Here is a 56,620-nt window from a genome sequence, read left to right as displayed (position 1 = left end):
GTCAGCTGGTGGCCATCTTCTGCTGTGCTTCCGCCAGCATGGCCTTGATGGCGTCATCGGTGATCTCCGTGCCGGTCGCGGCCTGGCCGAAGAGGCCGACCACGCCGCCGCCGACGTTCGCCTGGTATGCGGACACGGTCGGGACCTGCGACATCGGGATGGCGTTCTCCGAGAGGATCTGCGTCCACATGTCCATGAGCTCGGGGTCGTCGGCGTAGGCCGACGCCGGGACGCCCACCACGGGCGGGAGCGTGCCGAACGCCTTGTTGAGGATCTCCGACTCCTCTTCGCTCGTCATGAACTTCACGAACTCGAGCGCCGCTTCCTTGTGCTTCGTGTTCTTGAAGATCGAGATGTTCGTACCGGCGATGAAGCTGCCGACGGGGTCGCCGCCCTTGGGCGCGGGGATCGGCACGACGCCGTACTGGTCGGTGTCCATGCCGTTCGAGCGGAGGCCCGCGACGTTGCCCGTCTGCGCCATGTACATGCCGATCTTGCCGCCCGCGAACTCGGTCGTGGCCTGGCCGCCGTCGGAGAACTGCGCGTTGGACGGGTTCATGACGTGGTCCTTCGACATGAGGTCGAGGTACTGGCGCACGCCTTCGACGTTGGCCGCGGTCTCGAAGTCGGGGTTGCCGTCCTTGTCGAAGGGCGAGCCGCCCGCCTGCGCCGCGAAGATGTACTGGATGTGCATCGCGACGTTGACGGTGCCGGCCGGTGCGACGATGCCCCACGTGCCCGTGTCGGGGTTCGTGATGGCCTTGGCCGCGGCGACGAGCTCTTCCCACGTCGTGGGCGGCTCGAGGCCGGCGTCTTCGAAGAGGGCCTTGTTGTAGAACAGGCCGTAGACCTGGCTGTAGAGCGGGAGCGACGTGGGCGGGACGCCCTCGGGGCCGGTCGACTGCCAGGCCGACTCGATGAACTTGTCCTTGCCGCCGATCGCCTCGAGGTCGGCGCCTTCGAACGGGAGGAACGCGCCCGTCGTGTTGAGGGTGGTCGCGTTCGTGTTGCCGATGTTGACGACGTCGGGGCCCTGGCCGGAGACGGCCGCCGCGAGCGTGTTGTTCGTCATGTCGGACCACGGGATGACCTCGAGGTCGACCTTGATGCCCGTCTGCTCTTCGAACTTGTCGAGCTCGGGCTGGAGGATCTCGGCGTCGGCGTCGAGGCTCGGGCCCTGGTTGGTGGCCCAGTACTTGAGCGTCGTGCCGGCGTACGGCTTGCTGGCGTCGGTCGAGACCGGGGCCTCGCCTCCGCCGCTTGCACAGCCGGCGAGACCGGCCATCAGCGCCAGTGCTGCGGCGCCTGCTGTGAGGATTCGGATCTTCATTGAGCGAACTCCCTGGGTGAGGTGGCTTGGGGGAGCCGCAGGACCTGCTCCCCGTCGAGTTCACCCATTGAAACACCCACAAAAAATGTTGTCAATAGAACATTCTCGGCGAGGTTCTCACAGAATGATGTGACGTTGAGTACATCACGTCGCGCACGTCACTCGACGAGGCCGCCGACGAGCACGACGAGCAGTTGCGCAGCGAGCACGAGCACCGGCAGCAGGAACACGAGGAGCAGGGATCCGGCGGATGACACGATGACGGGCGTGCGCGGGGCGCCCGCCCGCTTGCCCATCCTGACGAGCGCGATCACGCCGAACACGATCGACACGATCGCGAGCACGGCCACGACGGGAACGAGCAGCGGGATGAACATCACGCCCGCGCGGTGCACGTCGTCGCTCGGGATCAGCCGGACCACGACCGCGAGCAGGATGCCGGCCCCGGCGACGCCGAGCGCCCAGAGGAAGAACTCGCGGGAGCGACCCGCGGCGGAGATCGAAGAAGTCGTCGTTGACACATCCGACAGCGTAACCCGTTCGGAAACTCACACTTCTCGACCGACGCGTTCCGCGGCCTCGCCAACGAGCGCAAGACCCTCGCCACACAGCGCAACCGCCGGGATAACCGGACTACGCTGGAAACCGCATCCCGCATCGTACTGAGGAGTTCTTCCGTGCCTGAAACCGCATCCGCGAACGACAGCGCAACCGCGAACATCGGGGTCGTCGGCCTCGCCGTCATGGGCTCGAACCTCGCCCGCAACCTGGCGAGCCGCGAGGGCAACACGGTCGCCGTGTTCAACCGCTCCTACGAGCGCACGCAGCTGCTCGTCGGCGAGCACCCCGAGGCGGGGTTCGTGCCTGGCGAGTCGTACGACGCCTTCGTCGCGTCCCTCTCCAAGCCGCGCACGGCGATCATCATGGTGCAGGCGGGCGCCGGCACCGACGCCGTCATCGGCGAGCTCGTGAAGCGCTTCGAGCCGGGCGACATCATCGTCGACGGCGGCAACGCGAACTTCCACGACACGATCCGCCGCGAGGCCGAGATCAAGCCGACCGGCATCCACTTCGTCGGCACGGGCATCTCGGGCGGCGAAGAGGGTGCGCTCAACGGCCCCTCGATCATGCCCGGCGGCACGGCCGAGTCGTACGAGACCCTCGGCCCGATCCTCGAGTCGATCGCCGCGCGCGCCCCCGAAGACGGCGCTCCCTGCGTGACGCACGTCGGCACCGACGGCGCGGGCCACTTCGTCAAGATGGTGCACAACGGCATCGAGTACGCCGACATGCAGCTCATCGCCGAGGCGTACGACCTGATCCGCTCGGGTACGGGCAAGAGCCCCGCCGAGATCGCCGACATCTTCGCCGAGTGGAACACGGGCGAGCTCGAGAGCTACCTCATCGAGATCACGGCCGAGGTGCTCCGCCAGGTCGACGCCGAGACGGGCAAGCCGCTCGTCGACGTCATCCTCGACGAGGCCGGGGCCAAGGGCACGGGCGCGTGGACGGTGCAGAACGCGCTCGACCTCGGCGTTCCCGTCTCGGGCATCGCCGAGGCCGTGTTCGCGCGCTCGCTGTCGTCGAGCCGCGCGCAGCGCGACGCCGCGACCGACCTCCCGGGCCCCGACGAGACGTTCGTCGTCGACGACGTCGACGCGTTCGTCGAAGACGTGCGTCAGGCGCTCTACGCGTCGAAGATCATCGCGTACTCGCAGGGCTTCGACGAGATCATCGCGGGCGCCGCGCAGTTCGGCTGGGACATCAAGAAGGGCGACATCGCGCGCATCTGGCGGGCCGGATGCATCATTCGCGCGCGCTTCCTCAACCGCATCGCCGACGCGTACGCCGAGCACCCCGACCTCGCGGCCCTCGTCGTGGCTCCGTACTTCCGCGACGCCGTCGCGGGCGCGCAGGCGAGCTGGCGCAAGGTCGTCGCGGTGGCCGCGCAGGCCGGCATCCCGACGCCCGCGTTCTCGTCGTCGCTCGCGTACTACGACGGCCTCCGTGCGAAGCGCCTCCCGGCCGCGCTCGTGCAGGGTCAGCGCGACTTCTTCGGCGCACACACCTACAAGCGCGTCGACAAGCCCGGCGTGTTCCACACGCTGTGGTCGGGCGACCACACCGAGATCGAGACGGTTCCGTCGTCGCACTGACCCGGTTCTCCGCCCGAACGCGCCGCACCCTCCGGGGTCGCGGCGCGTTCGTCGTTCCGCCCGGTTAGGATCGCCGGAGGAGACTCGAGAACGAAGTCGACCCGAGAAGGGGTGCGTGCATGCGCGAGCCGACGTGGCGGCAGGAGGGCGAGGACCCCGACTACCGTTTCACGCTCGCGAACGAGCGCACGTTCCTCGCGTGGATCCGCACGGCGCTCGCCCTGCTCGCGGGCGGCGTGCTCCTGCATCAGCTCGCGCCGACGCTCGGCCCGCGGGTCGCGGTGGTGATCCTGTCGGTCGCGCTCGGCGTCGCAGCGGCGGCGCTCAGCGTCCTCTCGTACACGCGGTGGCGACGGAACGAGATCGCGATCCGCACGGGCCGCCCGTTGCCGTTCAGCCGGCTCCTCGTCGTGCTCGCGATCGTGTGCGCGGTGACCGCGGGCGTGCTGACGGTGTTCCTCATCGTCTCGGATGCGGTCGCATGAGCGCCGCGGCGGCGGCCGGAGGCCAGCCGAAGGACGCGGGGCTCCAGCCCGAACGCACGGTGCTCTCGTGGACGCGCACGGCGTTCGCCGTCGCGGTGAACGCACTGCTGTCGCTGCGGGCGGGCTTCGTCGCGGGCGAGCCCGCGCTCGTGGCGGTCGGGGCGCTGCTGCTGGCCGCGGCAGCGGCGGTCGTCGCGCTCGCGGCGGTGCGGCGCGCACAGCTTTCGGATGTCTCGCCGTCGGCCCCTCCCCCGCGTGGCGCGCTCCTCAGCGTGACGGCGGCGACGGTCGTCGCGGCGATCGCGGGCGTCTGGTCGGTGCTCGCCGTGCAGGGAGCAGCAGGCGCGGGCGGAGTGCCCGGAGCCGCCTCGTGAGCGAAGAGATGCCGCCCGAACTCGCCTACGGCTCCCACGACGACGACCTCCCGGTCCGCGGCGGTCGCCGTCAGCGCGTGCTGCGCGTCGTCGTGCTCATCGCGCTCGCGGCCCTCGTGCTCCCGCTCGTGCTCTCGCTGTACGCGGTCGCGATGAGCGCCGCCGAGCGGGCGTGCCGCGTCACGGTCGTGCGGTTCGACGACCACGCGACGGGGTCGCGCGTCGCGCTCGAGTTCTTCGGTCCGGGCGGGCCGGGTTGGCTCTGCTACGCCGAGCGGGAGTCGGGCGGCGACCGCCTGCTCGCGAACCTCGGGCTCATCCCGGGCGCCCCTCGCACGATCCTGCCGGGCGAGCAGTCGACCTGAGCGGGCTGCGGCGGCCCGCCTAGCTCTGCCCCTCGACCGGGAACACCCGCTTGTACTTCCGCCCGTCGGGCAGTTCGACCGTGCGCGCCTCGAGCAGCCCGCGCGTGACGCGCTGGTAGACCGCCTGCGGCGTCACGCCGAGCTTCGCGGCGGCCTCGGCGACCGAGAGCCCCGGGAGATCGGTCGGCTTCGACGACGGCCGCTCGCGCTTGCGCTGCCGGCTCGCCTCGCGACGGGCCGCGATCTCGTCGTCGTCGCCCGCCCAGCGCTGCTTCGCGGCGGACGGGCTGAGCCCCGCGGCATCCGCGATCTCGTCCCACGTCGAGCCCGACGCGTGCGCTTCGCGTGCGGCCGCGAGCGCGGCGGCGTCGGCGTCGAGGGCGGCCGCGAGCGAGCGGATGCCTCGGAGCCGGTCGAGCGGCGAGACATCCGCCTCACCGTGCTCGCTCGCCTGCTCGAGCGCGACGAGCCGCTCGAGCGCCGCTCGCGTGTCGCGCTCGAGGAAGCCCACGCTCAGTCGTTCGAGGCCATGAGGGCGTTGCGCACCTGACGGCGGAGCACCTTGCCGATGAGCGACTTCGGGAGCTCGTCGATCGCGACGACCTTCTTCGGCACCTTGTAGGGCGTCAGCGCGCCGCGGCAGAACTCGCGCACGGCGTCTTCGTCGAGGGTCGCGCCGTCGCGCAGCACCACGACCGCGACGACCTGCTCGCCCGAGCGGTCGTCGGGGAGGCCGACGACCGCGGCGTCCTCGACGTCGGGGAACTGACGCAGCGCCTCTTCGACCTCGCTCGGCGAGACGTTGAAGCCGCCCGTGATGATGAGCTCCTTGATGCGGTCGACGATCTTCACGAACCCGTCGGAGTCGAGGGTCACGATGTCGCCCGTGCGGAACCACGGCGTGCCGCCGTCGGGGTCGTTGACGAAGACCGCCTCGGTCTCTTCGGGCTTGTGCCAGTAGCCCGAGAACACCTGGGGGCCGCGCACGACGAGTTCGCCGGGCTCGCCCGCGGGCACGTCGGTCATGGGGTCGTCGGGGTCGACGACGCGCGCCTCGGTCGAGGGCAGCGGCAGGCCGACCGTGCCGACCTTGCGGTTGTCGGCGACGGGATTCGCCATCAGCACGGGCGAGCACTCGCTGAGGCCGTAGCCCTCGACGAGCCATCCGCCCGTCGCCTTCTCCCACGGTTCGACGACCTCGGTCGAGAGCGGCATGGCGCCCGAGATCGAGATGTGGATGCCGTCGAGCGAGACGCCCTCGGCTGCGGCCGCCTTGCGGAGCCGGTCGTAGATCGGCGGCACGGCGGGCAGGAACGTCGCCGGACGCTTCTTCACGACCTTGAGCACCAGGTCGGGTTCGAACTTGGGGAAGAGCACGAGCCGCGACCCCATGCTCATCGCGAACGTGAGGCAGAGCGTGAGCCCGTAGGCGTGGAACATCGGCAGCACGGCGTAGACGACCGAGGTGCCGCGCGGGATGTCGGGCACCCACGAGCGGGCCTGGTCGGCGTTCGCGATGAGGTTCGCGTGCGTGAGGGTCGCGCCCTTGGGCGAACCGGTCGTACCGCTCGTGTATTGGATGAGGGCGACGTCGGATGCCTCGGGGCCCGCGATGTGCGCGTCGATGGGCGCCGTCTTCTGGATCTGCGCCCACGTGATGGCGCCGCGCACCTTCGTCGTGAGCGACGCGCGCGACTCGCGCGCCTTCGCGATGGGCAGGCGCAGCGCGGCACGTGTGAAGAACGGCATCGCGCGCGTGACATCCACCGAGATGATCGTCTCGACGCGGACGTCGTCGGGGAACTCCTGGATCGTCTCGACCACCTTGTCCCACGCGATCACGACGCGCGCGCCGTGGTCCTCGAACTGGTGGCGGAGCTCGCGCGGCGTGTAGAGCGGGTTGTGCTCGACGACGATCGCGCCGAGCCGGAGGACGGCGTAGAACGCGGCGATGTGCTGCGGGCAGTTCGGCAGCACGAGCGCGACGGGGTCGCCCTTCTGCACGCCGAGCACGCGCAGCGCCTCGGCGGCGCGGTCGATCTGCTCGCCGAGTTCGGCGTAGGTCGTCTCGCGGCCGAAGAACTCGAGCGCGGGGCGATCGGGGTAGTTCTCGACACTGTGGCGGATGAGGTCTGCGAGGGACTCTTCGGGGGTGGCGATGTCGTGCGGGACACCATCGGTGTAGCTCGCGAGCCAAGGACGGGGCGTGGTGATGCTCACCGGGGAATCCTACGCTTCCAAAATCCGAGTTCGGTTCGGGAAAGGTCGGCGGCCCGCTTACGCGGCGCCGTCGAACATGCTCGTGACCGAGCCGTCTTCGAAGACCTCGTGGATCGCGCGCGCGAGAAGCGGCGCGATCGGCAGCACCGTCAGGCGGTCCCACCGCTTGGCATCGGGCACCGGCAGCGTGTCGGTCACGACGACGCGGTCGATGAAGTCGGACTGCAGGATCTCGACGGCGGGCGGCGAGAACACCGCGTGGGTCGCGGCGACCACGACACCGATCGCGCCGGCGGCCTTGAGCGCCTCGGCCGCCTTCACGATCGTGCGGCCCGTGTCGATGAGGTCGTCGACGAGGAGGCACACGCGGCCCGAGACCTCGCCGACGATCTCGTGCACCGAGACCTGGTTCGGCACGAGGGGGTCGCGGCGCTTGTGGATGATCGCGAGGGGGCGTCGAGCTTGTCGCTCCAGATGTCGGCGACGCGCACGCGGCCCATGTCGGGCGAGACGACCGTGAGGGTCTTCGGGTCGAGCGAGTTCTTGAACTCCTCGAGCAGCACGGGCATCGCGAACAGGTGGTCGACCGGGCCGTCGAAGAACCCCTGGATCTGCGCGGCGTGGAGGTCGACCGACATGATGCGGTCGGCGCCCGCCGTCTTGAAGAGGTCGGCGACGAGGCGCGCCGAGATCGGCTCGCGGCCACGGCCCTTCTTGTCTTGGCGCGCGTACGGGTAGAACGGCGCGACGACCGTGATGCGCTTCGCGCTCGCGCGTTTGAGTGCATCGATCATGATGAGCTGCTCCATGAGCCACTCGTTGATCGGCGAGGTGTGCGACTGGATGACGAACGCGTCGGCACCGCGGATCGACTCGTCGAACCGTGCGTAGATCTCGCCGTTCGCGAACGTGCGCGCATCGGTCGGGACGAGTTCGCTGCCGAGCTCGGCGGCGATCTCCTCGGCGAGCGCGGGGTGCGCCCGGCCCGACACGAGCACGAGGCGCTTGGATCCGGTGGTTTCGATTCCCGACATGCTCACTGTCCTTCCACCGGCGAGGCCGGGCTTCGGTCATCGGACTCGGTGACGCCGGCGGCCTCGGCCGCCGCCTCCGCCGCGTCCGCTGCGGCGGTGCCGGCCCGGTGCTGACGCACCCAACCCTCGATGTTGCGCTGCGGCGCGACGTTCACCGCGAGAGCACCGGCCGGGACATCCTTCCGGACGACCGTGCCCGCCCCCGTGTACGCGCCGTCTCCAATCGTAACGGGCGCGACGAACACGCCGTGAGAGCCCGTGCGCACGTGCGAACCGATCGTCGTGCGGTGCTTGTTCACGCCGTCGTAGTTGGCCGTGATCGAGCCGGCGCCCACGTTCGAGCCGACGCCGATCTCGGTGTCGCCGATGTAGCTCAAGTGCGGGACCTTGCTGCCCGCGCCGATGTGCGCGTTCTTCGTCTCGACGAACGCGCCGATCTTGCCGTCGGCGTCGAGCACGGTGCCGGGCCGCAGGTACGAGAAGGGGCCGACCGAGGCATCCGCCCCGATGACCGCGAGCGTCGCGTCGGTGCGCTTGACCTCGGCGCGCTCGCCGATCTCGCAGTCGACGAGGGTCGTGTCGGGGCCGACGATCGCACCCGTCGCGATCACCGTCGCGCCCTTGAGCTGGGTGCCCGGGCGGATCGTGACGTCGGGCTCGATCGCCACGGCGAGGTCGATCCACGTCGTCGCGGGGTCTTCGATCGTGACGCCGTTCAGCTGCCAGCCGCGCACGATGAGCGCGTTGAGGCGGGCGGCCGTCTCGGAGAGCTGGGCGCGGTCGTTGACGCCCGCGACGAGCCACGGCTCGGCGACGGGCACGGCCTCGACCTCGCTGCCCGCGGCGCGGAGGAGGCCGATGACGTCGGTCAGGTACTTCTCGCCCTGCGCGTTATCGGTCGTGACGTTCGCGAGCTGGTCGCGGAGCGCCGCGGCGCCGAAGGCGTAGATGCCCGCGTTGATCTCGTCGATCGCGCGCTCTTCGGCGGTCGCGTCCTTCTGCTCGACGATACGGTCGAATCGGCCGGATGGGTCGCGCACGATGCGCCCGTACCCGGTCGGGTCGTCGTAGCGGGCCGAGAGCACGGATGCCTCGGACGCCGTCGCGCGGTGCTGCGCGAGGAACTCGCGGAGGCTGTCGGCGTCGAGGAGGGGCACGTCGCCGTTCAGGACGAGCACCTCGCCCTCGAAGCCCTCGGGGAGCGCTGCGGCTGCGAGCTCGACCGCGCGGCCCGTGCCGTCGACGTCGTCTTGATCGACGACGACGGTGCCCGGGAAGTCTCGCTCGATGACCGCGGCGACGAGGTCGCGCTCGTGCCGCACGACCGCGAGCACGTGCGCCGCGTCGAGGGCGCGCGCCGTCGCGAGCACATGACCGACGAGCGGGACGCCCGCGAGGGGGTGCAGCATCTTCGGGAGTCGGGACTTCATGCGCGTGCCCTGGCCTGCCGCCAGGACGATGATCGCGAGATGCTCATCGGTCATGCTCCGCCACCAGGATTCGAACCTGGACCGAACAGCTCCAAAGGCTGTCGTGCTGCCGTTACACTATGGCGGATCGCGCGCAGGGCCGAATGGATGTCTCGTCCGCACGCGCGGGATCAAGTCTGCCATGCGCGGCGGGGCGTCACCTGCGCGTACTTCCACCAGTCTGCGCCAGAATGATCTGATGACCGATGCCGATGAGGTGGACCGCATCGTCGACGACTGGGTGCGCGAGCGCCCAGACCTCGACTTCGCGCCCTTGCAGGTGCTCTCGCGCGTCGCGCGGCTTTCGAAGCACCTCGACCGCGCGCGCAAGCAGGCGTTCGCCAGGTCGGAGCTCGAGTCGTGGGAGTTCGACGTGCTGTCGGCGCTCCGCCGCGCGGGCGCGCCCTTCCGCCTCTCCCCCAAGGCGCTCCTGCAGCAGACGCTCGTCTCGAGCGGCACGATGACGAACCGCATCGACCGGCTCGTCGAGCGCGGGCTCGTGACGCGTCAGACCGACCCGCACGACGGTCGCGGCATCCTCGTCGAGATGAGCCGCGCCGGCCTCACGCGCGTCGACGCCGCGATCACGCGCCTCGTCGACGCCGAGGCCGAGATCCTGCGGGCATTGCCCGCGCCCGAGCAGAAGCGGCTGGCCGGGCTCCTGCGCAAGCTCAGCCTCGGGTTCGACGGGTGATCCGGGTCACCGCACGTCGACCGGATTCGGGGTGAGATCCGCCTTCGTGACATCCGCCGTCGTGACGTCCGGTGCACCCGTGAGCTCGGCCGCGACCGCCCACAGCGACCGCGCGTAGTCGGGCCCGCGGCGCGCGCTGCGCGGGAGGTTCGCGCGCTTGGTCGGGCCGGTGAGCCCGTTCTTCGGGCCGTAGTACGCGCCCTGTTCGGCGGCGGGGTCGGCGGCGGCGAAGAGGAGCGGCTCGGCGCCTTGCTCGACGGTCTGGGACGGCAGGAACGTGCGCTGGATGGGCGGCCGCTGCGCGTCGGCCGAGCGGCCGAGGTTGGCGCCCGCGGTCTGCAGGTTCGTGCGGGTGTAGCCGGGGTGCGCAGCGGTCGAGCGGAGCGACCAGCCGCGCTCGTCGGCGATCTCGGCGAGCCGGAGCGTCATGAGCAGGTCGGCGAGCTTGGACTGCGCGTAGGCGAGGTGCGCCTGGTAGCGCGTGCGCCACTCGAGGTCGTGGAAGTTGATGCGCCCGTAGTTCGCGGTGCCGCTCGACATCGTCGCGACGCGCGCGGGCGCGCCGGGGGTCGCGTGCTCGAGGAGCTTCGGGAGCAGGAGGTTCGTGAGCAGGAACGGCCCGAGGAAGTTGCTACCGAACTGCAGTTCGTGCCCGTCGGCGGTCTCGAGGCGCTTGGGCGGCTGCATGACGCCGGCGTTGTTGACGAGCGCGTGCAGCGGCTCGGAGTCGGTTCGGATGCCGTCGGCGAACGCGCGCACGCTGGCGAGATCGCCGAGGTCGATGCGGCGCACATCGAGGCTCGCGCCGGGCACGGCGGCGGCGATCTCGGCGCGCGCGGTCTCGCCGCGCTCGAGCGAGCGGACGGCGAGCACGACGTGCGCGCCCGCGCCCGCGAGGCGCTTGGCGGCCTCTTTGCCGGTGCCGCTGTTGGCACCGGTGACGATGATGCGACGACCGGTCTGGTCGGGGACGAGGTACATGAGCGCTCCGTTTCGTCGATAACAGACCGCTGGTCTGTTGTTCTATTCCGAAGGTAACAGACCGCCGGTCTATAATCAAGCACAGGGATTTCGGATGTCTCGAGCCGACCGCGCACGCGAGAGCGCGCCGCAGGCGGGAGACTGGAGACATCCGCGAAGGAGACCAGATGACGACCGAGCAGGCGACCGACCGGGCGACCGAATCGCCCGGGTTCAAGCGCGCCCGCACCGACGACCAGCGCGCCGAGCGGCGCGAGGCGATCCTCGCCGCGGCAGTCGAGCTCCTCGGCGAGCGCCGCGTCGCCGACCTCAGCCTCAATGAGCTCGCGCGGCACGTCGGCCTCGCGAAGTCGAACGTGCTGCGCTACTTCGAGTCGCGCGAGGCCGTGCTCCTCGACATCTACGACCGCGAGTATCGCGCGTGGCTCGACGCGCTCGAAGAGGCGCTGCCGCCGGTCGCATGGTTCGCGCGAGAGCCGGGCGCACCGGGGTCGGCGCCGCCGTCCGAGACATCCATCGACGCCGTCGCGACCGCGATCGCCGACACGATCGCCGTCCGGCCCATGCTGTGCGAGCTCGCCGCGAACACCGCGAACGTGCTCGAGCACAACGTGTCGGGCGAGGTCGCGGCGACCTACAAGCGCACGGCGATCGCGAACGCCGTCAGGCTCGGCACGCTCGTATCGGATCGGCTCGGGCCGTATTCGCAAGCGGCGGGCGTCGCGTTCGTGAGCGCCGTGAACCTCGGCATGGGGGCGATCTGGGCGTCGACGCAACCCTCCCCCGGCATGGCCGCCGCGTACGTGCTGTACCCCGATCTCGCGAGGTATGCCCACGACTTCGGGCAGTCGCTGCGCGAGTACGTCGCGACCGTGCTCACTGGACTCGCCCACCGCGAGCCGAGCCTGCCGGGCGGGGGGCTCGACGGACTCGGCACCGCAGACTGAGCCGCAGCCGGACTATTCGCGCCGCCAGACCTGCCGCGGCGCGTACCCGCTCTTGCGCAGCCAGTGCTCGGTGTAGACGATCCGCTCGGGGGTGACGACGTGAGCGGGTCGGTCGGCGGCTCGTCGAGCGACCGGCCGCGCTCGACATGGTCGGACTGCCAGCGGAACGCCTCCCAGTTCCGGTCGGCCTCTGCGTCGGCGCGCTCGAGGGTGCGTGCGGTGCCGAACACCTGCGCGCCGCGGCTCGAGGCCTGGCCGACGAGCGGTGCGAAAACGCCGACCGACACCCGTGGATCGCGCCGGAGGTTGCGCGACTTCGGCGACGCGTTCCAACTCGAGTACATGAGCTCGAACCCGAGGCTGAAGAATCTCACGGGGCTCGCCGCGGGCGAACCGTCGCGCGCGACGGTCGCGACGACCGCCATGTTCTGGGTCGAGAACAGGTTCAGAATGCGATCTTCGAGGATGTCTCGGGGCGCAGCACGCTCGGGCGCGGGGCCCGCGAGCCACGGATTCGTCGTCGGCATCCCGCGATGGCATCGGTCTTCGAGTGGCACGCGATCGTCGCTCACGCCCCGACATCTCACCGGCTCCGCATCCGCGACCACCTTCCTTGATGCCCACACGACTCCTTTCCGGTCGCTCAGTTCTCCACAGATTTGTGATGTCTCAGGAGATCGGTGACGGTTCTGTATCAGGACATCGGTGACACTTCGTGTGTCAGGACATCGGTGACGGTTCCGGGGTTCTTGGTACGTGGGCCTCGTGGGAAGCCGTTGCCGACGTAGGTGATGCCGGGTGCTGGTCGGGTGTGTTCGATGAGGACCTCGCCGTGTAGGTCGGTGATCGTGATCTGGTTGCGGTCGATGATGACGAGGACTTCTTGGTAGGCGCGGCGGCCGTCGATTTTGTACGTGACGCGGTTCAGGAGGAGCGTGCCGGCGCTGCTGAGGGTTCGGATCAGGGTGTCATCGGGCAGGTTCGTCAACGGCGGTGCCGGCCGAACCGGCTTCGGTGGTGGAGTCTGCACGAGCAATCGCGGTTCGGGTTTCGGGCGGGGCGGGTCGGTCTTCGGGGTGGCTTCCCATGCGGTTCGGGGCGTGATCCGGCCGGGGAGTCCTTGATGGGGGCGTTCAGTGTTGTAGATCTCGTCGAACGCGTCGACCTGGGCCTGGAGTTCTTCCATGCTGTGCGCGAGGGGCTGTTTGTCGAGGTAGCGGAACAGGGTCTGGTGGAAGCGTTCGTTCTTGCCCTGCGTGGTCGGCTTGTACGGTTTGCCGGTGATCGGCTCGACGCCCAAGCTCGTGACGTGCTCCACGAGTCGGCCCAGAGAGCCCCGTCGTGAGGGGTTGAGCGCAATCCTGTTGTCGGTCAGCAGCCGTTGCGGCACCCCGTGCACGGTCACGGCTTTTTCGAACACGACGATCGCAGCCGCAGCGGTCTCGCCCTGCGCCACGTGTGAGGCGACCGCGTACCGAGAGTGATCGTCGATGAGTTGGAAGATCACACACTTGCGGCCACCGGTCAGGACGTATTCCGTCGCGTCTAGCTGCCAGCACGCGTTCGGTGCCGGGTACACGAACCGGCGCCACGCCGAGCGGGGCTTCTTCTTCGGCTCCGCGCGGGCCACGCCCGCGTCCCGGAAGACCCTGGCCAGCGACGCGACCGAGGGCACTTGGCCCAACCCCATCGCGCGCATCTTCTCGTGCACGCTGATCGGCCCGTGATCCAGCCCGGAAGCCTCCAGCGACGCGCGCACCTGGACTGCCTGCGCCTTCACCTCGTCGGGCTCGAGCGAGGGCGCCGGGATCTGGGTTCGAGGACCGCCGCCGGCCCGTCATCCCTCGCCCGCTGACGCAACACGTAGAACGACTTCCGGGAGATGCCATGCTCCGCGCAGAACGTCGATACCGCACCTCTGGGCGCGTCATCAGGCCATTGCAAGATCGCAAGACGGACACGAGGGTCAATAGGTTCACGAGAAGCCACCCCCGCAGACTCGCCGCAGAAGCGTCACCACCAAGAGCCCCAGAACCGTCACCAATGTCCTGATACAGAACCGTCACCGATCTCCTGAGACATCACAAGTTCTCCACAGATTGCTCGAAGGCTATCGAACATATGTTCGAATGCCGATACGATATGGACATGTCGATCGCACTCGCCGAGGCCCAGCCAACACCGGCTGCCGCCCTCGACGCGCGCTCACCGCTGGTCCGCGCTCAAGCGCGGCTCGATGCGCTCGTCGACGTCGCGTTGCGATCGCGCAAGATCGAAGCGATGCAGCACTCGGTCCGCGTAGGCGTCATCCACGAAGCCGTCGAGTTCGCGGTTCGCAACGCCGACGCGTTCACGTCGCCGCGACTCTCGCCCGACCGTCGGCGCGAGCTGGCCCGCCGTGCGGTCACGGCCGAACTCGCAACGGCGCTGCGCACGCCTGAGCAGACGATGGCGCGTCTCGTCGACGAGGCGTCGAGCCTCTGCACGCGGCTGCCGGCGACCTACGCCGCCCTGCAGCAAGGCACGATCGACTACGCGCACGCGCGCGTGATCGTCGACGCGACGAACGACCTCGGCGACGACGACCGCGACGTGCGCGCCCGGCTCGACGCCGAACTCTCGATGCGAGCTGTCGACATCACCGCAGCGACGCTTCGCCGCGTCGCCCGCCGACTACGCGAAGCGGTCCGGACCGAGACGCTCGCCGAGCGGCATACTCGCGCATTCGCCGAGCGCCGGGTCGAGTTCGAGCCCGCCGCAGACGGCATGGCGTGGCTGCACCTCCACCTCGAGGCGTCCGACGCGATGCTCATCTGCGATCGCCTCTCGCGGGTCGCGGCCGATCAGGTCGCCTCCGACCCGCGCACCCCGGCGCAGTTGCAGGCGGATGTCGCGCGCGACCTCTTGCTCGAAGGCGTGCCGCCGGTCGGCGAAGCATTCCATGTCGCCGCCGCGACCGTTCGCCCGACCGTGCACGTGACCGTTCCCGTGCTCATGCTGCTCGGCGGCGACGACCCGAGCGGCGAGCCCGCCGAACTCGGCGGCTACGGTCCGATCGCACCCGATGTCGCTCGACGCCTCGCAGCGCACGCCCCCTCGTTCACGCGGCTGCTCACGCACCCGGTCGACGGCGTCGTGCTCGATCTCGACCGCACGGTCTACCGTCCGCCCGCCGACCTCGCGAAGTGGCTTCGAGTGCGCGACGAGACCTGCCGGTTCCCCGGCTGCAATCGGCGTGCGGCCCGGTGCGACCTCGACCACACCGACGACTTCGCGAGCGGCGGGCGCACGGCGTTCGACAACCTCGCGCACTTGTGCGCGCACCACCACCATCTGAAGCACGAGAGTTCGTGGTCCGTGAAGCACCTCCGAGGTGGAGTGCTCGAGTGGCAGTCGCCGACCGGCAGGCCGCACCTCACCGAACCAGCAGCCGCGATTCGGGCCCCGCGACCGACACGACGTCAGACGACGCTCGAACCACCGGCTCGATGGGTGCTCGAGCGGCTTTCACCTGCCGACCCGCCCGACCCGCCCGGTCCGCCCGGTCCGCCAGGTCCGCCGGGTCACCCCGCACTTGCGGCCGACGCACTCGGCCGCCTCCCCGACGCGCCGCCGTTCTGATCCGACGTCGCGTGACCGCGACTTCGCCTGACCAAGACCTCGCTTGACGCCGAGCTCGCTTGACCCCGACCTCGCTTGACCCCGACCCCGCCTGACCCCGACCTCGCTTGACCCCCACCCCGCCTGACCACGACCCCGCCTGACCCCGACCCCGCCTGACCGGCGTAGTCGACGAGCGCGACGGTCGAGTGCCCCCGCCTTCGACGGTCTTCCGCACGCCCGCAGCCGCCGCGACGCGCCCGTCCGCACGCCCGCACGCCCGCACGCCCGCACGCCCGCACGCCCGCCCGACGATCGCCGAGGGCGCCGCCTCAGTCGACGACCGCCGCCACGGCCTCGATCTCGACGAGTTGGCCCTCATACCCGAGCACCGTCACGCCGAGGAGCGTGCTCGGCACGTCGTGGTCGCCGAACGCGTCGGCGACGACGCGCCAGACCGCGCCGAGATCACCGCGATCCGACGAGGCGACGAGCACGCGCGTGCTGATGACATCTTCGATCGTCGCACCGGCCGCCGCGAGTGCGCCCTGCATCGTCTCGATGCAGACCGCCGCCTGGCCGACGTAGTCGCCGAGCGCCGCAGTCGAGCCGTCGGGATTCAGCGGGCACGCTCCGGCCAGGAAGATCAGCCGAGCGTCTTTCGGTGCGGTCGCCGCGTAGGCGTACTCGGCGACGGACGAGAGCTCGGATGCTCGGATGAGCAGCACGGCAGACGGCATGGAGCGATCTTGGCAGACATCACCGGTGTCAGACGTACTCCTCCTCGGCGAACCAGCTGGCACCCTCGTCGTGCACGATGAGCTGCCCCGCACAGTGAGTCCGACCGCTGCGCACGCCGCGTCGAGCCCTCTCGCCCAGACGCGGTCCTCGGCGGTCGGCTCTCCAGCACCGGGTCGTTCCCACGCGAAGACGAGGCTCGCGGCGCCGATCTCCTCGGCGATCCCCGTGAGCCTGTCGGCGAGGAGTTCGGCCGCGGTGCCGCCGAGCCCGGCGCCGAGAGGGGCCCATTCGTCGGGATCGCGCGGGTACTCCGCCATGGGCATGATGACGGGCAGTTGTCGGCGCTCGACATCGAGGAAGAGCGTCCACCACTGACGCCGGGCCGCGGACTCGAGCAGGTCTTCGACCCGCGTACGGATGTCTTCATCGGTGGTCAGGGGAAAGTGGGCATGGTCTTCGTAGGGAGTCATACCGACGATGCTCGCCTGCCGAGAACGGCCGACGGCCGGGTTCACCCGGATGCGAGGAGTATCCGGGCGCCCGGCCGTCTGTGGAGGATCGGTCGCAGCGCAGCAGCGCAGCAGCGCAGACTCCGACTACCGCCTGAGCACCTTCCGCGCGAGCCAGTTGCCGAGGAACTGCACGACCTGGACGAACGCGATGATGAGGAGCACCGCAGCCCACGTGATGAGCGGCTGGTACTGCCGGTAGCCGTACACGAGCGCGAAGTTGCCGAGACCGCCGCCGCCGATGAGGCCCGCGACCGCGGTCATGTCGACGATCGCGACGAGCACGAACGTGTAGCCGAGGATGAGGGGCCCGAGCGCCTCGGGCAGCACGACCGTGCGGAGGATGCGGAACGGCGCAGCTCCCATCGCCCGTGCCGCCTCGATGACGCCGGGCGAGACCGTGAGCAGGTTCTGCTCGACGATGCGCGCGATCGCGAACGAAGCGGCGAGCGAGAGGGCGAAGATGAGCGCGTCGTTGCCGATTCCCGTGCCGATGATGGCCCGCGACAGCGGCTGCACGGCGGCGATGAAGATGATGAACGGGATCGGCCGGAAGAAGTTGATGACGACGTTGACGACGCCCGAGACGACGCGGTTCGCCCACAGCCCGCCGGGGCGGGTCGTGTAGAGCACGACGCCGAGCACGAGCCCGACGACGCCGCCGAACAGCAGCGTGAGCGCCACCATGTAGAGGGTTTCGACGGCGGCGACCCAGAACTCGGGGCCGAGTTCGAGCAGGCGATCCATCACGCCACCTCCGTCACGTCGATGCGGTCGGCGACAGCCGCGAGTGCGGCCTGCACCGAGGCATCCGGCCCGCGCAGCGCGAGCGTCAGGTGACCGAACGCGCGACCCTGGATGTCGTTGATGCCGCCGTAGACGAGTTCGAACTCGACGCCCGCGCGGGCGAGTTCGAGGAACACGGATGCCTGCGAGGCATCCCCGTCTCGGAACGAGAGCGTGACGAGCCGGCCCTCGTGCCGCTCGCGCAGCACCGCGACCTCGGCGGGCGAGGGCACGCCCTTGACGACCGTCGACACGAACCTCGCCGACGACGCCTGCTTGGGCGCGCTGAAGACGTCGAACACGTCGCCCGACTCGACGACCCGCCCGCCGTCCATGACGGCGACCTTCGTCGCGATCGACTGGATGACGTCCATCTCGTGCGTGATGACGATGATCGTGACGCCGAACTCGCGATTGACGCGCTTCAGGAGCGCGAGCACCTCGCCCGTCGTCTCGGGGTCGAGTGCGCTCGTCGCCTCGTCGGCGAGGAGGAGCTTGGGCGAGGTCGCGAGCGCCCGTGCGATGCCGACTCGCTGCTTCTGCCCGCCCGAGAGCTGATCGGGGTAGTTCTTCGCCTTGTCGGCGAGGCCGACGAAGGCGAGGAGCTCGGCGACGCGCGCGGCGATCTTCGGCTTGGGCCAGCCGGCGACCAGCAGCGGGTAGGCGATGTTGCCCTCGACCGTCTTCGAGTTGAAGAGGTTGAACTGCTGGAAGATCATGCCGATCTCGAGCCGCACGGCGCGCAGGTCACGCTCGGGCAACGCCGTGATCTCGCGGCCGTCGACCGTGATCGTGCCGCCGGTGGCGGGTTCGAGCGCGTTGACGAGTCGCACGAGCGTCGACTTGCCGGCGCCCGAGTAGCCGATGATGCCGTAGACGTCGCCCGGTTCGATCTCGAGCGAGACGTCGTCGACCGCGACGACGGGTGCGCCGCCGCGTTCGGCGGGCGGGTACGCCTTCGTGACGTTTCTGAGGCTCACGAGAGCCATGGATGCTCCTTCAAGAGTGCACGGCGCCAAGAGTGCACGGCGCCAAGAGTGCGCGGGGTCAAGAGTGCCCCAGGTTCAGGACGCGCGAAATCGGATGCCTCGACGAGACATCCGATTCCGCGGGGCGACCTGGCCTCAGCCCTTGTGCGCCTTCGTGTCGGCTTCGACCTTCGCGAGCGAGGACTGGAGCTCCTTCGCGGGGATCTGCACGGGGACGCCCGTGCCGCCGGACGCCTCGATGAGGCCGGCCTGCACGTCGGGGTTCGTCTGGAAGATCTCGACGAGCTTCTTGTAGGTCTCGTTGTTCGCGTCTTCGGCGCGCGTCGCGAAGATGTTGACGTACGGCAGCGCGTTGGGGTCGGTCGGGTCGTCCTGCGCGATCGCGTCTTCGAACGTCAGGCCCGCGTCTTGCACGAAGTCGTTGTTGATGATCGCGGCGGCGAGGTCGGGCAGCGAGGTCGGCGTGAGCGACGCCTCGAGCGCGGTGACCTTGACCTTCGACTTCGCCTCGTCGATGTCGGCGAGGTCGGAGAAGATCGTGCCGCCGCTCTTCAGCGTGATGAGGCCGGCCGACTGGAGCACGAGGAGGCCGCGCGCCTGGTTGGAGGCGTCGTTCGGCACGGCGACGGTTTCGCCGGCGGGGATGTCCTTCACGGAGTCGTACTTCGTCGAGTACAGGCCGAGCGGGTAGATCGCGGTCGAGCCGATGGGCGTGAGGTCTTCGCCGGCCGAGACGTTGTAGTCGGCGAGGTAGACGATGTGCTGGAACTGGTTGAGGTCGAGTTCGCCCTCGGTCGTCGCCGGGTTCGGCTGCGCGTAGTCGGAGAAGTCGACGATCTCGATGTCGATGCCCTCTTCTTCGGCGGCGGCTTCGAAAGCGGCCCACTGCGGGTCGCCCTTGCCGACGACGCCGATGCGGATCGAGTCGCCCGAGGCGCCGGCGTCGCCGCCGTCTGCTGCGGGGGTCGCGCACGCGGCGAGCGCGGCGACGAGGGGCACCACGGCGAGCGCGGCGAGAATGGACGAAGTGCGGCGTGACATGGTGGTTCCTCTCGGTCGGCACGCGCGATCGTCTGTGCTGGTGGGCACGGTGCTGGTGTGCGTGGAACAGGCGCGGCTCCGCCGCCGACGAGTGTCGACGCTGTGGATGTCAGTCGGATTGCCGTCGCCGCGATCGCGGGTGCTGTACCACCGTACGTGAAGGCTCTGCGTGCAATTGGTCATCCGGTCACAATGCGTCACAGAATCTGCGACATTCACTCTTGAAACGGAGAGATTCTTCGCGGATGTCTCGTCAGCACGCCGCACGACGGCGAATTGCCGGATCGGCAAACGGAGTTGCCTCGCGCGAGGGCGCCGCGGATCCTTGGAGCATGGTCGCCGAATCGCCGCTCTCCCCCGCCGACTACTGGGAAGACCGCTACGCCACGAGCGAGCGCGTCTGGTCGGGCCGCGTCAACCGCGTGCTCGCCGACATCGCCGACAGCCTGACGGCCGGCCGAGCGCCCGGCCGCGCCCTCGACCTCGGCTGCGGCGAGGGCGCCGACGCGATCTGGCTCGCCACGATCGGGTGGGATGTCACGGGCGTCGACCTCTCCGCAACGGCCGTGCGCCGCGCGACCGAGGCCGCCCGCGCATCGGGCCTGGATGTGTCGCGCGTGCGCTTCGTCGCCGCCGACCTGAGCGACCCGCTGCCGGCGACCCTCCCGCACGACGCCTACGACCTCGTGACCGCGAGCTTCCTCCACTCGACCGTCGAGCTCCCCCGCACCGACATCCTCCGCCGTGCCGCAGCGCTCGTCGCGCCGGGCGGACACCTCCTCATCACGTCGCACGCCGCCGCACCGCCATGGGCGGGCGCCGAGCACCGCGCGCACGCCGCGCAGCATCCGTTCCTCACTCCCGACGAGGAGATCGCCGAGCTCGCGCTCGACCCTGAGCAGTGGGAGACCGTCGCCGCCGAAACCCGCACGCGCGAGGCCGTCGGCCCCGACGGCGAGCCCGCGACGCTCGACGACGGGGTCGTGCTGCTGCGCCGACGCTGACGCGCCGCGCACGCGGGCATGCGCACGAGCGGCAGGGCGTCAGCCCTCGAGCTGCTCCGACACTTCCAACCAGCGCAGCTCGAGTTCGGCGATGGACGCCTCGAGCGCCGCGAGCTCGTCGCCGAGCACCCCGAGGCCGGCGTAGTCGCTCTGGTCGTGCAACGCGAGCTTCTCGTGCTGAGCCGAGACCTCGCCCGCGAGCTTCTCGAGCCGCCGGTCGACCGACGCGAGCTCCTTCTCGGCGGCCCGGCGCTCGGCGCCCGAGAGTGCCGTCGCTGTCGAGGGTTGAGCAGGGGTCCGAGACTGAACTGCCGAGGCATCCGCCTTCTTCGCGACCCCCGCCTTGCGCAGCTCGAGATACTGCTCGACTCCGCCCGGGAGGTCGCGCACGTGCCCGTCGAGGATCGCAAGCTGGCGATCGGTCACGCGCTCGATGAGGTATCGGTCGTGGGAGACGACGAGGAGCGTGCCGGGCCACGAGTCGAGGAGATCCTCGATCGCGGCGAGCATGTCGGTGTCGAGGTCGTTCGTGGGCTCGTCGAGGATGAGCACGTTGGGCTCCTGCAGCAGGATGAGCAGGAGCTGCAGGCGCCGCTTCTGGCCGCCCGAAAGCTGCTTGACGGGCGTCGAGAGCTGCGCATTCGAGAACCCGAGCCGTTCGAGCAGTTGCCCGGGCGAGAGCTCGACCGCCTTCGACCCCGACCCGATCGTGTAGCTGCGCTTCTGCTCGGCGATGACCGCGCTCACGCGCTCGTCGGCCCACTCGGCGAGCTCGTCGAGCTCCTGGCTGAGCGTCGCGATGCGCACGGTCGTGCCGCGCTTGACCTTGCCCGACGTCGGCTTCACGGCACCGGTCACGAGCCCGAGGAGCGTCGACTTGCCGGCGCCGTTGACGCCGAGGATGCCCGTGCGCTCGCCCGGCGCGATGCGCCACTCGACATCGTGCAGGATCGTGCGTTCGGTCGGCGCCTCGGGCGAGACGTCCGCCGTCGGCGCGACCGGGTACACGACCGAGGCATCCAGAATGTCGACCACATCCTTGCCCAGCCGCGACACCGCGAGCCGGTTGAGCTCGACCTTGTCGCGCACGGGCGGCTCGTTCTCGATGAGCTGATTCGCCGCGTCGATGCGGAACTTCGGCTTCGACGTGCGCGCGGGCGCCCCGCGGCGCAGCCACGCCAACTCTTTGCGCAGCAGGTTCTGCCGCTTCGCATCGGACGCCGCCGCCATGCGGTCGCGCTCGACGCGCTGCAGGATGTACGCCGCGTACCCGCCCTCGAAGGGCTCGACGATGCCGTCGTGCACCTCCCACGTGTCGGTCGAGACCTCGTCGAGGAACCACCGGTCGTGGGTCACGACGACGAGCGCGCCGTCGTTCTTCCCCCAGCGCGACTTCAGATGCCCCGCGAGCCACGCGATGCCCTCGACGTCGAGGTGGTTCGTCGGCTCGTCGAGGAACAGCACGTCCCAATCGCCCACGAGGAGCGCCGCAAGGCCCACGCGGCGACGCTGGCCGCCCGAGAGGTCGCCCACGCGACCGTGCCACGGGACATCCGAAAGGAGCCCCGACAGGATGTCTCGCACCTTCTGGTCGCCCGCCCACACGTGCTCGTCGACGCCGCCCACGACGGCCTCGGCGACCGTCAGCTCGGGATCGACCGCGTCCGCCTGATCGAGCATGCCGATCCGGATGCCCCGGCGCGCCGTGACCCGGCCCGAATCGGGCTCGATCCGGCCCGCGAGGAGCTTCAACAGGGTCGACTTGCCGTCGCCGTTGCGGCCGACGACGCCGATGCGCGAGCCCTCGTCGAGGCCGAGGGTCACCTCGCCGAACACCGTGCGGGTGGGGAATTCGAGGTGCAAGCGCTCCGCGCCGAGAAGGTGTGCCATGACCTGTCGAGCCTAGCCTGGGGCTCTCAAAGGTGGATGACCCTGGCTCCGTGCACCGGTCCGTGCACGTGCAGCGCGGTGAGGCGCGCCGCCGAGAGCGCGACCTGCAGTTCGATCGCCGATTCGGCGTCGGCCGCGAGGAACGCGACCGTCGGCCCCGACCCCGACACGATGCCCGCGAGCGCGCCCGCGCTCTCGCCGAGGTCGATGAGTTCGCGGAGCGCCGGCTCGAGCCGGAACGCGGCGAACTGCAGATCGTTGTGGAGCGCTTCGGCGAGCAGGCGGGCGTCGCCCGCTCGGAGCGCCTGCAGGACGGCAGCGGCGACGACGGGCGACCCGATGGGCGCCGTCGCGGGGCCGATCCGCCCGGCCTCCTCGATGCGCAGCAGGTCGAGCTCGCGATACACCGCGGGCGTCGAGAGCCCGAACTCGGCGACGACGAGCACCCAGTGGAACGAGCCCGTCGCGAGCGCTGGACTCAGCCGGTCGCCGCGTCCGGTGCCGATCGCCGTGCCGCCCGTGAGCGCGAACGGCACATCGGCGCCGAGGCGTGCGGCGAGCCGGTGCAGTTCGTCCTTCGGGAGCCCGGTGCCCCACAGCGCGTCGCACGCGACGAGGGTGGCCGCGGCATCCGCCGATCCTCCGCCCATGCCGCCCGCGATCGGAACGTGCTTCTCGATCTCGAGGCGCACGCCGGCCGGCACACCGGCCGTGCGCGCCAAGAGCTTCGCAGCCTTCACGGCGAGGTTCGAGCCATCCGTCGGCAGCCCCGACACGTCGATCGACCCCGTGAACGACACCGACACGCGCTCATCGGGCCACGCCCGAACGTCTTCGTACAGCGACACCGCCTGGTACGCCGTCGCGACATCGTGGTAGCCGTCGCCGCCCGCCTCGCCGACGCGCATGAACAGGTTGATCTTGCCCGGCGCCCGGACGTGCACCGCCTCGTCGGCCGCCGCGATGGTCATGCCGTCAACGCTATCCGAGAAGCCGTCGACGACACGCTCACGCGTCGACCCGGTCGAGCCACGCTTCGAGTTCGGCCTTCACCGCCGCAGCCTTCGCCCCGTCGGGCATGCGACCGCGCACGAGCGAGATCGTCGCACGCCCGTCGGCTCGGGCGCTCGCCGACGCGAGCACGAACTCGCCGTCGTCGAGCACGAACCGTGCGGTCGGCGGCACCGCCCCCGGGTCGACCGCCGTCGGCGGCTGCTCGAGCGCGCCCTCGACGACCGCCGCGAGTTTGCGCAGTGCGACGGCGGCCTTGAGGTCGACGGTTCGCGAGACGCTCACGGCGGTCGCGGATGGCTCGGGGCTGTCGGATGTCTCGGGCTCGGCTGCTCCCTCGCCCTCACCCTCGCCCTGCTCTTCGAGGAGCGCGTTCTCGCCGGCCTCGTCGGGCACGTCGCTCACGGGAACCCCGCCGCTCTCGACGGCCGCATCGTCGACCGCCTCGGCCTCGGCAAGATCGCCCTCGATCGCGTCGTCGAGATCGCCTTCGACGACCTCGTCGAGCGAGTCGTCCGTCGCGTCGTTCTGTTCATCCCCCATGGGCACGATTATCCGTGCAACGCGCGGGCGATGCGCAAGAAGTCTTCGACGCCGAGCTGCTCGCCGCGCGCCTGCGGGTCGACGCCCGCACGCTCGAGCACGGCTGAGGCCTCCGCCGCCGAACCGCCGAGCACGCCCGACAGCGCCTGCCGCAGCATCTTGCGACGCTGCTGGAACGCCGCGTCGACGATCGCGAACGTCGCGGCGCGCTCCTCCTCGGTGCCGGGCGGCGTGCCGGGCGCGTCGCCGCGGTCGAAGCCCACGAGCACCGAGTCGACGTTCGGCACCGGCCAGAACACCATGCGCGACACCTGGCCCGCGATGCGCCAGTCGCCGTACCAGGCCGCCTTGACGCTCGGCGCGCCGTAGACCTTCGAGCCGGGCTCGGCGGCGAGCCGGTACCCGACCTCCGCCTGCACCATGACGATGCCGCTCGCGATCGACGGGAACCGTTCGAGCATGTGCAGCAGCACCGGCACCGAGATGTTGTACGGCAGGTTCGCGACGAGACGAACCGGGTCTGCAGGCAGCGACGTCACCTTGAGCGCGTCTTCGTGGACGACCTCGAGTTCGGTGCCGGGCTGCATGAGCTTCACGGTGTGCTGCAGTTGCGCCGCGAGGCGCGCGTCGATCTCGACGGCGACGACCTTCGCGCCCGCCTCGAGGAGGCCGAGCGTGAGCGACCCGAGTCCCGGCCCGATTTCGAGCACGGTCTCGCCGGCCTCGACGCCCGCGGTCTGCACGATGCGCCGCACCGTGTTGGCGTCGTGCACGAAGTTCTGGCCGAGCTTCTTCGTCGGGGTCACGCCGAGGAGTTCGGCGAGGTCGCGGATCTCGGCGGGGCCGAGCAGTCTCGGGCGCGCGGGCGGGCTCTCGGCCTCGTGCCGATGCATCACGCGCCGCCTGACTGGGCCGAACCCCCGTTGGTCACGGGGTCATCCTGCCATGAGCCGTACACGCGCACGGTATTCGACGCGAGGGTTGCGCAGAGCTCGGCCAGTTCGATATCGAGCACCTCGGCCATGAATCGCACGGTGTAGGGCACGAGATACGGTGCGTTGGGCCGGCCGCGGAGCGGCGCGGGGGTGAGGTACGGCGCGTCGGTCTCGACGAGGATGCGGTCGCGGGGCGCGACGCGCAGCGCCTCTCGCAGGTTCTCTGCGTTCTTGAACGTCACGTTGCCGGCGAACGAGAGATACCAGCCCTCGGATGCCGCGAGCCGTGCGAGCTCTTCGCCGCCGGAGAAGCAGTGGAACACCGTGCGTTCAGGAGCCCCCACGCGCCGCAGGGTCGCGACGACGTCGTCATGCGCGTCGCGGTCGTGGATCTGCAGGGCGAGTCCGTGGCGCTTGGCGATGTCGATGTGCGCCTCGAACGAGCGGAACTGCGCCGGGCGGCCGTCGTCGTCGGTGCGGAAGAAGTCGAGCCCCGTCTCGCCGATCGCGCGCACGCGCGGGCGCGCGGCGAGTTCGTCGATCACGGCGAGCGCGTCATCGAGGGCACCGGATGCCTCGAGCTCGGGCGCGTCGTTCGGATGCAGCGCGACCGCCGCCAGCAGGCGCGCGTCGCGCTCGGCGGCGTCGGCCGACCAGCGGCTCGTCGCGACGTCGGTGCCGACCTGCACAGCGCCCGCGACGCCCGCCGCCTGCGCGCGGTCGAGGTGCTCAGCCACGCTCAACGGCAGAGCGCCGTCGGCGATTTCGAGGTGCGTGTGGTTGTCGTAGACGGGCACCGGCAGCGGCGACTCGGGCACGGGCGGGTACTCGGGCGCGGAGTCCGCCCGGCCCCGCGCGCGCACGTGCTCGCCGGCTGCCGTCACTCGGTGACCTCGACGCGCGGGAAGAGCGCCTCGAGCGGCGTCACCCGCTCGCCGACCGCCCACTCGTTCGCCCGGTCGATGCGCTGCTCGCGCACGTTGCCCGCGCCGCCGAGCGCGCTCCAGAGCTTCGCCGTCGCCTTGGGCAGCACGGGCGAGAGCAGCACCGCGAGCGTGCCGAGCCCGTGGTACGCCGTCGCGAGCACCGTGTCGAGACGCTCGCGCTTCGCGGGGTCCTTCGCGAGCGTCCACGGCTCTTCGTTCGTGATGTAGAGGTTCAACGCGTCGACGAGCTCCCACACGGCGGCGATCGCCTCGTGGATCGCGAGGCGGCCGGCGGCCGACCACGAGGCATCCGTCGCCCGCTGCTCGACCTCGCGGATCGCGAGATCCGCGTCGGTCACGCTCGCCTCGTGCGCTGCGGGCACTGCGCCCTCGGTGTAGCGCGAGAGCATCGCGACGACGCGCGAGGCGAGGTTGCCGAAGCCGTTCGCGAGCTCGGCCTGGTAGCGCGCCGCCAGGTCTTCCCACGAGAACGAGCCGTCTTGACCGAACGAGATGGCCGAGAGGAAGTAGAACCGGAACGCGTCGGAGCCGAACACGTCGGTGATCTGCTCGGGGGCGATGCCCGTGAGCTTCGACTTCGACATCTTCTCGCCGCCGACGAGCAGCCACCCGTGCCCGAAGACGCCGCGCGGCACCTCGAGCCCGGCCGCCATGAGCATGGCCGGCCAGATGACGGCGTGGAAGCGCAGGATGTCTTTGCCGACGATGTGCTGGGCCGGCCAGCGCCGTGCGAACTCCTCATCGTTCTGCCCGTAGCCGACCGCCGTGATGTAGTTCAGGAGCGCGTCGAACCAGACGTAGACGACGTGCGTCTCGTCCCACGGGACCTTGACCCCCAGTCGAACGTCGAGCGCGAGATCGACAGGTCATCGAGCCCCGAACGCACGAACGAGAGCACCTCGTTGCGCGCCGACTCGGGCTGCACGAAATCGGGGCGCTCCTCGTAGAGCGCAAGGAGCTTCTCGGCGAACGCCGACATGCGGAAGAAGTAGTTCTTCTCGTGGAGGAGCTCGACGGGCTTCGAGTGGATGGCGCACACGAGCTGGCCCTCGTACTCGCCCGTGCCGTCGACGAGCTCGGACTGCTGCTTGTACTCTTCACAGCCGACGCAGTAGTAGCCTTCGTACTCGCCCGTGTAGATGTGACCGTCGTCGTGGAGCTTCTGCAAGAACTTCTGCACGTTCTGCTCGTGCCGCTCGTCGGTCGTGCGGATGAAGTCGTCGTTCGCGATGTCGATCGTCTCGAGGAGCGGCTTCCACGCGTCGTGGACGAGCTTGTCGGCCCATTCCTTGGGCGTCACGCCGTTGGCCGTCGCGGTGCGGAGGATCTTCTGGCCGTGCTCGTCGGTGCCCGTGAGCATCCACGTGTCGTCGCCGGCCTGGCGGTGCCAGCGTGCGAGCACGTCGGCAGCGACCTCGGTGTACGCGTGCCCGATGTGGGGCACGTCGTTGACGTAGAAGATGGGCGTGGTGATGTAGAACGAAGAGCCGTCGGCCATGCCTTCAATCCTATGGGCGCGGCGGATGACCGACTGCTGTGTGACCGGCGCTCATCGGTCGTCGGGCGCCCCCGGCGCCGCATGCGCGGCACGGTGCCGTCGCCGGACGCTCCCGTCGCCGATCGCCGCGGGCACCTGCTCCTCGACCGCGACCCGCGCGTGCGGCGTCGGCACGCCGAGCGTGACGTCCTGCTCCTTGAGGTCGGGTTCCTCCACGACCTGGCCGGGGTAGGCGACGACGTGGAATCCGAGCACGATCTTGCCCGGGGCATCCCGCCGGTCGAGCGCGCGATACGCGTCGGCCACGCGCTCGAGCGGGAAGACGTCGGCGATCGGCAGCCGCACGCGCCGGGCCGCGACGAGCTGCGCGACGCGCGCGAACGCGACGGCGTCGCCGGGTTCGACCCGGACGGCGCCGTGCAGGTCGACGGCGTCGGGATCGAGGGTCGTCAGGATGCGCCCCGGCGGCACGCCGAGTGCCGTCGCGACCTCCGCCTCGCCGCCGAGGAAATCGAGGAATGCCGTGATCGGCAGCCCGTCGGCCGCCGCGCCCACGCGTTCGGCGAGCCTCGGCCCGTAGCCGATCGGCACGACGCCGAACTGTCGGAGGAAGTCGAAGCGCTGGTCGGCCGACGTGCCGAGGACGTGCGCGCCCTTCAATCGGGCGAACTGCACCGCGAGGCATCCGACCCCGCCTGCGGCGGCGGTGACGACGACGGTGTCGTTCGCCGTGAGCGCGAGCCGCTCGACGGCCGCCCACGCCGTCGTGCCCGACGTGTAGAGCGACCCCGCGACCTCCCACGAGAGCCCCGGAGGCCGGCGCACGACATTCGCCTCGGGCGCGACGAGGTGCGTCGCGAGCGCTCCCCCGTCGACGAACCCCATGACCTCGTCGCCGCGGTCGAACTGCGATGCACCGGGGCCTGCCGCGACCACGACGCCCGCGAACTCGCGCCCGACGCCCGACGGCAGCGGCGCCGCGCGACCCGTGGGATCGCGATCCTCGCGGATCGCGCTGTCGACCGGAGTCAGCCCCGCGGCCGCAACCTCGACGAGGAGTTCCCCGTCACCCGGTTCGGGCGTCGGCACCTCGACGACCTCGAGCACCTCGGGGCCGCCGAACCTCGAGAACCGCACCGCCTTCGCCACTCGCACCACCCCTCCCCGGTCGGTCGCGCGAGTTCCATTGTCCCCCTGATGGGGGACGGCGGGAAGCATTAATTGCGCGCCGCGAGCGCCGCTTCGTACAGATCGCGGCGCGAAAGGCCGGTCTCGGCGGCGACGAGCGCCGCCGCGTCCTTCAGCCGGGTTCCACCCCGGCGAGCGCGAGCACGCGGTCGAGCGCCGAAGCGGGGTCGGATGCCTCGGCCGACGCTCCTCCGACGACGATGCAGATCTCGCCCCGCACCCCGGCGCGCGCCCACTCCGCGAGTTCGCCGAGCGGGCCGCGCTTCACCTCTTCGTGGAGCTTCGTGAGCTCGCGGCACACGGCAGCCGGGCGCTCGGCGCCGAACGCCTCGGCGAGCGCGTCGAGCCCGTCGGCGAGTCGGCTCGGCGCCTCGAAGAACACGAGCGTGCGGCGGTCGCCCGCGAGCTCTGCGAGCCGGCGACTCCGCTCGCCCGACTTGCGCGGCAGGAACCCCTCGAATGCGAACCGATCGGTCGGCAACCCCGAGACGGCGAGCGCCGTGACGACCGCCGAGGGGCCGGGCAGCGCCGTCACGCCCACGCCCTCGGCGATCGCCGTCTGCACGAGCGGGAATCCCGGGTCGGACACCGTCGGCATGCCCGCGTCGGTCAGCACGAGCACGTCCTCGTCGCGCGCGAGCGCGACGAGCTCAGCGGCCTTCTGCCGCTCGTTGTGCTCGTGCAGCGCGATGAGCTTCGGCCGGTTCTCGATGCCGAGTCCGGCGAGCAGGCGCTGCGTCACGCGCGTGTCCTCGGATGCCACGACGCGGGCCTGTTCGAGTGCCTCGCGAAGCCTGCCCGACGCATCGCCGAGATTGCCGATGGGGGTCGCGCCGAGGATGATCATGTGGATCAGTCTCGCGTACCCCCGTCCGGTTGTCGTATGGTGATGCGCATGAGTGCAGATCCGGCCGTGGACGAGCGCGCGCCGGAACAGCCGGAGTCCGACGAGGAACCCGCTGCCGAAGCATCCGCCGAGGCCCCCGACGACGCGCCCGTGCTCGAGGCATCCGACAGCGCTGAGTCATCCGACAGCGCTGAGTCATCCGACAGCGCTGAGTCATCGGACGGCCTCGAGGCATCCGAAGCCGCCGACGAGCCGCGCGGCACGCGGCTCGACTCGTGGTGGGCGGGGCTCCTCTCGACACCGCGCCGGCGCGCCCTCTGGTATTGGGGCGGCCCGCTCCTCGTGACCCTCATCGCGGCCGTGCTGCGATTCTGGAACCTCGGGCACGCGAACACGCTCATCTTCGACGAGACCTACTACGTGAAAGACGCGTGGACCCTCTGGATCCACGGCTACGAGACCCGGTGGCCCGACGACTACGACGGCACCTGGAACGCGGGCGACCCGATGGGCTTCCTGCCCGACCCGAGCTACGTCGTGCACCCGCCGCTCGGCAAGTGGGTCATCGGCCTCGGCATGGCGGTGTTCGGCACCCTCGACCCGTTCTGGTGGCGTGCGACGACGGCGCTCGTCGGCACGATCGCGGTGTTCCTCGTCGCGGTCATCGCGCGGCGCCTCACGCACTCGACCGTCATCGGCGTGTTCGCGGGCCTCCTCTTCGCCGTCGACGGCAACGCGATCGCGATGAGCCGCATCGCGCTCCTCGACAATCACGTCATGTTCTTCGCCCTGCTCGGGTTCTGGTTCATCCTGCTCGATCGCGACCGCACGGCGCGTATCCTGCGCGAGCTCCTCGAAGCGGCCCGCGCGAAGGGCGTCGAACCCATGTACGGGCCTGCGATCTGGCAGCGGCCGTGGGTGTACGCGGCCGGAGCCGCGTTCGGGGCGACCGCCGCCGTCAAATGGTCGGGCATCTACTTCGTCGCCGCGTTCGGGATCTACCTCGTGCTCGTCGACCTGCTGTCGCGCCGTCGCGAGGGCGTCAAGTTCTGGGCGACGGGCGCGATCCTGAAGCAGGCCCCCGTGACGTTCGTCCAGCTCGTGCCGACGGCCTTCGTCGTCTATCTCGCGGCGTGGAGCGGTTGGATCTTCACCGACGGCGGCTACGACCGCCACTACGCCGACGGCGAGGGCATGGCGTGGACGGGGCCGTTCGCGTGGGTGCCGACGTGGTTCCAGAGCCTGCTCGCGTACCACCAGGCCGCCTACCAGTTCCACCTGGGAGTCGCGAGCCCGCACCCGTGGCAGGCGAACCCCCTCACGTGGTTGCTCATGATCCGCCCGACGAACATGTACTACCACGAGGTGCCCGGCTGCGATGGCGTGTGCACCGAGTCGATCATCGGCATCGGCAACCCGCTCGTCTGGTGGGCGGCCTCGGCGGCCGGCCTCTACCTCGTGTACCGGCTCGCACGCTACCGCGAGTGGCAGATCGGCCTCGTGCTCACCGGTCTCGCGGCGGGCTACCTGCCGTGGCTCGCCTACAGGAACCGCACGGTCTTCCAGTTCTACTCGATCGCGTTCGAGCCGTACCTGATCCTCATCCTCGCGCTCGTCGCCGCGCTCATCCTCGGCAAACCGACCGACCCCACCTGGCGACGACAACGCGGCATCGCCATGCTCGCGGTCTACACCGTCGCGGTCGTCGCCGTGTCGATCTTCTTCTACTCGATCGTCGCCGCGCTGCCCATCCCAGCCACCCTCAGGCAGCTCCACTTCTGGCTGCCGAGCTGGGGGTAGGCCGCGCGGGCTCCGCGACGCGGACCACGACACGGCCCAGCGGTTCGCCGCGCTCGAGGCGCGCGACGGCGTCGGCCACACGATCGAGCCCGATCACGCCGTCGACGATCGGGCGGATGTCTCCGCGTGCGGCGAGTTCGACGATCCTCGCGAGATCGACTCCGTTGCGTCGGGCCGCGAGCACCCGCAGGCGTCGGCGGGTGAAGAGCCCGCGCACGGTCGTCGCGGCGATGCGCGGCAACGGTCCGAGGACCCGCCCGCCCCTGCCCGACGACGACACGTAGGTTCCGCGCGGCGCGAGCCGCGCGACGAGGTCGCCGAGGGATCGGTCGGCCGTGAGATCGACGACCAGGTCGTACTCGCGCCCCGGGTCGGCGGCGGGATCGGTGCGGTCGACGACGCGCGCGGCGCCCGCGCTCCGCACGAGGTCGAGCCGGGAGGGGCTCGCGAGCCCTGTGACCTCGGCGTCTGCGGCGCGTGCGAGCTGCACGACGAACAGTCCGACGTTGCCCGAGGCACCCGTCACGAGGACGCGCGCACCAGGCCCGATCGCGGGCCTCGCGATGGCGAGTGCCTGCCAGGCTGTCGTACCGGGCAGCGGCAGCGTCGCGGCCACCTCGAACGAGAACGCCGTCGCACCCGACGCCCCTCGAGGGACGTGGGCGAGCGCCGCCGCCGGGATCACCGCGAATTCGGCCCACGCTCCGTCGGCCTCGCCGAGAACCCGGTCGCCCGGGGCGAAGCCCGAGACATCCGGCCCGACCCGCTCGACCACGCCCGCGACGTCTCGACCGAGAATGACGCGACGCGGACGGCGAAGCCCGGTCGAGAGCCGTACGATCCGCGGTTCACCCCGTAGCAGGTACGCGTCGGCGGCGTTGATCGCGCTCGCCGCCACTCGCACGAGCACCTCGCCGCGGCGAGGCTCGGGCACCGGCAGCTCCGCGACCTCGAGTCGCTCGGGGCCGCCGTACTCGCGGCGGACGAGCGCTCTCATCGCGCACCGCCCGCTTCGCGGTGCTGAGCCTCAGTCGTCGTGGCGAGCCGCCGGTCGACCGCGACGACGACTGCGCCGCGCTTCCGCCCGGTGTCGACGCGGCGATGCGCCTCGACGATGTCGGCGAACGGCACGACGCGGTCGACGAGCGGAACGAACGTCCCGTCGGCGACGAGAGCCGTGACGGCACGCAGATCGGTGAGTTTCGCGGCGGCGGGAAGCAGACCCGTGAAGTGCACGGCGGCGCGCTTGCCGCGCAAGAGCCTCGTGATCGGCCCGAGCACGGCGAGCACCGACAGTGCGGGTGCCGTCGTCGCATAGACGCCCCCGGGCGCGAGGGCGCGTCGCATTCGGCCGAACGACGAGACGCCGACCGCGTCGAAGACGAAGTGATAGGCACCGGGCACGTCGTCGTACCGCTCGATCGTGTAGTCGACGACCGAGTCGGCGCCGAGTCCGCGCACGAGGGCGAGCTTCGGAGTGCTCGCGACACCCGTGACGGTCGCACCCGCATGCTTCGCGAGCTGCACCGCGGCCGAGCCGACGCTGCCCGCGGCGCCGATCACGAGCACGCGGTCGCCCGACGCCACCCGCCCGACGTCGCGAACGAACGGGAGCGCCGTGAGGTAGCCCTCGACGAGCGCCGCCGCCGTGACGTCGTCGATCCGGTCGGGGGTCGCGACGACGGGCGCGTCGCCTGACACGACGGCGAACTCGGCATTCGCGCCGCCGTGCGGGCCCGTGAAGCCGTGCACGCGATCGCCGACCGAGAACCGCCGCTCCTCGCCCGGCGCCAGTGGCCCGATCGCGTCGACCACCCCGGCGAAGTCGGTGCCGAGTGTCTCGCGCTTGGGCCGGCGGAGCCCGAAGAAGAGCCTGGCGGCGAACGGCGAACCCGCGCGGCCCGCGACGTCGGCGCGCCCGACGACGGTCGCCGCGACGCGCACGCGGAGCTCGCCCGGGCCGGGCTCGGGAAGGGGTCGCTCGGCGAGGTGCACGACCTCGGGCGGACCGTAGCGGTCGAAGACTGCGGCGAGCATGATCGCCCCTCTCTGATCACCGGATGATGCGGAAGGCGACGCGTCAGTCGTCGGGGTACCGGAACACCGCATCGAGCGGCACGCCGAACACCCGTGCGATCTGGAAGGCGAGTTCGAGGGTGGGCGAGTACTTGCCCTGCTCGATCGCAATGACGGTCTGGCGTGTGACGCCGAGCCGCTTCGCGAGCTCGGCCTGGGTCATCTCGTCCGCGCGGAACCGCAACGCGCGGATGTCGTTGACGACCCGAGTCGGCTTCACCACGTCTGGAACCCGCCCCGACGATAGGCGACGAGCTTCGTCGCCGACGACAGCAGCGCCGCGAGCACGAAGCACACGTAGATCGCGTTCGCGATCCAGAACCAGTCGACGCGGAACCAGCAGAGCACGAGCGCCGCGAGCGCGCCGATCACGATGAACGAGTTGCCGACGCGTTCACCCGTGCGGTCGATCTCCTTGTCGCGTTCGTCGGCCGCGTACCCGTCGCTCGGCCAGAACATCTCGACGAGGATGCGAGCGACGATGCCCGCACCGATGGCGCCGACGATCGTCCACACCATGGGCCAGACCCACTCGATCTCCGCAACCGGTGTCGTGAGCGCCGCCGGCAAGACGAGCGAGAGGTAGACGGCGTACCCGGCGATCGCGACGGCGAGGAACGACCAGGTGCCCTTCTCCTCGTACGAGACCGTCGAGCCGGCGCGGTCGGCGCCGAGTGCGTCGTCGGGCAGGTCTGGTTCGCGGGACATCCGATGCTCCTCGATCTCAAGGTGTCAAGAATCCTTGACACCCTAAGTGTCAAGGATTCCGAACATGATGTCAAGAATTATTTACAGCACCGGATGTCAGTGGGATGCGCCGTCGACGAGCTTGAGTCCCACGACGCATCCGACGAGGCCGACCAACAGCAGGATCTTCGCCCACGAGACATCCGTTCCTCCCGTCGCCATCGCCCACGCGATCGTGAGCGCCGCGCCGATGCCGACCCAGACGGCGTAGGCCGTGCCGATCTCGATGCCCCGCATCGCGAATGCGAGGCCGCCCATGCTCGCGACGATCGCGACACCGAACACGACCGACGGCCACAGCTTCGTGAAGCCCTCGCTCTTGCCGAGCGCGGTCGCCCAGACCGCCTCGAGCACGCCCGACAGGATGAGCACGACCCACGACATACGACACCGCTCCGATGTGCCAGTCTTGTCGCGTTCCGGGTACTGGGTGCCCTCGTCCGGGGCCGCATTGGGCGGCCTCACGCCAGGTTAGCGGCGGCGGCTGATCAGGCGCTGTGCACCGTTCGGCAAGCGGTTGGGCGGGCGATCAGGCGGATGCCTCGCCCGCATCGCTGCGGTAGCGGCGGGGCTTGCCCTCGCCGAGGTCCGACACGCGTTCGACCCGGTCGACGACGACGGGCTGCGAGAGGATCGCCGTGAGCGCGGCCCGAACGGCACCGGCGTCGCCGCCCGCGATGTGCGCCGAGACCTCGCCCGACGCGGCCTGGGCGACGCTCCAGCCGAGCGCGCCGTGCGCCTGCAACTGCTGGGTGAGGTCGACGCACGGCACGAGCCGGCCGTCGCCCGCGACGAACCGGGTGTGCTCGCGGCCTTCGAGGTCGGCGATCGCGAGGGCGCCGTCGTGGAGTCGCACGAGCCGCCCGAAGTCGCCCGTGCGGTACCGCACGAGGGGCAGCAGCGGGTTCTCCCCCGCCGTCACGACGAGCTCGCCGACCTCGCCGTCGCCGTCATCGTGTACGGGCACCGGCGCCCCGGCGCCGTCGAGCACCTCGACGTGCACCCGCCGATCGAGCACCCGGAACGGCCCGTCGTCGGTGCGCACCGCGATCGGCCGTGTCTCGTGGAGGCCGTACACGTCGAACACCGGGCACGCGAACCGCTGCTCGAGCTCGGCGCGGAGCGGCGCCGACAGCGCCATCGCCCCCGAGAAGATCGCGAGCGGGCGCACCGCACCCGCGAGGTCGGGCGCGAGGAGTTCGGCGAGGCTCGTGGGGTTGCCGGTGACGACCTGCGGGTCGGCCGCTTCGAGGAATGCTCGGCGGGAGGCATCCGGTGCCTGTCCTGAACCCTGCCACGCACTCTCGTGCAGGTTGAGCCGCACCATCGCACGCTGCCCGAACCCGCTCACGATCGAGACGTACGTGAACGCCTGCCGCTGGTGCACGAGGTGGGCGAGCGCCATCCGCTCGCCGTCGGGCCGCCAGTCGACACCCTCGGCACGCACGAGGTCGACGAGCAGGTGGAAGCCGCGCGCGACCTCCTCGACATCGTCGGGGATCTGCAGCGCGGCGCCCGTCGACCCCGAACTCGACCCGTGCACGAGACGGGACAGGTCGGCGTCCTGCGGCACGAACGCCGCGACATCCGCCACGAGGTCGGCACGCGAGACGACCGGGAAATCCTCGAGCCGCGCGAGCCGCCCCTCGGCGGCGAGCCGCCGGTAGCGGATGAGCCGACGCGCGGTCGCGAGATGGTCGTCGAGCCAACCTTCGGTCGGCAGCGGCCGCGACGCCCGCTCGACCTGATCGGCGCGCAGCCGGTCGCCCGTCGCGTGCACCCACGCGGGCGCGTGGGGATGCGTCCGCCAGCGGTCGAGTCGCGCGGCGCCCTCGGTCGACAGCGTCGGCCAGCGTTCGGCGTCGGAGAGCACAGCGGATGCTCCGGGGCGGTACTCGGCGAGCGCGAGCGCATCGCGGGTGTCGGGATTCGGGCTCTCGCTCACGGCCTACTCCGTGCTGTACCGCGCCGCGGCTTCCCTCGCCCGCGCGTCGGCGAGGCGGCGGGCGATCTCGGCCCGGTGGCGGTGTTCGGCGTAGCCTTCGGCGAGGACGCGGTTGCGCGCGAGCGAGTCGCGCGCCGCGAGCGCGGCACGTGCCGCCTCGACGTCTTCTCCGGCCGGAAGGAACCCGCTCCACAGCAGGAAGGTGCGCACCGCCTCTTCGCGCCGGTCGTCGTCGGCGATCCAGTCGAGGGGGTCGGCGACGGGGGCGACGCGAAGCGCGAGCGCGTCGACGGCGAGCGCGGCCGAGCCTGCGCCCGTCGCCGATGCGCCGTAGGCGAGCGGCGGATCGAACGCGCCGAGCTGCTCTTCGCTCGCGACGAGCCAGAGGCCGATCGACGCTCCGAGACGCACGGCGGGTACGCCCGAGTGACGCTGCGCGACGAGCGCGGCGGCCGACCCGCCGAGCACATCCCCCGCGAGTGCGGGAACCGATACCCCGTCGTCGAGGAACGGCCGCGGCACTGCCGCGAGCCGGGCGGCGACCGACGCGACCGAGGGCCCGGGGTGCGCGGTCGCCCATTGCACGTCCTCGTCGCCGGCCAGTGCCGCCCACGCGGCGAGCAATTCGTCGACGGTCACTGCACCGGCACCGGCACCGGCACCGGCACCGGCACCGACGGTCGAATCAGCCATGCAGCACCTCCGCAAGTTCCGCGCACACGCGCGGAGCGTCGTTCATCGACGCGACCGAACGCACGTCGTACCCGGCTTCGACGGCGAGCGCGTTCACGCCCGCCCACCTGCCGAGCAGCACGAGGGTCGCGGTCGTGAGCTTCGCGCGGACGTCGCGCGCGACGTCCGCATAGGGTTCGTTGCCGACGCCGAACATCGACGAGAGCCCGTCGTCGGAGAGCACGACGACGTGGCGCCGTTCGCCTTCGCGGGGCGGGGCGAGTTTCGCGTATCGCTCGCCGTAGAGGTCGAGCGGGAACGACGTCCCCCCGCCGTAGAAGAGCGCGAGCCCCGCGACGACCTCGGCATGGCCGCGCGTGAACCGGGAGGAGCCCGCGACCTGGCCGGGGCCTGAGAAGCTCGTGACGCGCACGCGGCCGCCGCCGCGCAGCACCGAGAGCGCGAGGATAGTCCCTGCGAGCACGGCGGGCGAACCCTGGGCGGGGCTCGGCATCGAGCCCGACGAGTCGATGTACAGGTCGAGGTCGACACTCGCTTCGTCGAGTTCGGGTTCGTCGTCGAGATACGAGCGCTTCCGAGTCGTGACCCCCGGGATGATCGTCGCGCCCGCCTGCATCGTCGACGCCCAGTCGAGGTCGGCGAGCTCGTCGCCCGCATCCCACAGTTCGATCGGACCCGGCAACTCGGCAGCGGGCTTCGCCGGCCGACGCTCGGTGATGGGCTTCACCCACGGCGCGGCCGCCGCCCGGTACCACGCGGCGTACACGGCGTCGGCGTCGGCGGTCGGGAAGAGCGCGAGGGTGTCGGCGAGGCCGAACCCCTGACCACCGGTCAGGCCCGCGGCATCCGTCGGAGGAGCTTCGCCGCCCTCGGAGGGCATCCGACCCGATCGGTCGGGCATCTCTCCGTGAAGCCTGCGGTCGGCGAGCACCCGACTCAGTTCGTCACCGGTCGGCGGGGCGTCGTCGGCGGCGCACCCGCCGAAACCGTCTCCGTCGCCGCGAACCGACCCGCTCCCGGGACCGTTCCCACGGCTTGAACTCTTCCCGCGACCCGACCCGTCTTCGCCCGCCTGCGCCGCCGACTCGAGCAGGTAGGGCGCCGTCACGACACCGAAGCGCAGGGCCCCCGCGACCGGATCGTCGGCGAAGGTCCGCACGAACCCCGCGATGAGGTCGGCGTCGAACTCGGGTCTCGTGCGCGCCGCTTCGGCGAGCTGCGCGGCGACCCGTCGCGCTTCCTCGCGTGCGGCGCGGAGCTTCTGCTCCTTCTCGCGGAACCGCTCGGGGATCTCGTCGAGCGGGCGCTCGGGCGACAGGGCGGCGCTTCCCGGTACGGACGCCGACGGGGAGAGCGACAGCGGCGGCGGCGCGACGGGGCACAGCGTGCCGGGCGGCAGGCTCCAGAGCAGTTCGTACGCGCGCCGATACACCCACCACAACCGGTCGGGGGCATCGAAGCCGATGCGGAACCTGAGCTTCGTCCGGCGAACGATCCCACGCACCTCGCCGGTCACAGGCTCGCCCGCGTCGGACGCTTCGGTCGCTTCCGCGGCTCGCGCCCGCTGCAGCACCCCGACCCGGGCGTTCACGAGAAGATCGCACCAGAGATTCGAGAGGTACGAGGCCTTCTCGGCATCGACTGCGAGCCCCGACGCGACGAGCGCGCGGCCGAGCTGGTGCAGGATCTTGAGCGAGTCGATGCGCGTGCTCGGTGCGAGCACGTGATGGCCGAGTTCGTGGGCGAAGAGGCTCTCGAGCTCGGCGTGCTCGCCGTCGGCGTCGACCATCGCGATGTCGACGACGATCGACGGCGGGAACGTGAACCACGCCGCCGCCTTCTTCTCGCGGCCGGCACCCGGGCGGAGTTCGGGGTCGTGCATGTGCACCCCCAGAGCGCCTGGGCCCGTTCCCACGCGGCGCGCTGCTCGCCGTCGAGCGGCACAGCGGGGAACGCGGAGTCCTCGCGCATTCGACGATCGCGACCGACGCTCACATCGCGTCCCGAACGTGGATCCACGCGAGGTAGGAGTCGGGACGGCAGACGATCTGCACGTTCGGGTCGAGCGCACCGGATGCCTCGGGCTCGCTCGCGAGTCGCACGAGCGCGCTCCCCCACACGTCGGCGTCGAGCCGCCACCAGCCGTCGCCGGCATGCACCGCGAACGCGCCCGGCACGTCGAGCGCCCGCCACTCGTCGGGCGGCGCCTGCCACGGGCCGTCGAGCCCGAGGAACCCGCCGAACGAAGCGACATAGCCGCGCTGGCGGGCGCGGCCGGGCCACCAGAAGCGGTCGGTGCGCTGCCGGTCGGCGAAGGCGTCGAGGTCGGATGCCTCGAGCCCGAGCACTGCCGCAGCCCCGACTCTCGCGGGGCTGCGGCGAAGCATGTCGAGCCGCGCGAGCGCGTCGTCGCGGAGCCTCAGCACACCCGACCGCCACCCCGCGAGCGCGACGAGGTCGAGCAGTCGGGCCCGGTCGATCGGCCCCGACGTGTCGGTCGCGACCTGCACGCCCGCGTCGAGCGCCGACGCGAAGCGACCGCCGTCGCCGCCTGCGCGCCCCACGTTGGCGGCGGCGAGGGAGAGGTCGAGGGATGCGTCGGACGAGTCATCCGGAGCCGTCGAAAGCGCGCGCACGCGCGCGAGCGCGGCCGCGACGTCGGCGACGACCGGCCACGCATTCGCGAGATGGCCCGGCCTGCGGATCACGCGCGCTGCTCCAGCCACCGCAAGTAGGCCGTGTACCGCTGGTGCAGGTACTTGAGCGCGACGAGGTCGTCGAAGTCGCGGCCGTAGAGCTTGCCCGTGCCCGCGATCGTGCGGAGACGCGCCTCGATGGCCGTGATCGTCGAGAGCGTCTCGGCCTTCGAGAGCCCCTCGAGGCCGCGCTCGAGGCCCGCGAGCAGGTCGCCGACGGGGTCGGCGGCGTCGCGCCCGAGGGCGTCGTACTGACGGCACGACTCGGCGAAGAGCTCGCCGAGCCAGCTCGTCGTGTCGGTCGCGAGCTCGCGCTCGACGCCGATGTCGAACCGCGGGTGGGAGAGGTTCGGCAGGAGCTTGCCGCGGAGCGCGAACGGCAGCACCGCCGCGACATCCTCGAGCGACACCTCGTCGCGTCCGCGGAACCACGCGATCGCCTTCGCGTACACGATGAGGGTCTGGAGCGCCCGCACCGAGAGCCCGTTGAGGGTCTGCGCGCCGAGGTCGACCTCGAGATCGGCGCCCGAGTTCTGGCCGATGACCTCGCCGACGCGCCCGCCCGAGGTCGTGACGATGTCTTTCGTGCGGTACTCGAAGCGGCGGCCGCCGTGCTGGACGAACTCGAAATGGCTGAAGAAGAACTCGAGGCGCCGACGCAGCGGCCGCGGGATCGGCACGGCGCGGATCGCCGCGCGCATCGCCTCCTGCTCGTCGGGCGTGAAGACGAGTTCGCCCGGCACGTGCTCCTCGGGCTTCTCGCCCGCCTCGATGCGCGTCACGAGCTCGTCGAAGAAGCGGCTGTTGAACCCGGCCGACTGCACCGTGACATCCATCCGGTCTTTGAGCGCCTGGATGACGGGGAAGGTGCCGCCGCCCGCGTCGTCGTTGGCCGTGAAGAACCAGCTCTCGACGGCGCCGTCGGGGTTCGTCCTGCGCATCTGGTCGTGGCTCTCGACGTACCCCTCGGCGACCATCGTGAGCAGCGCCGACTGCGTCTTCGTCGGGATGCGGTTGTACTCGTCGACGATTTTGACCGGCCGCGTGAGCCAGTCGCGCCACGCGATGCCGATGTCGGCGAGACGCGTCGCGTTCACGAGGTCGCGCGGCAGCGGGATGCCGACGAGGTCGCTCACCGTGAGTTGCGGCTGCCCCTGCTGCACCCCGCGGCGGACGTCTTCGGCGCTCGACCCAGCGAGGACGCCCATGATGACCGCGACGGTCGTCTTGCCGCGGCCCGGGCCGCCGATGAGGAGGCATTTGCCGCCGACGGCGAAGGTCAGGAGCGGCAGGAGGACGTTCGACGAGAAGGATGCCTCGGTCGGCAGCGTGATCCGCGCGCCCGCGTCGCCGAGCTCGAACGACATCGGCGCCCGCGGCGAGAACTCGAGGTCGTAGTACGGCGAGATGACGGCGCGGTTGACGATCCAGTAGTACGCCTGGCGCAGCTTCTCGTCGAGCGTGACGCTCGCGGGCTCGAGCGACGCGGGCTCGCGGAAGAGGTCTTCGGCGGTCAAAGCGTGCGTGCCGTCGCCCGCCCCGGGCGCGGTGGGAGAAGCGGAGACCCGGTGCCAACGATCCGACATCGCGCCAGCCTAACCCGCGCTCCGGGTCGCCTGCGGAGATGCATGCACAGGGGCCGCCGCGGCCTGCAGCGCGACCTGCTCGGCATGGGGCCGCCCTTCGAGCGGCGCCGCGAAGGCGTGCGCCTCGGCGAGCGCGGCCTCGATCGCGGGCAGCGCCTGCGCCACGCGTTCGGCGACGCTCCCCCGCACCTCGAGCCACGGCACGGGCTGCGCCGCGAGCACCTCGCGGAACCGATCCTGCATGTCGTGCCTGAGGTGCTCGCCGTCGCGCATGCCGTCTTGCACGAACGGGATCTCGTCGCCCGTGAGCACGTAGAGTGCGGGCCGGTGTGCGGCGGCTCGCTCGAGGATGCGCGGCGCGGGCGCTCCGAGATAGCGTTCGTGCCAGATCGCCGTCGCGAGCACGTCGGTGTCGCACACGACGACCGGCTTGGGCGCGGTGCGCAGGGCGGATGTTTCGAGCCCGAGCTGCCGATCGACGACGAGGTCGAACTCGTCGCTCCGCCACGCGGCAGTGAGTCCGCCCTCGCGCACCCCTGAGTATTCGCGCCCGTACTCGGGCACCCACACGGTGCCGAGCGCTTCGGCGAGCGCGTCGGCGAGGGTCGTCGACCCCGTGGACTCGGCGCCGAGCACGACGACGCGCGCGGCGAGCGAGGCCCGCACGGCGGGTGCGAGCTCGTGCCAGTGTCCCGCGAGGTCGGCGCGGATCGCGGTGCCCGATACGGGATTGCGTGTGCGGCCGGCGTCGACCTGCACCCATGTCGCGCCGAGCCGCGCGGCCAGCTCTTCGCCGTACGAGTCGGAGCTGAACACGGCGTCGACGGGCGCGTCGAGGAGCGACGCGATGAGCGCCGTGTGCTCGTCCCACGCCGTCTCGGACTCGAAGTCGACGGGTGCGTCGTCGAGCGCCGCGACGACGCACGCGGTCGGATGCTCCTCGCGCAGCCACGCCTCGCGCCTCGCGAGCGGAATCGACTCGACGCTCGCACCCAGCACCTCGACCGTCACGCGGTCGCACGCGCGGAGCGCGCTCCTGATGAGGTGCGAGTGCCCCGCGTGCAGCGGGTAGAACTTGCCGATGACAAGGCCGTGGGCGAACTCAGCCACGGAGGCCCGCCGGTTCGTGCGGCGTCGGCTCGGAGGCATCCGGATGTCTCGACACGCCTTGTTCTCGCTCGATCTTCCGCCACCCGCGCCAGCCGCCGACGCACAGGCCGATGAAGAGCACGTAGAGCGCGGCCGTGATCCAGAGGCCCGTCCAGAGCGCGAGGCCGACGAAGACGATGTCGACGCCGATCCAGACGAGCCAGTTCTCGATGCGCTTGCGGTTCAAGAGGTACTGCGCGACGAGGCTCGCCGAGGTCGTCGCGGCGTCGGCGAGCGCGACCTGCGAGTCGGTGAACGTCGCGAGCACCCACCAGAGCAGCGCCGTGCCGGCGACGCCCGCGCCCACGAGCCATGGCACCGCGCGGCGCGGCGTGCGCGCGACGAACAGGCGGTCGTGCTCTTCCCCGCGCGTCCAGCGCCACCAGCCGTGCACGCCGAACGCGAGGTAGACGATCTGCAGGCCCGCCGCCGCGTAGAGGCCCGTGCCGAAGAAGAGCGCGATGAAGACGAGGTTGTTGGCGATGCCGAGGGGGTACGTCCACACGTTGCGGCGCGCCGCGAGCAGCACGCACGCGGCGCCCGTCGCGAAGCCGAGCACCTCGGTCCAGTGCTGCATCATCCAGTTCGCGACGTCGTCCACCCCGACAGCCTAGAGAGTCGGCTGCGGATGACTCGGCAGCATCTCGTCGGACGATGACCGGCCCCGAGACATCCGCAGCCCTCGTCCCGTCGCAGGATGGAGGCATGCGACTCGCCGACAACGCCGCCCTCATCGTCATCGACGTGCAGCAGGGGTTCGACGATCCCGCGTGGGGCCCGCGCGACAACCCCGACGCCGAAGCGAACATCGGCCGCCTCGCGGCGGCGTGGGCGGATGCCTCGCGCCCCGTCGTGCTCGTCCGCCACGACTCGCGCACGCCCGGCTCGCCGCTCGCTCCCGGCCGGCCTGGGAACGCGCTGAAGCCCGTCGTCGCAGGCGTCACCCACGACCTGTTCGTCACGAAGCACGTCAACTCCGCGTTCTACGGCGACCCCGACCTCGACGCGTGGCTGCGTTCGCAGGGCATCTCGGAGCTCGTAGTGTGCGGCATCCAGACGAACATGTGCGTCGAGACCACCGCCCGCATGGCCGGTAACCTCGGCTATCGGGTGATCGTGCCCCTCGACGCGACCCACACGTTCGACCTCGAAGGCCCCGGCGGGCTCCGGTTGGCCGCCGCCGACCTCGCGACGGCGACGGCCGTGAACCTCGCGGGCGGCGGCTTCGCCGAGGTGGTCACGACGGCGGACGTGCTCGACGGCTGAACCCCGCTCGCCGAAGGGTCGCTCACCGACCGTTCGGCAGGGTCATCCCATCGGCGGACGCCCGCTCGCCACCCCCGCCGTACGCTGGCGGACATGCGTCCCGCCCGACTCGTCGTCCCCGCCGCTGTCGCGGCCGCCGCCTGGTTCGCGAGCGGCGCGCTCGCGGGTGCGGGTATGGCCTCGGGCTCGCCCCGGTTCTTCGCGATCACGCGGCTCGTCGCGCCCGACGTCGTGCCGCGCGGCGCCGAAGCGCCCGGCGTGTGGGGTCCGGTGGTCATCGTGGCGAGCGCGCTCGCGGTCGGCGGGCTCTTCGCGCTCGGTGCCCTGCTGCTCCGCGCCGGGCGCGGGGTCGCGGGATTCGGGGCGGCGTGGATCGCCGCGGTTCTCGCGGGCACGGTGGTCGCGGGGTTGCCGACGGTCGCCGAGCTCGTACTCTCCGCCGTCGGAGTCCCATCGCCGCTTCCGAGCGTCGATTCGGCCTCCGACGGGGCGAACTGGGGTCTCGTGTGGGGGTGGATCCCCGCGCTCCTGCTCGCGAAACTCGCCGAAAACGAAAATGAACAGGAGGCGGAGCCCGTGGACCACGAGGTCGCACGCACGGGTGGCGCCCCCGAGTCATCCGTCGGCGGTCCGCCGCCCATCCCGACGGGGCCGACCTGGCCGACCGTCCCGACCCCGACCGCCATCCGCACCCATCCCTCCGCGCGGGCGCGCTCCGCCGCGTCGAGCCGAACGACTGCGATGGCGTGGTCGTCGGTCGCCGCACTGACCGGCGTCGTCGCCTTCGCGGTCACCGGACCGTTCGCCGAGACGGCCAGGCACGACGCGATCACCGCGCAGATGGAGGCCGACGCACGAGCTGCAGAAGAGGCGGCGCTGAGCGACGATCCGCCACTGCCGACGCCGCCGCCCGACGCCGTGCCGATCCCCGAGATCGCGCCGGGCGACTGGCGGATCGATCCGACATGGTGCACCGAGAACCAGCTTTCCTTCACCGCCTCGCACCCCGACGCCGCCACCGGCCACCGCGGGATGCGCGTCACGGCGACCAACGTGTCGAGTGCGCCGTGCATCGTCGACGGCTACCCCGACGTGGCGTTCAGCGACCGCGCGACGAACGGGTTCGAGGTGCGCGTGCTCCACGGCTGGGGCATGCTCGGCGAACCCGACGCGGGCGCGGTCTCGATCGAACTCGCGCCGGGCGGCCTCGCCGAAGCGGATGTCACGTGGGATGCGCAGCCGCGCACCGAGCGCGAGCCCGCGGGCTTCCTGCACATCGCCGCCTACCCGGGCGCCGTTCGGCAACTCGTCCCGATCGACTCCGACATCGCGGGCGGCGAGGTCGAGGTCACGGCGTGGCGGCTGCCGCTCGAAGCCGTCGCCGCCGAGTAGGAACGCCTGCTCGCCCTCGCCCTCGACCCGGCGAACTCGATCGCGTACCGGATCGTGCGGTGGGCGCGCCGCCGCTGCCGTTCGGTGAGCCCGACGGCAGGGTTCTACCGGTGCGTGCTACGGCCGCGGGTCGCGCGCGTCGTACTCGCGGAACGACGTGAGCACGCGCAGGATGACGCCCACCGCGACCATGATGACGAGGCCGCCGAGGAGCGGCGGGAACCACAGCGTCGCGATCGACGCGAGGATGCCTGCGTAGAGGTCGCCGATGCGGGGGCCGCCCGTGACGACGACCATGAAGACGCCCTGTAGCCGCCCGCGCATCTCGTCGGGTGCGGCCGTGAGGAGCATCGTCGAGCGGAAGATCGCGCTCACTTCGTCGGAGGCGCCGGTTCCCGCGAGGGCGATCGCCGCAAGCACGAGGGCGACGACGTTCACCTGGCCCCACGAGGGCCCGACGGGGCCGAACGCGCCCGACTGCATGACGAGGAGCACGAGGCCGAAGGCCGCGACGCACGCGCCGTACACGATGACCGAGCGCCCGATCGCGACGCCGTAGCGGTGAATGCGACCGACCGGCCCCGAGAAGAGGCCGGTGAGGAAGGTGCCGACGGCCGCGGCAGCGGTGAGCACGCCGACCGTGACGGGCCCGCCGCCGATGACGGCCGCGCCGACGGCGGGCAGCAGCACGAAGGGGCGGCCGAAGCTCATCGCGATGACGTCGATGAGGAAGCCCGCGCGGATGTTGGGCGCGTTCTTCAAGAACGCGAACCCGTCGCGCAGCGACTCGAGGCCGGGCCTCGCGGTGTGGCTGAGGGGCGGCATCTTGGGCAGCCCCAAGATGCCGAGGAACCCGAACGTGAAGAGCACGACGTCGACCGCGAACGTGAGCGGCAGGCCGATGAGCGCGACGAGCACTCCGGCGAGCGCGGGGCCCGCGGTGAGCTGGATGCCGCCCGAGATGCCGCCGAGCGCGCTCGCGCGCGACACGTACGCCGCAGGCAGGATGCGCGGGTACACCGACATATGCGTCGCGCCGCGGATCGTCGAGGCGATCGAGTTGACGGTCGTGACGATGTAGAAGGGCCACACGGGTGCGCGCACGCCGTCGGCGGCGAGCCCCGCGTCGACCGCCGAGAGCACGACGAGCGAGAGGGTCGACACCCACCCGACGAGCGACGAGAGGATGAGCACCTTGCGCCGGTCGAACGCGTCGGCGAGCATGCCGCCCCAAAGTCCCGCGACGATCATCGGCAGGAGGGCGATGCCGCCGACGAGCGCGACCGCGAGCGTCGACTCGGTCATGTCGTAGATCTGGAGGCCCACGGCGACGATCGTGAGCTGCGCGCCGATGCCCGAGATGCCCGAGCCGATCCAGAGCCGCGCGAACGCGGGCGAGATCTTGAGCGGCGAGAGGTCGACGAAGTGCGACTTGCGGGCGGGGCGGGGCGATTCCGAGGGCTCCGCGGATGCCTCGGGCTCGGCCTCAGTCGACATGGGCGGCGGTACGGTACTGCATCCGTCGAGTCTAGGCCGCGGCCGCGGGCCATCCGTTGCCCTGCGTTACGCGATGTCCGGCGCCGCCCCTGCGCGCGGCTACCGTGGACGGCATGGCAGACCGCGAGTACGGCTTCAAGACGCGTGCGATCCACGCAGGCAACATCCCCGACGAGGTGACGGGCGCCCGCGCGCTCCCGATCTACCAGTCGAGCGCGTTCGTCTTCGACGACACCGCCGATGCCGCGGCCCGCTTCGCCCTGCAGAAGTACGGCAACATCTACTCGCGCCTCGCGAACCCCACGATCGCGAGCTTCGAGGAGCGCGTCGCGAGCCTCGAGGGCGGCCTCGGCGCCGTCGCGACGGCGTCGGGCCTCGCCGCGCAGTACATCACGTTCGCGTCGCTCGCGGGCTCGGGCGATCACCTCGTCGCGTCGGCGAACCTCTACGGCGGTTCGATCACGCAGTTGGATGTCACGCTCCGCCGCTTCGGCGTCGACACGACGTTCGTCCGCTCCTCCGACGCCTCCGACTACGCGGCCGCCATCCGTCCCGAGACCAAGGCGGTCTTCGTCGAGACGATCGCGAACCCGTCGGGCGAGATCGCCGACCTCGAGGCCCTCGCCGACGTCGCGCACGCGGCGGGCGTGCCCCTCATCGTCGACTCGACGATCGCGACCCCCTACCTCAACCGTCCGATCGAGTGGGGCGCCGACATCGTCACGCACTCTGCGACGAAGTTCCTCGGCGGGCACGGCACGACCCTCGGCGGCGTCGTGGTCGAGTCGGGCCGTTTCAACTGGCACAACGACCGCTTCCCGCTCCTCAGCCAGCCCGTGCCGAGCTACGGCGGCCTCGAGTGGAACGGCAACTTCGGCGAATACGCGTTCCTCACGCGGCTCCGCGCCGAGCAGCTGCGCGACATCGGCCCCGCGCTCGCGCCGCACTCGGCGTTCCTCCTCGCGCAGGGCGTCGAGACCCTCCCGTACCGCATCCAGGCGCACGTCGACAACGCGCGCGCGGTCGCGACGTGGCTCGAAGCGGACCCCCGCATCGAGCGCGTGTTCTGGGCCGGTCTGCCGAACCACCCGCACCACGAGCGCGCGCAGAAGTACCTGCCGCTCGGCCCGGGATCGGTCTTCAGCTTCGAGGTCAAGGGCGGCCGCGCGGTCGGCCAGAAGCTCATCGAGAACGTCGACCTCGCGAGCCACCTCGCGAACATCGGCGACGCGAAGACGCTCATCATCCACCCCGCCTCGACGACGCACGCGCAGCTCACCGAGCAGCAGCTCATCGACGCCGGCGTCCTGCCGGGAGTCATCCGGCTCTCCGTCGGCATCGAGGATGCCGACGACATCATCTACGATCTCGACCAGGCGCTCACGGCGGCGACGGGAGGCACGCGATGACCAGCACTGCACCGGTGACGGACGTCACGGCCGAGCAGGCGACGGATGCTCCGGAGGCGACCGACCTCGAGACGGTCCGCCTCGTCAACGGCCTCTCGTGCTCGATGCCCGCGAACTCGCCGCTCGCGAAACTGCTGCGTTCGCAGCGCACGTGGGTGGGACCCGACGCGAAGGAGCGGCAGGCGATCCTGCGGAACGCGAAGTCGGTCGCGATCGTCGGCGCGTCGCCGAACCCGGCACGCTCGTCGTACTTCGTCGCGACCTACCTCGACCAGTCGAGTGACTACGACCTCTACTTCGTGAACCCGAACGCCGACGAGATCCTCGGGCAGAAGGTGTACAAGTCGCTCGCCGACCTGCCCGTCGTGCCCGACATCGTCGACGTGTTCCGCCGCGGCACCGACATCCCGCAGGTCATCGACGACGTCGTCGCGATCGGCGCGAAGACCATCTGGGTGCAGCTCGGCATCTGGAACGAAGAGGCCGCCTACTACGGTGAGCAGCAGGGCCTCACGGTCGTCATGGACCGCTGCATCAAGGTCGAGCACGCGCGCTTCCACGGCGGGCTGCACCTGCTCGGCTTCGACACGGGCCAGATCACCTCGCGCAAGACCGCCAGGTGAGCGACGCCGCCGTGCGCTGACGGGGCGAAGCCCGCCCGCCCGCGTAGGCTTTCCCATGTGACCGATCCGACCGAGACGAGCGTGCGCATCGCGCTCCTCGGCCCGGTTCTCGTCGCCGACGAGTCGGAGCGGCTGACCGAGCCGTCGGGCGCGCTCGTGAAGGCGCTCGTCGCGGCGCTCGTGCTGCTGCCGAGGCATCCGGGCGAAGCGGTGCCCCCGGCGGCCCTCATCGACGAGTTGTGGGGCGACGAGCCGCCGCGGGCGGGCAAGGCCGCACTGCAGACGCTCGTGTCGCGCCTCCGGCGCCTCTCCCCCGACCTCGTACGGTCGTCGGCAGCGGGCTACGCGCTCGGCGTCGACGCTGGTCGGATCGACCTGTCCATCGCGGGTTCGGCGGCGGGCTCGACCGACCTTCCGACACTCGACGCGGCCCTCGACCTGTGGCGGGGCGCCCCGGGCGCCGACCTCGGCGAGGCCCCCGTCGGCGAGCTCCTCGCCGAGCGGGCCGAGTCGCTCCGCCGCGATCTCCTCTCGGCGCACGCGCGCGCGGCGTCCGCCGCGGGCGAGCACGTGCGGGCGCTCGCCGACCTCGACGCGCTCATCGCCGCACGTCCGCTGGACGAGCCGCTCCGGCTCGCGCAGCTCGACGCGCTCGCAGCGCTCGGCCGGCGCGTCGAGGCGCTCGCGGCGTTCGCGGCGTTCCGCGAGCTCCTCGCCGACGAGCTCGGCACGGCGCCGGGCCCGGCGCTCGTCGCGCGCAACGCGCGACTGCTGCAAGACGAGGATCAGGCGGATGTCTCGTCGGCGACCCCTGCCGCGAGCGCGGCGCCGGCTCTCCCGCCCGTCCCGGCAGCCGCCCTGACACCGGTTCCCGCCGCGCTCGGCGCGCTCGTCGGCCGACGCCGCGAACTCGACCTCATCGAGCACCAGCTCGCCGACGAGCGGCTCGTGACGATCCTCGGACCGGGCGGTGCCGGAAAGACGACCCTCGCGCTCGAGTCGGCGCGCGCCCACGACGTGTCGGCCGTCGTCGTCGAGCTCGCCCCGGCCGAGCCGGGCGACGTGTGGAACGCGGTCGCGGGCGCCGTCGCCCGATCCATCCGCATCTCCGACTCCGCGCTCTCCGCGGCCGCGGGGCCCCGCGAGCGGGCGATCGAAGCGCTCGCCGGGCGTCGCGTGCTCGTCGTCCTCGACAATTGCGAGCACGTCTCCGCCGAGGCGGCGGGCGTCGCGCTCGACCTGCTGCGGAACGTGTCGGGGCTCAGCATCCTCGCGACGAGCCGCGAGCCACTCGGGATCCCCGGCGAGGCGTTCGTCGATCTCGGGCCGCTGCCTCACGCCGACGCGCGCGAGCTCTTCGCCCGGCGCGTCCGCGCCGCACGCGGCACGCCGCCCGAAGACGGCGACGCCGAATCGGTCGACCGCATCGTGCGACGGCTCGACGGGTTGCCGCTCGCGCTCGAGCTCGCCGCCGCGAAGACCCGCACCCTGACCCTCGCCGAGATCGACGCGGGCCTCGACGACCGGTTCGCGCTCCTCGCGACGGGGCCTCGCGCCGCCGACCCCCGTCACCAGACGCTGCGCGCCCTCATCGACTGGAGCTGGGAGACCCTCACCGACCCCGAGCGCACGGCCCTCCTCGCGGTCGCGGTGTTCCCCGACGGCGTCGGCGCCGCCGACGCGGCCGTCGTCGCGAACGAGTTCTCGACCGAGGCATCCGCATTCGACCGCCTCGTCGACCGCTCGCTGCTGCGACGGGTCGACGGGCGCTTCCGCATGCTCGAGACCGTGCGCGAGTACAGGCTCGACCGGGTGCGGGCCGCCGGCGGCGAACTCGACGCCCGTGCGCACGCCGCCGCCGCGCTCGCCGACCTCGCGGCCGCCCGAGACCCGCTCCTGCGCGGGCCGCGCGTGCGTGAAGCCCTCGCGTGGTTCGACGCGAACGACGAGAGCATCCTCGCGGCGGCGCGGTGGACGCGCGAGACGCCCGAGCTGCGCGACGAGGGCGTGCGGCTGCTGCGCGCCTGCCTGTGGGCGTGGGCGATGCGCGAGCGCTTCGAAGAGCTCGCGGTGGGCGTCTCGTCGTTCGCGTCCGACGACGACCCGCTCGCGAGCGAGCCAGCGGTCGTCGTGAACGGGCTCGCGTTCGTCATCCGCGGGGTCGGGCTGACGGCGGCGATCGAGCTCGTCGACGAGCTCTCGCCCGACGAGGTGGCGTCATTCGCCACCGATGCCGAGCGGATCAGCGCCGCCGCGAAGGCGCACCCGTCGGAGCTCGCGCTCGTGCTCCCTCCGCTCCTGAGCGCCGCGACGCGAGCGATCGCCGAACCGCGGGCACGGTCGAGCCGCAACTGGGCGCTCGACCTCGGCCCGTTCGACGACCCCGACGCGCCCGAGTGGACGCGCGCGCTCCTCGCGATCCTGCAGACCGCGTTCGCCCAGAACTCGGGCGACGTCGAGACGCTCGGGCGCGAGGGCGAACGCGCGCTCGCGATGTTCCGGGAGCTCGGCGACGTGTGGGGCATCGCACTCGCGAGTCAGATGCGCTCCGAATGGCTCATGCTCGAGGGCCGGCTCGAGGCGGCGCTCGAGGTCGCCGACGCGTCGAGCGAGGGGCTCGAGGGCCTCACCTCGGTGTGGGACCTCATCCAGCAGAAGTCGCTCGCGATCGGGCTGCTCACCCGTCTCGGGCGCATCGACGAGGCGCGCGAACGGCTCGACGCCATTCGGGCGCTCGCCGAGGCAGAGGGGTCGGTGCGCTCGCTCCTGCAGTGCCGCTTCACGGCCGCCGCGGTCGCGCTCGCGGTCGACGACGGCGAGGGCGCGCTTCGCGAGCTCGACGCGATCCCCGTCGACGAGATGACGTTCGGCCCGGCCGAGCAGGTCCTCGCGCTCGGCGAGGCCCGGCGTGCGCAGGCGCTGCTCCTGTGCGCGCGACCCGACGAGGCGCTCGAGGCGCTCCGGTCGGCGTTCCCGGTCGCGTCTCGCTCGGGCGATCAGCCGATCATGTCCGAGGTCGTGCTCGCGATCGCGACGTGGCTCGCCCGCACGGGACGCGACGACGAGGCGCGCGAGGTGTTCGCCGACGCCGTGCGGCTCCGCGGCCGCGCCGACGAGACCGACCCCGGCTACCGCAGGCTCGTCGCCCTCCTCGGGGAGCCCGACCTGTCGTCGGAGCGCGAACCCGATGTCCGCGCGCTCGCCAGCCTGCTCGAGTGAGCCGGTCCGGCGCTGACGGACAGGCGGCGCCGGAGACGAGAAAGGGCCCGGCCCTCCGAAGAGAGCCGAGCCCTGAGACATCCGCAAGCACGAGACATCCGGATGTCCCGAACCTCACGCCTTGCGCATGTACGCCCTGACGGTGAGCGGCGCGAAGATCGCGACGATCACGGCCGCGCCCGCGAGCGAGATCCACGCGTCCGACGTGAACGCACCGTTGTTGACGAGCTCGCGTACCGCCGTGACCAGGTGCGAGACGGGGTTGACGTTCACGAACCACTGCAGCCAGTTCGGCATGGTGTCGACCGGCACGAACGCGTTCGAGAGGAACGTGAGCGGGAACAGCACGAGCATCGAGATGCCCTGCACGCTCGAGGCCGTGCGCGCGATGACGCCGAAGAAGGCGAAGATCCAGCTGATCGCCCACGAGCACGCGATCACGAGGAGCGCCGCGACGACGACCGCGCCGAGTCCGCCCTCAGGACGGAAGCCCATGAGGTAGCCCATCGTGAACGTGAGCGTCGTCGCGATCGCGTAGCGCACGGTGTCGGCGAGGAGCGCGCCCGAAAGCGGCGCGATGCGGGCGATCGGCAGCGACCGGAACCGGTCGAACACGCCCTTGTCCATGTCTTCGCGCAGTTGCGTGCCGGTCACGACCGAGGTCGTGATGACCGTCTGCACGAGGATGCCGGGGATGATGACCGGCAGGTACGACGCGACGTCGCCCGAGATCGCTCCGCCGAAGATGTACGTGAACATGAGCGTGAAGATGATCGGCTGCAGGGTCACGTCGAACAGCTGCTCGGGCGTGCGGCGGATCTTCACGAGGCCGCGGTAGGCCATCGTGAAGGTGTTGCGCATCGTCTGCGAGAAACTCGTGAGGTTCTTGAGGTTGCGCTCGGACGCCGGAGTGATCCGGCGGGGGCTTCGGCGACGGTGCTCATGCGTGCACCCCTTCTTTCTGGTCCTGGTCGTTCCGACCGGCCGCGTCGTGGCCGGTGATGGTGAGGAACACCTCGTCGAGCGTCGGCTTCTGCACGCTCATCTCGGCGAGGTGGATACCCGCTTCGCGGAGCGTCACGAGCAGGTCGGTGACGCGGTCGGCGTCGGCCATCGGGGCCGTGATGCGGGATGCCTCGGGCGAGAGCGCCGCACGCACGCCGAGCACCTGCTCGACCGCGCGGAGCGCGAGCTCGGTGTCGGCGGGGTCTTCGACGCGCAACTGCAGCGACGACGTGCCGACCGACGCCTTGAGCTCGTCCGAGGTGCCCTCGGCCACGACGCGCCCGCGGTCGATGACGGCGATGCGGTCGGCGAGCTGGTCGGCCTCGTCGAGGTACTGGGTCGTGAGGAGCACGGTCGATCCGCTCGCGACGAGCTCGCGGATGGTGTCCCACATCTGGCCGCGCGTGCGCGGGTCGAGGCCCGTGGTGGGCTCGTCGAGGAAGATGAGGGGCGGCTGGGCGATGAGCGACGCGGCGAGGTCGAGGCGTCGGCGCATGCCGCCCGAGAAGTTCTTGAGCGGCCGCTTGGCGGCTTCCGAGAGGCCGAAGCGTTCGAGCAGGTCGACCGACTTCGCCTTCGCCTCGGCGCGCGAGAGGCCGAGCAGTCGCGCGAAGATCACGAGGTTCTCGGTCGCCGACAGCGTCTCGTCGACCGACGCGAACTGGCCGGTGACGCCGATGAGCTGACGGACGATCTGCGGCTCCTTGACGACGTCGTGGCCGAAGATGCGGCCCGTGCCGCCGTCGGGCCGCAGGAGGGTCGCGAGCATGTTGATGGTGGTGGTCTTGCCGGCGCCGTTCGGGCCGAGCACGCCGTAGACGGTGCCGGTCGCGACGCGGAGGTCGACGCCGTCGACGGCACGGTTCGTGCCGAACGTCTTGACGAGTCCGTCGGCCTCGACCGCCCAGTCGCCGGCGCGGGAGAGTGCGCTCATGGCGGTTCCTTTCGGTGGGGGTGTTCGCCATCGGTGGATGGCTCGTGCATCACTCTGCTCGTCGCCGCTTGCACGGCGCTCGCACGCCGCTGACACGGCGATGTGCGCACTTGCACGACGCTTTCGCGCGGGATTCTTCGGATTCCGGCGGAAATCCTGCGCGTTCTTCGACGTACGCTGGAGGGGTGACAGCGTTCGTCTCGGCCCTCGACCTCTTCTCGATCGGCGTCGGCCCTTCGAGTTCGCACACCGTCGGACCCATGCGGGCGGCGCTCATGTTCGTCGAGACGCTCGAGCGCGACGGAGTGCTGGGCCGCGTCACGCGCGTCACATGCTCCCTCTACGGCTCCCTCGGCGCGACGGGCCTCGGCCACGGCACGCCCGACGCCGTCGTCGCCGGACTCGCGGGGCTCGACCCGAAGGACTGCGACCCCGCCGACGTCCGCGAAGCCTGGACCCGCCTCGACGAGGGCGCGACGGTCGCGCTCGGCGGGACGCATCCGATCGCGATGAAGCAGACGGATGTCTCGCTCGAACCCCGCACGCGCCTCCCCGGCCATCCCAACGCGCTCACGCTGCAGGCGTGGGGCGACGACCCGCTCCCCTCGCGGAAGAGACCTACTACTCGGTCGGCGGCGGATTCATCCGGCGTGACGGCGACGCCCCCGAAGACTCCGAGGCCCTGAGACATCCGCTCCCGTACTCGACCGCCGCCGAACTGCTCGACCTGTGCGACCGGCACGGCGTCTCGTTCTGCGACATCGCGCGCCACAACGAGGTCGCCGTGCACGGCGAAGACGGCATCGACGCGGGACTCGACGCGATCTGGGACGCGATGGCCGAGTGCGTCTCGCACGGGCTCGCGACCGAGGGCACCCTGCCGGGCGGGCTCAAGGTCAAGCGGCGCGCGCCCGAGGTGCGCCGCAGGCTCGAACGCTACGACCGGGAGTGGCTCGAGACCGCCGGCTTCCGCGACACCTCGACCGAGTGGCTGCACGCCTTCGCGCTCGCCGTCAACGAGGAGAACGCGTCGGGCGGGCGCGTCGTGACCGCGCCGACGAACGGCGCCGCGGGCATCATCCCCGCCGTCGGCCACTACTATCTGCGCTTCGTGCCGGGCGCGAACCGCGCGGGCATCCGCCGGTTCCTCCTCACGGCGTCGGCGATCGCGAGCCTCGTGAAGAAGAACGCGTCGATCTCGGGCGCCGAGGGCGGCTGCCAGGCCGAGGTCGGCTCGGCGTGCGCGATGGCCGCGGGTGCCCTGTGCGCCGTGCTCGGCGGCACGCCGCGCCAGATCGAGAACGCCGCCGAGATCGCCATGGAGCACCACCTCGGCCTCACGTGCGACCCCGTCGCAGGGCTCGTGCAGGTCCCGTGCATCGAGCGCAACGCCATCGCGGCGTCGACCGCCGTGTCGGCCGCGCGCCTCGCCCTCCACGGCGACGGCACGCACCTCGTGTCGCTCGACACCGTCATCGAGACCATGCGGCAGACGGGCCTCGACATGATGACGAAGTACAAGGAGACGAGCGAAGGCGGTCTCGCGGTCAACGTCATCGAGTGCTGAACGGGCATTCCGGATGTCCCGGCCGCCCGGTTACGCCCCGTGGCGTCACATTCGGGCGCGCGCGGCGCGCGCGAACTAGCGTGCCTGCATGAGCACCGCCCGCCTCGAGCTGCCCGATTCTCTCGTCTCGACCGACTGGCTCGCCGGCCATCTCGACGACGAACGACTCGTCGTGCTCGACGCGAGCGTCGTCGGCGCCGAGACGGCGGCGGGATTCCGGTGGCTCTCCGGTCTCGACGCGTATCTCATCGACGGGCACATTCCCGGTGCCGTGTTCGCCGACCTGCTCGAGGAGTTCAGCGACTCCGACGGTCCCTACGCGTTCACGCGCCCCGACCTCTTCCGCCTCGCGGAGGCCGCGCGCTCGACGGGCATCGACGACACCCGCACGGTCGTCGTCTTCGACTCGGGCCTCGGCCAGTGGGCGTCGCGGCTCTGGTGGCTCCTCGCCGCCGGCGGGCTCGACCGCGTCGCGATCCTCGACGGCGGGCTCGCGAAGTGGAAGGCCGAGGGCCGCCCCCTCGAGACCGGCTTCGTCGCGCCGCGTCCTGCCGCGAGCGTGACGCTCGCCGAGCGCCCCTCGTGGTGGGCCGACCGGGCCGAGGTCCGCCGCGTGGTCGACGGCGAGGCATCCGCGTCGCTCGTGTGCTCCGCGTCGCGCACCGACTTCACGGGCGAGACCGGGCGCCGCGACCGCCGCGGCCACATCCCCGGCAGCGTGCACGTGCCGCTCACGGCCGTCGTCGACCGTGAGACGAACGCGTTCCTGCCCGATGCCCCTGACGTTCCCGCAGGCCCCGACGAGCGCGTCATCGCCTATTGCGGCGGGGGCATCGCGGCGGCCGCGACGGCGTTCGCACTTCGGCGAGCCGGTCGCCGCGACGTCGCCGTGTACGACGGCTCGCTCGACGAGTGGTCGTCGCTCCCCGACGCGCCGCTCGTGAGCCTGAGCGCCTGACCGTCCCCGGTCTCAGCACGCGCAGCTGATCGGCCCGGCTGCCTCGCCGCCCGACGGCAACGCCTGCGACGACACGTTCGTGAGCGGGTCGGGCAGGGCCCGCGTGCGGCCTTCGTCGGACTCGACCGCGAATCCCTCGCGCACCCAGTACTCGAACCCGCCGAGCATCTCCTTCACGGGGTGCCCGAGGAGGGCGAACTCGAGCGCCGCGCGCTGCGCGCCGTTGCACCCCGGCCCCCAGCAGTACACGACGACGGGCGTCCCCGGCCCGATGAGCCCGGATGCCTCGTCGGCGATCCGCCGGGTCGGCAGGTGCACCGCGCCCGGCACCCGCCCCTGCGCCCACGACGCGTCACTGCGAGTGTCGACGAGCACGAAGCCCGCGTCACCCGCCTCGAGGGCCGCGTGCACGTCCGAGACATCCGACTCGAATGCGAGTCGCGCGCGGAAGTGCGCGATCGCGTCGGCATTCGT

48 protein-coding genes, 1 tRNA gene, 6 pseudogenes and 1 riboswitch (1 of these 56 running past the window's edge) are annotated in these 56,620 nt (G+C 71.2%); of the genes and pseudogenes, 16 read left to right on the top strand and 39 right to left on the bottom strand.

Translation table 11 applies throughout. The annotated features are described in order from the left end of the window. Position 1 precedes the first annotated feature (1 nt). Both ET445_RS08750 and ET445_RS08745 read right to left on the bottom strand, forming a co-directional pair. Positions 2–1,330, bottom strand: coding sequence for an ABC transporter substrate-binding protein (locus ET445_RS08750; RefSeq protein WP_129190641.1), 1,329 nt, complete (start codon positions 1,328–1,330; stop codon positions 2–4). Between the two features lie 158 nt (positions 1,331–1,488). After that, complete coding sequence (locus ET445_RS08745) at positions 1,489–1,851, bottom strand: hypothetical protein (RefSeq protein WP_129190639.1); 363 nt, start codon at positions 1,849–1,851, stop codon at positions 1,489–1,491. 156 nt (positions 1,852–2,007) lie between these two features. On the opposite strand from ET445_RS08745, the gene gndA reads away from it, so the two are divergent. From gndA to ET445_RS08725, 4 genes are all read left to right on the top strand, one after another. Beyond that, positions 2,008–3,486: an NADP-dependent phosphogluconate dehydrogenase gene (gndA, locus tag ET445_RS08740; protein WP_424922834.1), complete on the top strand. Its 1,479-nt coding sequence runs from the start codon at positions 2,008–2,010 to the stop codon at positions 3,484–3,486. Positions 3,487–3,605: 119 nt separating this feature from the next. Further along, complete coding sequence (locus ET445_RS08735; protein WP_129190637.1) at positions 3,606–3,971, top strand: YidH family protein; 366 nt, start codon at positions 3,606–3,608, stop codon at positions 3,969–3,971. Further along, positions 3,968–4,345, top strand: a complete 378-nt coding sequence (locus tag ET445_RS08730) for a DUF202 domain-containing protein (RefSeq protein WP_129190635.1) — start codon at positions 3,968–3,970, stop codon at positions 4,343–4,345. Before ET445_RS08735 ends, ET445_RS08730 begins: the two co-directional genes overlap by 4 nt. Continuing rightward, positions 4,342–4,710 (top strand): hypothetical protein, encoded by a 369-nt coding sequence (locus ET445_RS08725; RefSeq protein WP_129190633.1) that lies wholly within the window; start codon positions 4,342–4,344, stop codon positions 4,708–4,710. The genes ET445_RS08730 and ET445_RS08725 overlap by 4 nt, the downstream gene beginning before the upstream one ends. Positions 4,711–4,729: 19 nt before the next feature. On the opposite strand, the gene ET445_RS08720 is transcribed toward ET445_RS08725, so the two are convergent. From ET445_RS08720 to ET445_RS08700, 5 genes and pseudogenes are all read right to left on the bottom strand, one after another. Then, positions 4,730–5,221 carry a hypothetical protein gene (locus ET445_RS08720; protein WP_129190631.1) on the bottom strand — a complete coding sequence of 164 codons (492 nt, stop codon included), beginning with the start codon at positions 5,219–5,221 and terminating at the stop codon, positions 4,730–4,732. A 2-nt stretch (positions 5,222–5,223) separates the two neighbouring features. Continuing rightward, the gene (locus ET445_RS08715) at positions 5,224–6,924 is read right to left on the bottom strand and encodes a long-chain-fatty-acid--CoA ligase (protein WP_129192474.1); all 1,701 of its coding nucleotides are present in this window, start codon (positions 6,922–6,924) and stop codon (positions 5,224–5,226) included. A 63-nt stretch (positions 6,925–6,987) separates the two neighbouring features. Beyond that, positions 6,988–7,964: pseudogene (locus ET445_RS08710) on the bottom strand (ribose-phosphate diphosphokinase). Positions 7,965–7,966: 2 nt separating this feature from the next. Continuing rightward, a complete protein-coding gene (gene glmU / locus ET445_RS08705; protein WP_129190629.1) occupies positions 7,967–9,448 on the bottom strand; it encodes a bifunctional UDP-N-acetylglucosamine diphosphorylase/glucosamine-1-phosphate N-acetyltransferase GlmU in 1,482 nt (493 codons plus the stop codon). 1 nt (position 9,449) lies between these two features. After that, positions 9,450–9,521 (bottom strand) — tRNA-Gln (locus ET445_RS08700). A 111-nt stretch (positions 9,522–9,632) separates the two neighbouring features. On the opposite strand from ET445_RS08700, the gene ET445_RS08695 reads away from it, so the two are divergent. Continuing rightward, positions 9,633–10,127 carry a MarR family winged helix-turn-helix transcriptional regulator gene (locus ET445_RS08695; protein ID WP_129190627.1) on the top strand — a complete coding sequence of 165 codons (495 nt, stop codon included), beginning with the start codon at positions 9,633–9,635 and terminating at the stop codon, positions 10,125–10,127. A gap of 6 nt (positions 10,128–10,133) precedes the next feature. Here the strand turns inward: ET445_RS08695 and ET445_RS08690 are convergent, their stop codons facing one another. After that, positions 10,134–11,108 (bottom strand): SDR family oxidoreductase, encoded by a 975-nt coding sequence (locus tag ET445_RS08690; RefSeq protein ID WP_129190625.1) that lies wholly within the window; start codon positions 11,106–11,108, stop codon positions 10,134–10,136. A gap of 167 nt (positions 11,109–11,275) precedes the next feature. On the opposite strand from ET445_RS08690, the gene ET445_RS08685 reads away from it, so the two are divergent. After that, on the top strand, positions 11,276–12,055 hold the full coding sequence (locus ET445_RS08685) for a TetR/AcrR family transcriptional regulator (RefSeq protein WP_129190623.1): 780 nt from the start codon (positions 11,276–11,278) through the stop codon (positions 12,053–12,055). A 224-nt stretch (positions 12,056–12,279) separates the two neighbouring features. Here the strand turns inward: ET445_RS08685 and ET445_RS17970 are convergent. Next, positions 12,280–12,480, bottom strand: a pseudogene (locus ET445_RS17970) (pyridoxamine 5'-phosphate oxidase family protein); the annotation flags it as partial. 269 nt (positions 12,481–12,749) lie between these two features. Next, positions 12,750–14,044, bottom strand: a pseudogene (locus ET445_RS08675) (integrase core domain-containing protein). 159 nt (positions 14,045–14,203) lie between these two features. On the opposite strand from ET445_RS08675, the gene ET445_RS08670 reads away from it, so the two are divergent. Continuing rightward, positions 14,204–15,676 (top strand): DUF222 domain-containing protein, encoded by a 1,473-nt coding sequence (locus tag ET445_RS08670; RefSeq protein WP_165314346.1) that lies wholly within the window; start codon positions 14,204–14,206, stop codon positions 15,674–15,676. A 311-nt stretch (positions 15,677–15,987) separates the two neighbouring features. On the opposite strand, the gene ET445_RS08665 is transcribed toward ET445_RS08670, so the two are convergent. The 4 genes from ET445_RS08665 to ET445_RS08650 all read right to left on the bottom strand — a co-directional run bounded on the left by ET445_RS08665 (position 15,988) and on the right by ET445_RS08650 (position 19,721). Next, positions 15,988–16,395 carry a Rid family hydrolase gene (locus ET445_RS08665; protein WP_129192473.1) on the bottom strand — a complete coding sequence of 136 codons (408 nt, stop codon included), beginning with the start codon at positions 16,393–16,395 and terminating at the stop codon, positions 15,988–15,990. Positions 16,396–16,992: 597 nt separating this feature from the next. Further along, positions 16,993–17,652, bottom strand: coding sequence for a methionine ABC transporter permease (locus ET445_RS08660; protein ID WP_129190619.1), 660 nt, complete (start codon positions 17,650–17,652; stop codon positions 16,993–16,995). Further along, positions 17,652–18,680 carry a methionine ABC transporter ATP-binding protein gene (locus ET445_RS08655; RefSeq protein ID WP_129190617.1) on the bottom strand — a complete coding sequence of 343 codons (1,029 nt, stop codon included), beginning with the start codon at positions 18,678–18,680 and terminating at the stop codon, positions 17,652–17,654. Before ET445_RS08655 ends, ET445_RS08660 begins: the two co-directional genes overlap by 1 nt. 135 nt (positions 18,681–18,815) lie before the next feature. Beyond that, positions 18,816–19,721, bottom strand: coding sequence for a MetQ/NlpA family ABC transporter substrate-binding protein (locus ET445_RS08650; RefSeq protein ID WP_129190615.1), 906 nt, complete (start codon positions 19,719–19,721; stop codon positions 18,816–18,818). A gap of 332 nt (positions 19,722–20,053) precedes the next feature. Here ET445_RS08650 and ET445_RS08645 point away from each other — a divergent pair, with 332 nt between their 5' ends. After that, positions 20,054–20,725 (top strand): class I SAM-dependent methyltransferase, encoded by a 672-nt coding sequence (locus ET445_RS08645; protein ID WP_129190613.1) that lies wholly within the window; start codon positions 20,054–20,056, stop codon positions 20,723–20,725. Positions 20,726–20,764: 39 nt separating this feature from the next. On the opposite strand, the gene ET445_RS08640 is transcribed toward ET445_RS08645, so the two are convergent. From ET445_RS08640 to rsmI, 9 genes and pseudogenes are all read right to left on the bottom strand, one after another. Next, positions 20,765–22,615 (bottom strand): ABC-F family ATP-binding cassette domain-containing protein, encoded by a 1,851-nt coding sequence (locus ET445_RS08640; RefSeq protein WP_129190611.1) that lies wholly within the window; start codon positions 22,613–22,615, stop codon positions 20,765–20,767. Between the two features lie 26 nt (positions 22,616–22,641). After that, positions 22,642–23,586, bottom strand: coding sequence for a 4-(cytidine 5'-diphospho)-2-C-methyl-D-erythritol kinase (locus ET445_RS08635; RefSeq protein ID WP_129190609.1), 945 nt, complete (start codon positions 23,584–23,586; stop codon positions 22,642–22,644). Positions 23,587–23,623: 37 nt separating this feature from the next. Continuing rightward, the gene (locus tag ET445_RS08630) at positions 23,624–24,169 is read right to left on the bottom strand and encodes a hypothetical protein (RefSeq protein WP_129190607.1); all 546 of its coding nucleotides are present in this window, start codon (positions 24,167–24,169) and stop codon (positions 23,624–23,626) included. 8 nt (positions 24,170–24,177) lie between these two features. Further along, positions 24,178–25,062: a 16S rRNA (adenine(1518)-N(6)/adenine(1519)-N(6))-dimethyltransferase RsmA gene (gene rsmA, locus ET445_RS08625; RefSeq protein WP_129190605.1), complete on the bottom strand. Its 885-nt coding sequence runs from the start codon at positions 25,060–25,062 to the stop codon at positions 24,178–24,180. Beyond that, positions 25,062–25,988, bottom strand: a complete 927-nt coding sequence (locus tag ET445_RS08620; protein ID WP_129190603.1) for a TatD family hydrolase — start codon at positions 25,986–25,988, stop codon at positions 25,062–25,064. The genes rsmA and ET445_RS08620 overlap by 1 nt, the downstream gene beginning before the upstream one ends. Next, on the bottom strand, positions 25,985–26,440 hold the full coding sequence (locus ET445_RS18630; RefSeq protein ID WP_243695392.1) for a class I tRNA ligase family protein: 456 nt from the start codon (positions 26,438–26,440) through the stop codon (positions 25,985–25,987). Before ET445_RS18630 ends, ET445_RS08620 begins: the two co-directional genes overlap by 4 nt. Before the next feature lie 66 nt (positions 26,441–26,506). Beyond that, positions 26,507–27,549 (bottom strand): annotated as a pseudogene (gene metG / locus ET445_RS08615) (methionine--tRNA ligase); the annotation flags it as partial. A gap of 51 nt (positions 27,550–27,600) precedes the next feature. Then, positions 27,601–28,698, bottom strand: a complete 1,098-nt coding sequence (locus ET445_RS08610; RefSeq protein WP_165314345.1) for an NADP-dependent oxidoreductase — start codon at positions 28,696–28,698, stop codon at positions 27,601–27,603. 68 nt (positions 28,699–28,766) lie between these two features. Then, positions 28,767–29,584: pseudogene (rsmI, locus tag ET445_RS08605) on the bottom strand (16S rRNA (cytidine(1402)-2'-O)-methyltransferase). Positions 29,585–29,632: 48 nt separating this feature from the next. Here rsmI and ET445_RS08600 point away from each other — a divergent pair. After that, a complete protein-coding gene (locus ET445_RS08600; RefSeq protein ID WP_165314344.1) occupies positions 29,633–31,384 on the top strand; it encodes a dolichyl-phosphate-mannose--protein mannosyltransferase in 1,752 nt (583 codons plus the stop codon). On the opposite strand, the gene ET445_RS08595 is transcribed toward ET445_RS08600, so the two are convergent. The 12 genes from ET445_RS08595 to pnuC form a co-directional block, all read right to left on the bottom strand. Further along, complete coding sequence (locus tag ET445_RS08595) at positions 31,347–32,381, bottom strand: NADP-dependent oxidoreductase (protein WP_129190597.1); 1,035 nt, start codon at positions 32,379–32,381, stop codon at positions 31,347–31,349. The two genes, ET445_RS08600 and ET445_RS08595, sit on opposite strands and share 38 nt — an antisense overlap. Next, entirely contained in the window at positions 32,378–33,421 is a 1,044-nt protein-coding gene (locus ET445_RS08590; RefSeq protein ID WP_165314343.1) for an NAD(P)-dependent alcohol dehydrogenase, read from the bottom strand. Before ET445_RS08590 ends, ET445_RS08595 begins: the two co-directional genes overlap by 4 nt. A 43-nt stretch (positions 33,422–33,464) precedes the next feature. Next, positions 33,465–33,683 carry a helix-turn-helix transcriptional regulator gene (locus ET445_RS08585; RefSeq protein WP_129190593.1) on the bottom strand — a complete coding sequence of 73 codons (219 nt, stop codon included), beginning with the start codon at positions 33,681–33,683 and terminating at the stop codon, positions 33,465–33,467. Then, complete coding sequence (locus tag ET445_RS08580; RefSeq protein ID WP_129190591.1) at positions 33,677–34,168, bottom strand: hypothetical protein; 492 nt, start codon at positions 34,166–34,168, stop codon at positions 33,677–33,679. The genes ET445_RS08585 and ET445_RS08580 overlap by 7 nt, the downstream gene beginning before the upstream one ends. Before the next feature lie 96 nt (positions 34,169–34,264). Then, positions 34,265–34,591: a DMT family transporter gene (locus ET445_RS08575; RefSeq protein ID WP_129190589.1), complete on the bottom strand. Its 327-nt coding sequence runs from the start codon at positions 34,589–34,591 to the stop codon at positions 34,265–34,267. Between the two features lie 15 nt (positions 34,592–34,606). Then, positions 34,607–34,672: riboswitch (guanidine-III (ykkC-III) riboswitch) on the bottom strand. 64 nt (positions 34,673–34,736) lie between these two features. Next, the gene (locus ET445_RS08570) at positions 34,737–36,152 is read right to left on the bottom strand and encodes an AMP-binding protein (RefSeq protein ID WP_129190588.1); all 1,416 of its coding nucleotides are present in this window, start codon (positions 36,150–36,152) and stop codon (positions 34,737–34,739) included. A gap of 3 nt (positions 36,153–36,155) precedes the next feature. Then, a complete protein-coding gene (locus tag ET445_RS08565) occupies positions 36,156–36,845 on the bottom strand; it encodes a phosphohydrolase (protein WP_243695382.1) in 690 nt (229 codons plus the stop codon). After that, the gene (locus ET445_RS08560) at positions 36,838–38,727 is read right to left on the bottom strand and encodes a VWA domain-containing protein (RefSeq protein WP_243695381.1); all 1,890 of its coding nucleotides are present in this window, start codon (positions 38,725–38,727) and stop codon (positions 36,838–36,840) included. Before ET445_RS08560 ends, ET445_RS08565 begins: the two co-directional genes overlap by 8 nt. A gap of 109 nt (positions 38,728–38,836) precedes the next feature. After that, positions 38,837–39,553 carry a potassium transporter Kef gene (locus tag ET445_RS08555; RefSeq protein WP_243695380.1) on the bottom strand — a complete coding sequence of 239 codons (717 nt, stop codon included), beginning with the start codon at positions 39,551–39,553 and terminating at the stop codon, positions 38,837–38,839. Continuing rightward, positions 39,550–41,127: an AAA family ATPase gene (locus ET445_RS08550; protein ID WP_129190584.1), complete on the bottom strand. Its 1,578-nt coding sequence runs from the start codon at positions 41,125–41,127 to the stop codon at positions 39,550–39,552. The genes ET445_RS08555 and ET445_RS08550 overlap by 4 nt, the downstream gene beginning before the upstream one ends. 9 nt (positions 41,128–41,136) lie before the next feature. Next, a complete protein-coding gene (locus ET445_RS08545; RefSeq protein WP_243695379.1) occupies positions 41,137–42,237 on the bottom strand; it encodes an AAA family ATPase in 1,101 nt (366 codons plus the stop codon). Then, positions 42,230–42,877 (bottom strand): nicotinamide riboside transporter PnuC, encoded by a 648-nt coding sequence (gene pnuC / locus ET445_RS08540; protein ID WP_243695378.1) that lies wholly within the window; start codon positions 42,875–42,877, stop codon positions 42,230–42,232. Before pnuC ends, ET445_RS08545 begins: the two co-directional genes overlap by 8 nt. A gap of 53 nt (positions 42,878–42,930) precedes the next feature. Here pnuC and ET445_RS08535 point away from each other — a divergent pair, with 53 nt between their 5' ends. Both ET445_RS08535 and ET445_RS08530 read left to right on the top strand, forming a co-directional pair. Next, complete coding sequence (locus tag ET445_RS08535; protein WP_243695377.1) at positions 42,931–43,542, top strand: cysteine hydrolase family protein; 612 nt, start codon at positions 42,931–42,933, stop codon at positions 43,540–43,542. Positions 43,543–43,635: 93 nt separating this feature from the next. After that, complete coding sequence (locus tag ET445_RS08530; protein ID WP_129190579.1) at positions 43,636–44,934, top strand: DUF4232 domain-containing protein; 1,299 nt, start codon at positions 43,636–43,638, stop codon at positions 44,932–44,934. Positions 44,935–45,051: 117 nt separating this feature from the next. Here ET445_RS08530 and ET445_RS08525 read toward each other — a convergent pair whose 3' ends face one another. Next, entirely contained in the window at positions 45,052–46,431 is a 1,380-nt protein-coding gene (locus ET445_RS08525) for an MFS transporter (RefSeq protein WP_129190577.1), read from the bottom strand. A gap of 113 nt (positions 46,432–46,544) precedes the next feature. Here ET445_RS08525 and ET445_RS08520 point away from each other — a divergent pair, with 113 nt between their 5' ends. From ET445_RS08520 to ET445_RS08510, 3 genes are read left to right on the top strand one after another with little or no spacing between them, the layout of a single operon-like run. Further along, entirely contained in the window at positions 46,545–47,840 is a 1,296-nt protein-coding gene (locus ET445_RS08520) for an O-acetylhomoserine aminocarboxypropyltransferase/cysteine synthase family protein (RefSeq protein ID WP_129190575.1), read from the top strand. Beyond that, positions 47,837–48,463, top strand: coding sequence for a CoA-binding protein (locus ET445_RS08515; RefSeq protein ID WP_129190573.1), 627 nt, complete (start codon positions 47,837–47,839; stop codon positions 48,461–48,463). Before ET445_RS08520 ends, ET445_RS08515 begins: the two co-directional genes overlap by 4 nt. Positions 48,464–48,520: 57 nt before the next feature. Further along, on the top strand, positions 48,521–51,682 hold the full coding sequence (locus ET445_RS08510; protein ID WP_129190571.1) for an ATP-binding protein: 3,162 nt from the start codon (positions 48,521–48,523) through the stop codon (positions 51,680–51,682). Between the two features lie 114 nt (positions 51,683–51,796). On the opposite strand, the gene ET445_RS08505 is transcribed toward ET445_RS08510, so the two are convergent. Together ET445_RS08505 and ET445_RS08500 are read right to left on the bottom strand one after the other, a co-directional pair. Further along, positions 51,797–52,543 carry an ABC transporter permease gene (locus tag ET445_RS08505; protein ID WP_129190569.1) on the bottom strand — a complete coding sequence of 249 codons (747 nt, stop codon included), beginning with the start codon at positions 52,541–52,543 and terminating at the stop codon, positions 51,797–51,799. 79 nt (positions 52,544–52,622) lie between these two features. Continuing rightward, complete coding sequence (locus ET445_RS08500) at positions 52,623–53,621, bottom strand: ATP-binding cassette domain-containing protein (RefSeq protein WP_129190567.1); 999 nt, start codon at positions 53,619–53,621, stop codon at positions 52,623–52,625. A gap of 185 nt (positions 53,622–53,806) precedes the next feature. On the opposite strand from ET445_RS08500, the pseudogene ET445_RS08495 reads away from it, so the two are divergent. Both ET445_RS08495 and ET445_RS08490 read left to right on the top strand, forming a co-directional pair. Then, positions 53,807–55,188: pseudogene (locus ET445_RS08495) on the top strand (L-serine ammonia-lyase). Between the two features lie 88 nt (positions 55,189–55,276). Further along, the gene (locus ET445_RS08490) at positions 55,277–56,146 is read left to right on the top strand and encodes a sulfurtransferase (protein WP_129190565.1); all 870 of its coding nucleotides are present in this window, start codon (positions 55,277–55,279) and stop codon (positions 56,144–56,146) included. A gap of 12 nt (positions 56,147–56,158) precedes the next feature. On the opposite strand, the gene ET445_RS08485 is transcribed toward ET445_RS08490, so the two are convergent. Next, on the bottom strand, positions 56,159–56,620 hold the 3' portion of the coding sequence (locus ET445_RS08485) for a rhodanese-like domain-containing protein (RefSeq protein WP_129190563.1). Its footprint extends 60 nt past the window's final position; only the last 462 of its 522 coding nucleotides appear in the window; its start codon lies beyond the right edge, outside the window; it ends in the stop codon at positions 56,159–56,161.

It is taken from the genome of Agromyces protaetiae (genome assembly GCF_004135405.1).
Taxonomy (GTDB): domain Bacteria; phylum Actinomycetota; class Actinomycetes; order Actinomycetales; family Microbacteriaceae; genus Agromyces; species Agromyces protaetiae.
The sequence above is the reverse complement of the archived record's forward strand: the minus strand, read 5'-3'. Positions and strand labels throughout refer to the sequence as shown.

Coding starts and splice junctions, on each gene's coding strand:
- ET445_RS08525 (WP_129190577.1), bottom strand. CDS start 46,431: ATGTCGACTGAGGCCGAGCCCGAGGCATCCGCGGAGCCCTCGGAATCG.
- ET445_RS08750 (WP_129190641.1), bottom strand. CDS start 1,330: ATGAAGATCCGAATCCTCACAGCAGGCGCCGCAGCACTGGCGCTGATG.
- ET445_RS08695 (WP_129190627.1), top strand. CDS start 9,633: ATGACCGATGCCGATGAGGTGGACCGCATCGTCGACGACTGGGTGCGC.
- ET445_RS08600 (WP_165314344.1), top strand. CDS start 29,633: ATGAGTGCAGATCCGGCCGTGGACGAGCGCGCGCCGGAACAGCCGGAG.
- ET445_RS08490 (WP_129190565.1), top strand. CDS start 55,277: ATGAGCACCGCCCGCCTCGAGCTGCCCGATTCTCTCGTCTCGACCGAC.
- ET445_RS08660 (WP_129190619.1), bottom strand. CDS start 17,652: ATGGATCGCCTGCTCGAACTCGGCCCCGAGTTCTGGGTCGCCGCCGTC.
- ET445_RS08690 (WP_129190625.1), bottom strand. CDS start 11,108: ATGTACCTCGTCCCCGACCAGACCGGTCGTCGCATCATCGTCACCGGT.
- ET445_RS08560 (WP_243695381.1), bottom strand. CDS start 38,727: ATGCACGACCCCGAACTCCGCCCGGGTGCCGGCCGCGAGAAGAAGGCG.
- ET445_RS08645 (WP_129190613.1), top strand. CDS start 20,054: ATGGTCGCCGAATCGCCGCTCTCCCCCGCCGACTACTGGGAAGACCGC.
- ET445_RS08550 (WP_129190584.1), bottom strand. CDS start 41,127: ATGTCGGATCGTTGGCACCGGGTCTCCGCTTCTCCCACCGCGCCCGGG.
- ET445_RS08630 (WP_129190607.1), bottom strand. CDS start 24,169: ATGGGGGATGAACAGAACGACGCGACGGACGACTCGCTCGACGAGGTC.
- ET445_RS08635 (WP_129190609.1), bottom strand. CDS start 23,586: ATGACCATCGCGGCGGCCGACGAGGCGGTGCACGTCCGGGCGCCGGGC.
- glmU (WP_129190629.1), bottom strand. CDS start 9,448: ATGACCGATGAGCATCTCGCGATCATCGTCCTGGCGGCAGGCCAGGGC.
- ET445_RS08580 (WP_129190591.1), bottom strand. CDS start 34,168: ATGTCCCGCGAACCAGACCTGCCCGACGACGCACTCGGCGCCGACCGC.
- ET445_RS08670 (WP_165314346.1), top strand. CDS start 14,204: ATGTCGATCGCACTCGCCGAGGCCCAGCCAACACCGGCTGCCGCCCTC.
- ET445_RS08565 (WP_243695382.1), bottom strand. CDS start 36,845: ATGGCTGATTCGACCGTCGGTGCCGGTGCCGGTGCCGGTGCCGGTGCC.
- ET445_RS18630 (WP_243695392.1), bottom strand. CDS start 26,440: ATGCTCTCGCGCTACACCGAGGGCGCAGTGCCCGCAGCGCACGAGGCG.
- ET445_RS08640 (WP_129190611.1), bottom strand. CDS start 22,615: ATGGCACACCTTCTCGGCGCGGAGCGCTTGCACCTCGAATTCCCCACC.
- ET445_RS08735 (WP_129190637.1), top strand. CDS start 3,606: ATGCGCGAGCCGACGTGGCGGCAGGAGGGCGAGGACCCCGACTACCGT.
- ET445_RS08655 (WP_129190617.1), bottom strand. CDS start 18,680: ATGGCTCTCGTGAGCCTCAGAAACGTCACGAAGGCGTACCCGCCCGCC.
- ET445_RS08500 (WP_129190567.1), bottom strand. CDS start 53,621: ATGAGCGCACTCTCCCGCGCCGGCGACTGGGCGGTCGAGGCCGACGGA.
- ET445_RS08515 (WP_129190573.1), top strand. CDS start 47,837: ATGACCAGCACTGCACCGGTGACGGACGTCACGGCCGAGCAGGCGACG.
- ET445_RS08730 (WP_129190635.1), top strand. CDS start 3,968: ATGAGCGCCGCGGCGGCGGCCGGAGGCCAGCCGAAGGACGCGGGGCTC.
- ET445_RS08575 (WP_129190589.1), bottom strand. CDS start 34,591: ATGTCGTGGGTCGTGCTCATCCTGTCGGGCGTGCTCGAGGCGGTCTGG.
- rsmA (WP_129190605.1), bottom strand. CDS start 25,062: ATGCATCGGCACGAGGCCGAGAGCCCGCCCGCGCGCCCGAGACTGCTC.
- ET445_RS08665 (WP_129192473.1), bottom strand. CDS start 16,395: ATGCCGTCTGCCGTGCTGCTCATCCGAGCATCCGAGCTCTCGTCCGTC.
- ET445_RS08530 (WP_129190579.1), top strand. CDS start 43,636: ATGCGTCCCGCCCGACTCGTCGTCCCCGCCGCTGTCGCGGCCGCCGCC.
- ET445_RS08505 (WP_129190569.1), bottom strand. CDS start 52,543: ATGCGCAACACCTTCACGATGGCCTACCGCGGCCTCGTGAAGATCCGC.
- ET445_RS08650 (WP_129190615.1), bottom strand. CDS start 19,721: ATGTCACGCCGCACTTCGTCCATTCTCGCCGCGCTCGCCGTGGTGCCC.
- ET445_RS08685 (WP_129190623.1), top strand. CDS start 11,276: ATGACGACCGAGCAGGCGACCGACCGGGCGACCGAATCGCCCGGGTTC.
- ET445_RS08590 (WP_165314343.1), bottom strand. CDS start 33,421: ATGCTCGCCGCAGTCTTCGACCGCTACGGTCCGCCCGAGGTCGTGCAC.
- ET445_RS08520 (WP_129190575.1), top strand. CDS start 46,545: ATGGCAGACCGCGAGTACGGCTTCAAGACGCGTGCGATCCACGCAGGC.
- ET445_RS08595 (WP_129190597.1), bottom strand. CDS start 32,381: ATGAGAGCGCTCGTCCGCCGCGAGTACGGCGGCCCCGAGCGACTCGAG.
- ET445_RS08535 (WP_243695377.1), top strand. CDS start 42,931: ATGACCGGCCCCGAGACATCCGCAGCCCTCGTCCCGTCGCAGGATGGA.